Raw genomic sequence first — 54,683 nt, 5'->3', positions numbered from 1 at the left:
CAGCGTCGTGGCCGGAACGTCTTCGCCCAGCCCCGCCGCGAACCCGGCCTGACGCGCCGGCGCTTGGCCCTGCCCGGCGGGCAGGACGCAGCCCATCAGAACCTCGTCCGCGGTCTGCGTGTTGGCATTGTCCAACGCAGCACGGATGGCAACACCACCCAACTCGGCCGCGGGCACCCCGTCAAACATTCCCTGGAAACCCCCCATCGGGGTCCGGGCGGCCCCGGCAATCACGACCTCTTTCATGCGACTCCTCCTGTGTTCGGGCCTTGGATACAGAATCGTAAGAATTGCCGTCTAGCGTATTTCTACGATCGACTTTCATTTGTGGAGGGTGGCCTTTTGGCATTGAGCAGCAATACGACCGGCGAAACTCAGGTGATCCGGGTCGATGCAGACCGAATCGATGCTGCCATGGCGATTCAGTTCAAGGAGAACATGCGCCTTGAAACCGACTCCGGCGCGCGGCGTGTGATCCTGGACCTGTCGGCGGTGGAGTTCATCGACTCGAGCGGGCTGGGCGCGATCGTCGCATCCATGAAGCAACTGGGCGGCGACCGAAGGCTGGATCTGGCCGGGCTTCAGCCGGTGGTCGAGAAGGTCTTTCGGCTGACCCGAATGGATACCGTCTTTCGGCTGTTTCCCAACCTGGACGACGCGCTGGCCGCGCAATCGGAGTGAAACGGCACATTGGGTGAGATCGCGTGACTGTTAACTGCAAGAACGGCGGAATGGATCTGAGCTTTGCCGCCAACGAGGCCGATGCAAGCACCGCAATCGCCTGTCTGCATGGCATCCTCGTTGCGCTTGGTGTGCCGCATCAGCGCAACTGCGACGTGAAGATCGCGCTGGCCGAGGCCATCAACAACGTCGTCGAGCACGCCTATGCAGGCAATTCCCAGGGCCGCGTACAGGTGCAGGCCACGATGGATCGGAACGGCCTGAGCATCCTGATCACCGATCGTGGCCGGCCTCTGCCCGGACTGAGCGTCCCTGACGGCATCCCGGCCAGCGTCGAGACAGCACGCGAGGATCTGCCCGAAGGCGGATTCGGCTGGTTCTTGATCCGCCAGCTTTGCGACAATGTTCGGTACGATCGGACCGACGGAGAAAACCGCCTGAGGCTGTCCTTCGCCTTCTCCTCCACTGAAAAGCGGCCACAATAAAGCCCAGATCGAACCATTGTTGCGCCCAAAAGCGGGATCATACAGAAAGGGTAGCTCAGATAGCTTCCCTCGGCGCCACTGTCACAGCCCCCACCCAGTGTATGGCGCCGAGGACTTCCTCCGCTTCCCCCCTATGGACAAAGACGCACAGCCATCTAGTGTCGTCGTGACAACCGCAGGGGGTATCATGCGCGACTTTCATTTTCCCGGCCGGTCCGAGGTTCTGTCAACCGACGGAATGTGCGCGACCTCGCATCCCTTGGCCGCCAAGGTCGCCCTGGACATACTGGACCAGGGCGGAAACGCCATGGATGCGGCCATTGCCGCCGCCGTGCTTCTGGGCATCTGCGAGCCTCAGATGACGGGTTTGGGCGGCGACTGCTTTGTTCTGTACAACCGTGCCGGCGAGAGCGAAGTCCGCGCATTGAACGGGTCGGGCCGCGCGCCGGCGGCCGCTTCGGCCGAGCACCTGCGGCAACAGGGGTTTGACGCCGTTCCGCTGACCAGCCCGCATGCGGTCACGATACCCGGGGCCGTGGATGCATTCTGTCATCTCTCCCGCACAGAGGGCCGATTGGGTCTCGGTGCGGTTCTGGAGCCCGCCATACACTATGCCGAGGCCGGCGTACCGGTTGCGCCGCGCGTCGCCCACGATTGGGCACGCGACGCCGGGACCCTTCAAGGAGCCGCCCGGAGCCATTTTCTGATCGACGGCAAGGCCCCGCAGGTGGGGCAAATGTTCCGTGCCCCCGGCCAGGCCGAAGTTCTGCGCCGGATCGCCCGCGACGGAAGAGATGCCTTCTATACCGGCGAAATCGCCGACGACATGCTGGCCACGCTGCAAGACCTCGGCGGCGTCCACACGGGTGAAGACTTCGAACGGACGGCCTGCGTTCCGACCCTGCCCATTGGCGGAACCTACAAGGACGTCGAACTTTTGGAGCATCCGCCCAACGGGCAGGGCGCGACGGCCATTCTGCTGCTGAACATTCTTCGGCATTTCGATATCGCCAAAATGGACCCGTGGGGGGCCGCGCGCGTTCACATCGAGGCCGAGGCAGCCAAACTGGCCTACGAGGCGCGCAACCGCTTCATCGCGGACCCCGAGCGATCCCAGCAACTGGACTGGATGCTGAACCCGAAGACCGCCGAAGACCTGGCCGCCCGGATCGACCCGACGCGGGCCATGCCGTCAGCCGCCCCGATCGTCGAGGCCGTTCACAAGGACACGGTCTATGTCACGGTCGTGGATCGCGACCGGATGGCCGTTTCGCTGATCTATTCCATCTTCCACGGTTTCGGCTCGGGGATCGCCTCGGAAAAGTTCGGCATCCTGCTGCAAAACCGAGGAGCCGGCTTCACCCTGCAGTCCGGTCACCCCAACGAACTGGGCGGCGGGAAACGCCCCATGCACACGATCATCCCCGGCATGCTGCGCATCGACGGTGAGCCCGCCATGCCCTTCGGCGTGATGGGCGGCGCCTATCAACCGACCGGGCACGCCAGGCTTGTGTCCAACCTGACCGATTTCGGGCTGGATCTTCAAGCCGCCATCGACGCACCCAGAGCCTTTGCAGACGGCGGCGTTCTGAAAGTGGAGCCGGGATATAAAGACAGCGCAAGGAAACAATTGGCAGAGCTTGGGCACAATGTAGTGCTGACAGAAACGCCATTGGGAGGCGCCCAAGCCATCAGGATCCGAAGCGACGGCATTCTGGAAGGCGCAAGCGACCCGCGAAAAGATGGGTGCGCCCTGGGATTCTGACGTTTGAAGCCCCTTGGCGCAACCGCCGACGCAACCTAGTTCAGCTGGAAATGCAGCGGGTAGGCGCCATCCTGGAATGGCCCGAACATATTGGGGATATCGGGGTGGTCCACCGGTTCTCCCGACTGGTCCTCCACCAGATTTTGCTCAGAAACGTAAGCAACATAAAAGGATTGGTCGTTCTCGGCCAGCAGGTGATAGAATGGCTGATCCTTGACCGGGCGGCTTTCCTCGGGAATGGCCTGATACCACTCCTCGGTGTTCGAAAACTCGGGGTCCACGTCGAAAATCACCCCTCGAAAGGGATGTTTCCGGTGGCGCACCACCTGGCCCAGACTGTACTTGGCTCGCGTCTTCAACATTTCTTTTGCCCCCACAAACCTTTTTACCCGGTTCGGGGCCGAAATGCCAATAATTGATCCAAATTTGCAAGAAACAGTTTGTGGCGGCAATAGTGACAGTCCCTCCCCACAAAGTGGCTGAACACCCACCTCGCGCGTCGACCAGCGCCCATTTCCAGCGGAGATTCCGCAACGATTGTCATTTCCTCGGCCTTCAATCTGCGCTAGAATACGCAAAAAAGGCACGAGGCACATGAGCAGAAAACTTCTCGTACTCTTCGGGGTGCTGCTTTTGGCATCCTGTGGCGGCGGGCAGCGTCCGCCGACAAATCTGAACGACGCCTGCGCCATCGCGCGCGAGCGGCCCGACATGATCAAGGCGTTCAAAAGCACCGAGCGCAAATGGGGCGTGCCCGTTCATGTCCAGATGGCCACCATCTATCAGGAAAGCCGCTATCGCCATGACGCGCGGACCCCGCACAAATACGTGCTGGGCGTGATCCCGATGGGTCGTCAAAGCAGCGCATACGGCTATAGCCAGGCGCTGGATGGCACGTGGGAGCAATATCAACGTGAAACCGGCAAGCGCCGCGCCAAGCGGGACCGCATCCGCGACGCGTCGGATTTCGTGGGCTGGTACATGAACAAAAGCCGCGAACGGAACGGGATCTCGCCCGCAGACGCGCGCAACCAGTACCTCGCCTATCACGAAGGGCACACCGGATACTCCCGCGGCAGCCATTATGGCAAGACTTGGCTGTTGAACGTCGCCAATGACGTGGATGCACGCGCGCAGATGTACCAGGCTCAGTTGTCGAGCTGCCGGTATTGAACCTCGCCGCGGGTCAGCGGTTGTCTGACCCGCGCCGCGCCTTGTTCGAAAACAGATCACTGTCGACTCGCACATTGTCGTCCAAAGGCCCCAGCAGTACGGTGGTCTGGCTGCCTGCGTTGTCGTGAATGACCCATTTCCGCAGTTCGATCGGATCGCTGGTGAACATCAGTTCGATCCGCCCGGCCTCGGGGTTCTTGGGATCCTGAGCGGTTACGACCGTGGCAGTGCCGTCGAACGTATGCCCCACCACCATATCGGCCTGCGACAGATTCACGTTGCGCGCCAGGACCAGCGACAGCGGCGTGCGCTTCAGCGGATACTGCTCGGGCGGCTGGTTCGACTTGGGGTCGAACACCATCACGGTGCCGGCATTCGCCAGCACCACCGCGCTGTTGGGCGGGTCGTATTCGAACCGCATCTTGCCGGGGCGCTGCAACCACAGCTTGCCGGTACTCAGCGATCCGTCATCGTTGACTTGGGTAAACGTCGTCTGAACGGTTTTCAGACCGTTCAGGTAGTTCGAGATCTGTGACAAAGGCAGCTTGTCGGCGGCCCAGGCTGCCGGGGCGGTCAAAGCGAGGGCAAGGGCAAAGGCAATCTGTTTCATGACACTCAGATATGCGCTTTGCCCTTGTTATTAAATATCCTACTGCTCCGGGATGAGGATTTCGCGTTTGCCCACGTGATTTGCCGCCGAAACAACACCTTCCTCCTCCATCTGCTCGACTAGCCGCGCGGCCTTGTTGTAGCCGATGGCAAGTTTCCGCTGGATGTACGAGGTCGAACACTTGCGATCCTTTATCACGATGGCGACCGCCTGATCGTACAGCGCATCCTCGCCATTGGTGTTGCCGCCGGTATTCAGACCCAGAACCGCGTCGATATTGTCGGCCTTGTCCTCGGATGGACCATCCAGCACGCTGCCGACATAATCGGGCGGGCCGAACTGCTTGAGGTGGTTCACGACCTCCTCGACCTCTTCATCCGACACGAACGGCCCGTGGCAGCGGGTGATCTTGGCGCCACCGGCCATGTACAGCATGTCGCCCTGCCCCAGCAGCTGCTCGGCCCCCATCTCGCCCAGGATGGTGCGGCTGTCGACCTTGGACGTAACCTGGAACGAGATCCGGGTGGGGAAGTTGGCCTTGATCGTGCCGGTGATGACGTCCACCGAGGGCCGCTGCGTGGCCATGATCAGGTGGATGCCCGAGGCCCGCGCCATCTGCGCCAGACGCTGGATACAGGCCTCGATCTCTTTGCCCGCCACCATCATCAGGTCGGCCATCTCGTCGACGATGACGACGATATACGGCATGGCCTTGGGTTCGAATTCCTCAGTCTCGAAGATCGGCTCTCCGGTTTCGTCGTCGAACCCGGTCTGGACCGTGCGGCTGAACATCTCGCCCTTGGCCAGCGCGTCCTTCACTCGACCGTTGTAGCCGGCGATGTTGCGCACGCCCATCTTGGACATCTTGCGATAGCGGTCCTCCATCTCGCCGACGACCCATTTCAGGGCGACCACCGCCTTTTTCGGGTCGGTCACGACCGGCGACAGCAGATGCGGGATGCCATCATAGACGCTGAGTTCCAACATCTTTGGGTCGATCATGATCAGGCGGCATTCGTCCGGCGTCAGCTTGTAGAGCAGCGACAGGATCATCGTGTTGATCGCCACCGACTTGCCCGAGCCGGTCGTCCCCGCGATCAGCAAGTGGGGCATCTTGGCCAGGTTCGCGACCACGGATTCACCGCCGATATCCTTGCCCAGCGCCAGCGGCAGCGCGTGGTTGCCATCGCCGAAATCGCGGCTGGCGAGGATTTCGCGCAGAACCACCATCTCGCGGTTCTCGTTGGGCAATTCGATGCCGATGACCGAGCGTCCGGGGACCGTCGACACCCGCGCCGACAGCGCCGACATCGACCGGGCGATGTCATCGGCCAGGCCGATGACGCGGCTGGCCTTCAGGCCCGGCGCGGGTTCCAGTTCGTACATGGTGACGACGGGGCCGGGGCGGACGCTGACGATCTCGCCCTTGACGCCATAGTCATCCAGCACGTTTTCCAGCATCCGCGCGTTTTCCTCCAACGCCTCGTCGCTCAGGTGATGACGCGGGATGCCGGCCGGGTTGGTCAGCAGGCTGAGCGGCGGCAGTTCGAAATCCGAATGACGCTCTTCGAAGGACAGGCTGGGCTGGGCCTCGGCCTGGGCGCGGCGCGACGGCAGGACGTTGCGCCGGACGGGTTGCGCCACAACCGGCTTGCGCGGTTCGGCAACCGGGATCTTCATTGCCGGGCGCGGCGGGGCGATCGGTTCCGGGACATCCTCGAACACCTGATCTTCGTCGAAATCTTCAGGCGCATACGCCGAGAGCGGGTCTTCCGTTAACGTCTCCATTTCCGCAGACGACTGCGCCGGGTGACCTGTCAACGGCGGCTCGGGCGGAAGCCCGCCTGCAGTCAGCGGAGGCTCGGGCGGGAGGGTTCCCGCACGCGGCGCGTTCAGGATCAGCGGGTCGGGGCCACGGCCGCGCCCTTTGGTCAGCGGGCGGTTCGGATCGGGCTCGGGCGCGATTTCACCGGTGGCGACCTTGCGGTTCCGGATCACCGCGGAAATCTTCGAGCGGATCCGGTCTTCGCCCGGCATCTCGTCATATCCGGTGACGGGTTCGGGGTCGACCAGCTCGGGTTCGGGCATCGGCTCGGGGCGGCGGATCAAGCCGGGCATACGTGCAAGCAGGCCCGTCTTGACCGGTTCGGGGGCTGCGATCTCGGGCTCTTCAAAGACCGGATCGGCATAGGCCAGCTCATCCTCAAATTCGGCACCGGCGGCCCGGGTTGTCTTGCGGTCCTGCCACTTTTCCCGGCGCGCCTGCGCGGCACGGGCGGTGGCCGAGGCCCCCTGCCCCAGCGCGGTCATCAGCATGTCATAGGCCATCACGAGACCCAGCAGGAAAGCCCGGACCCCGCGCCGGACGTCCGACTTGGTGAAGCCCAGCACGAAGACGCCCAGCGCCAGCATGCCGGCCGCCATGGCCAGCGACATCAACTTGACCATGAAATGCGACGAAATCGGCAACAGCGTCAGCAGAGCGCCCATCACCGTATCGCCAAACAGACCGCCCAAGCCAAAGCTGTGCGTCGCGCGCCATTCGGCACCGGGCACCAGCGTTGCGGCATAGACCGAAAGGACGGCGATCCAGATCGGCGCGAAAATCAGGCGGGCCACGGCGCGATCCTCGCCGAAATGGCCGGCAAACCGCACGCCCCAGCCGACCAGCACCAGCGCGATGCCAAGGCTGCCCCAGCCTACGATCATGAACAATGGCGCGGCGATCGAGGCGCCGAACCGGCCCAGCCAGTTCTGCACCGGCGCGTCGGTCGAGACCATCCAGTTCGGATCATCCGGCGTGTAGGACCAGATCATCGCAGCAGCCGCCAGGCCGGCCAAGATCAGGGCGATCCCGATCAGTTCCTTGCTGCGCCGCTCGATCGCGGCCTGGGTGGTGCTGTCCAACAATGGGTCGCGGTTGCGCGCGTTGTAAGATGCCATGTGCCCTCGTACCTCACGAATAGATGCAGTCGCGGAGCGTGACCAGCCCGCGCTGCATCTCTGTTTTTGGGGCCACCAAAGCGACCCTGATAAAGCCCTTGCCCGGGTTCTGCCCCGGCTCCCCTTGCGAAAGATAGGCGCCCGGCAGGACCCGAACCCCGGTTTCCTGCCACAGCTTCAATGCGGCCTGCTCGCCATCTTCGACGGGCAGCCAAAGAAAGAACCCCGCCTCGGGCGGCATATAGCCCTGAACGCCCGCAAACACCTCATCCGCGATGGCGTATTTTTCCTGATACAGCGCGCGGTTTTCCTGAACATGCGCCTCATCGGCCCAGACCCTGGCCGCGGCGGCCTGCAACGGCGACGGCAAGGGCGCCCCGGCATAGGCGCGCAACTGCTTGACCCGCTTGATGCTTTCCGGCCCGCCCGCGATCAGCCCCGACCGCAGCCCCGCCAGGTTCGAGCGTTTCGACAGCGAGTTGAACAGCGTGATCCGCTCGGGGTCGGCGCCCAGCTCCTGCGCGACGGTCAGGATGCCGGTGGGCGGCGCGTCTCGGTAGATCTCGGAATAGCACTCGTCGGCGAAGATGCGGAAGTCATACTTCTCGGCCAGCCGGATCAACTCGGCCCAGTAGCCGCGCGAGGCGACGGCACCCTGCGGGTTGGCGGGCGAACAGATATAGGCCACAGCGGTGCGGTTCAGCACATCCTCTGGCAGGCCGGCATAGTCCGGCAGATGCCCCGTGGCCGCGGTGGCCGGCACGAAATACGGCTGCGCCCCGACCGAGATCGAGGCCACCATGTAGACTTGGTAGAACGGGTTGGGGCACAAAACGATCGGCTGCTGACCGTTCTTCTGCTCGGGGCACAGGGCCATGGCGGCGTTGTACAACCCCTCGCGCGTGCCGTTCAGCGCCATGATGTTGGTTTCGGGGTCCATCCGCACGCCATAGCGGCGGTCGATCCAGTCGGCGATGGCCCCGCGCAGCGCGTCGGACCCCTCGTTCGGCGGGTATTTTTGAAACCCTGCTGCGTTTTCCACGATGACATCGGTCACCCAGGCCGGAAAGTCATGCTTGGGCTCGCCAATCGTCATATGCACGACATCGCCGCCCGGCGCGTGGTGGTCGAGCAGGGCGCGTAGACGCGGAAAAGCATAGGCCGGTAGGTTCGAAAACCGCTCGGGGAAATTCATGACTGCTGCCTCGATACCGGGATCATTGGCGCCCCGGTTTTCCAGCAGATTACAGGCCGAACCCCCGCGCGTCCAGACAAAGAGGTTCCGAATCAGGGGATTGTGGCATTCAAGTCAGAACCGCCTCGGCCGCCGCACCCAGCCGCAAAAGCGCCTCTTCCGAGCCCGGATAACCCAACATCATCAGCCCGCAGGACGGTATCGAAGTGGGCAGCGACAGCGCCGCCAGCCCCATCAGGTTGCCGATCCGGGTGTTGCGCAGGGCCAGAAGGTTCTCGGTGACGTAGTAGTCATGGTCGTTCATCAGTCGGTCCAGATCCGGCGGCAGGATCGGGGCCGTCGGCGCCAGAACCGCGTCGAACCCGGCAGTGGCCGAGTCCCAGGCCGATCGGCAGGCCTTCAACCGCGACCACGCCGCCACGTAATCCGGTCCGGAATGCGCCTTGCCCGCGCGGAACCGCTCAAGGATCTCGGGATACATCGCCTCGGGGTTGGCCTCGATCACGTCGCGCCACAGGCCATAGGCTTCCGTGGTATAAAGGACACCGGACAGGCCCATCGCCTCGGCCAGTTCCGGCACCTCCAACGGCACGATCTCGGCCCCTGCATCACGCAAGCGGTCCAGCGCGTCGGCATAGGCCTGGCGTGGCACGTCGCGCAGATCGTCCTGCGCGATGGTCTGCAGATCCGCAAACCGCCGCCCCTTCAGGCTGGCGCCCCGCAGATCGGCCGGCGTTCCGCCCTCCAACAGCGCCAGCATCTGCGCCGCATCCTCGACCGACCGAGTCAGCGGGCCGACCGTATCGAACCGCAGGCACAGGGGCACCACGCCTTCAAGGCTCAGCCGCCCCGGGGTGGTTTTCAGCCCTACCAGATCGTTCCATGCGGCCGGAATGCGCACCGATCCGCCCGTGTCCGAGCCGATTCCGCAGGCCGCCAGACCAAAGGCCACCGACGCCGCCGCGCCCGAGGACGACCCGCCCGGAACCGCCTTTTCGTCATTCACGCAGGGCGGCGTCGCGGTCACGGGGTTCAAACCAAGGCCCGAAAAGGCCAATTCGCTCATATGCGTCTTGCCCAGACAGACCGCGCCCATGGCCGTCGCGTTGCGCAGAACGGTTGCGTCATGCTCGGGCACCCGGCCGCGCAGTAGGGCCGATCCGGCCTCGGTTCCGATCCCGGCGGTGTCGAACAGATCCTTCCAGCTGATCGGCACCCCATCCAGCAGTGACCGGCGCAGACCTTGGGCCGCCCGCTCCTTGGCCGCGCGGGCTTCGGCGCGGGCGCGATCATGCGTGACGCGGGCATAGATGCCGTCCCGATGCGGATGGGCATCGATGGCCGCCAGATAGAGCTCGGTCAGCTCTTCGGGATCGATCTGACCCATGCCGATCCCGCGGCCCAGGTCACATGCCGTCATGGTCAGCCAGTCCTGCATCTTTGCCCCCTTGTTGAAAAAATTCGTATTTCGGCGACGGTAGCGACAGGACTGCACATGGACAATCCCGAAAGGGCGCGCATATTGCACCGCATGACACAGGTTTCCGATATCTTGATCGTGGGCGGCGGGCTGAACGGCCCCGCCCTGGCGCTGGCGCTGGCGCAGACCGGACACAGCGTCACCGTGATCGACGCGCTGGCCGAGAAGCTGCGCAAGAACGCGGCGTTCGACGGGCGTGCCTATGCACTGGCGCTGGCCTCGCAACGGTTGCTGGCCGCGATCGGCGTCTGGGAACGGGTTGCGGACCACGCCCAGCCGATGTTGGAGATCAAGGTCACCGATGGCCACGCAGGCACAGGTCCGTCGCCGTTTTTCATGCATTTCGACCATGCCGAGATCGAGGAAGGCCCGATGGGCTATATGGTCGAGGACCGTCACCTGCGGCGCGCATTTCTTGCGGCGATGCAGGCGGAACCGGCGATCACCCGGGTGGATGGCAAAACCGTGGTTGCGCAGGAAACCGGGCCAGGCGGCGTGACCGTGACGCTGGATGATGGATCGGCGCTGTCCGGTCGGCTTCTGGTGGGGTGCGACGGCCGCCGCAGCGGCACCGCCTCCCGCGCCGGGATCAAGCGGACCGGATGGGACTACGGCCAGACTGCGCTGGTCTGCGCGATCGAGCACGACCTGCCCCATCACGGCATTGCACATCAGTTCTTCATGCCCCCCGGCCCGCTGGCGATCCTGCCGTTGACCGGTAACCGCAGCTCTATCGTCTGGAGCGAACGCACCGAGACCGCACAGCGCATCAACGCGCTGGACGAGGCCGATTACCTTCAGGTCCTGCGGCCCCGGTTCGGCGATTTTCTGGGTGACATCCGCCTACAGGGCGACCGGTTCACCTATCCGCTGAACCTGACCATCGCCAATTCCTTCATCGCGGACCGGCTGGCTCTGGTGGGTGATGCGGCCCATGGCATGCACCCGATCGCCGGTCAGGGGCTGAACGCCGGGCTGCGCGACGTAGGCGCTCTGGCCGAGGTCCTGACGCTGGCCGGTCGACGCGGCGAGGACATCGGCTCGACTCTGGTTCTGGAGCGCTATCAGGAATGGCGCCGCTTTGACACGGCGGCCTTGGCAATGGCGACGGATGTGTTCAACAAGCTGTTTTCGAACGACAATCCTATCCTGCGCCTCGGGCGCGACATCGGCATGGGCATTGTCGGGTCCCTGCCCGGTCTGCGCCGCGGCTTCGTGCGCGAGGCCGCCGGTTTGACAGGCGACCTGCCCAGGCTGTTGCAGGGCCGCCCGATCTAGTCGAGTTTGCGCGCCTCATCCACCAGCATCACCGGAATCCCGTCGCGGATCGGAAAGGCCAGACCAGCGGCTTTCGAGACCAGTTCCTGCCGCTCGGCGTCATATTCCAGCGTGGTATGAGTCTGGGGACAGATCAGCGCCTCGAGCATATGGCGGTCGAAACCCGGTTCCGTCTCAGTCATTGCAGTTGTTCCTCGTTTGAACCCCCGCGCAGCGAGAATTCGATCAGTGTTACCAGAGTTTCGCGCCGGGTGCGCAGGCAGGGCGCTTCAAGCAGGGCCTGCTTATCCTCGGGATCGAAATCCAGAAGCATCGACAGGGAATTGACCAGCAATTCGTCATCCGCCTCGTTCAGCGTCTCCCAATCCGTCGAGAGCGCACGGGCCGAGAAATACCTTTCGAGCAACCGCAGGAAAGCGGCCCGGTCGAACCCGGCATCCCGTTCGCCTTGACCCAGGTCGCGGTCGAACCCCTCCCAGGTGACGGCACAGCGGCGATAGGGCGTGAAGCCCTCGACCTCGGACTGAATGCGGAACCGCGACACGCCGGTCAAGGTGATCAGATAGCGCCCGTCTTCAGTCTCGGAAAACTGGGTGACGCGCCCGGCGCAGCCGATGCGGTGCAATCGAGCCCCATGGCCTGGGCCCGGATTCGGCTGGACCATGCCGATCAGCCGTTCCTTGGTTTTCAGGGCATCGTCCAGCATCTGCAGATAGCGCGGCTCGAATATATGCAGCGGCAGCCGGGACCGGGGCAGCAAAAGGGCCCCGGGCAACGGGAACACGGACACCGTGTCCGGCAGATCGGCGGGATGCATCATGTAATGTGTTCTAGCTCTGATATGCGATCAGGCAAATATCATCGAAGTCAGCCTGCGCCGTCCGTTCAGCACGATCGGATCATTCGGCTTAAGCGCGTCGAAGATCGTCAGCAGCTGGGTCTTGGCTGCACCATCGTTCCATTCGCGGTCGCGACGGAACAGCTCCAGCAGCTGATCGACCGCCTCGGCGGCCTTGCCGTTGGCATAGAGCGCCTGCGCCAAGTCAAACCGGGCCTGATGGTTGTCGGGATCGGTCTCGACAGCAGCGGTCAGCTCGGCCACCGGGCCGGCATTTGCGGCCTGCTTGGCAAGCTCCAACTGCGCATGGGCAGCCTCCAACTCGGCCGTCGTTGAGATTTCGGCCGGAGCGCCGTTCAGGATGGCCTCGGCCTGCTCCAGATCACCCATCGCGATATGCGCCCGCACCAGTCCGCCATAGGCCGCGGCATGGTTCGGGTCTTCGCCCAGAATGGCGGCAAAGGTCTGGGCCGCATCTACTGCCGCGCCCTCGGCCAGCATCTCTTCGGCGGCCTCCACTGCCTCGTCCAGCTGTCCGCCGGGGCTCTGGCCGCCAGCAGCCTCGATCACGCGGTCGATGAACGCCTTGATCTCGGAGCCGGGCAGCGCGCCCTGGAACCCGTCGATCGGCTGACCCTTGAAAAAGGCATAGACGGTCGGGATCGACTGGATGCGCATCTGCGAAGCGATCATCTGCGCCTCGTCCACGTTGATCTTGACCATTTTCACCGCGCCTTTGGCGGCGGTCACGGCCTCTTCAAGGGCCGGACCCAGCGTTTTGCACGGGCCGCACCACGGCGCCCAGAAATCCACGATCACCGGGGTTTCCTGCGACGCTTCGACGACATCGGCCATGAACGTGGCCTCGGTTCCGTCCTTGATCAGATCGGTGGCGGCGGGGTTGCCTGCGCCGTTCAGAAGTTCCATGGCATTCACTCTCCGGAATTCAGTCTTGGCCCTTATATGCAACCGGGCGCGGCGGAAACCAAGAGCCGTCGCAACGGTTCAGGGCGGATCAGAGATCAAAGGTCGCAAAAACCGGCGCGTGGTCGCTGGGCTTCTCCCAGCCGCGCGCTTCGCGCAGGATGCGGCTGGAATGACCCGCGTTAGAGATGTCGGGCGTCGCCCAGACGTGATCGAGGCGCCGCCCCTTGTCAGCCGCATCCCAATCGCGGGCGCGATAGGACCACCAGCTGTACAGCTGCCCCTCGGGGATGTCCTGCCGGGTGATGTCGACCCAGCCGCCCGCGTCCTGCGTTTCTGCCAGCTGCTCGACCTCGATCGGCGTGTGCGACACGACCTTGAGCAGTTGCTTGTGCGACCATACGTCATCCTCGCGCGGGGCGATGTTCAGGTCACCAACCAGAATGGATTTCTGTGGCTTTTCGGCGTGGAACCAGTCGCGCATGTCGGTCAGGTAGTCCAGTTTCTGGCCGAATTTTTCGTTCACCTCCCGGTCGGGAACGTCGCCGCCTGCAGGGACGTAGAAATTGTGAATGATCACACCGTTTTCCAGTTGCCCTGCGACATGGCGGGCATGGCCGAGCCCGGCAAAATCCCGGTCACCCAGGTCGGTGATCGGCAGGCGCGACAGGATGGCCACACCGTTGTAGCCCTTTTGCCCGCGGGCAATCATGTGGGTGTAACCCAGTTCCGCGAAACCTTCGGTCGGGATCTTGTCGACCGGCGATTTGCATTCCTGCAAGCACAGCACGTCCGGTGCCTCCTCCTGCAGCAGTTTCTGCACGATCGGCTCGCGCAGGCGAACGGAATTGATGTTCCAGGTGGCCAGAGTGAAAGGCATGATCGGGGTTCCCTTGTCGCGACCGGGGCAACCTAACGCGGCAATTGCCGGGGTGCCATCCGAAAAAAAGCCGGGCCAAAGGCCCGGCAGTCCAACAGGGAGGTACATGTCATGACCCGGACATGCGCGGGTTGCGAGTAACCTAAAGATGTCGATAGAGTATCACTTTGATCCACATCAATCCACCAATCGTTAGGAAACCAGGCGATATCCGCCGGATTCTGTGACCAAAAGGCGCGCATTCGAGGGATCGGGCTCGATCTTCTGGCGCAGACGGTAGATGTGGGTTTCCAGCGTGTGCGTGGTGACACCTGCGTTATAGCCCCAGACCTCGTGCAGCAGAACATCGCGCGGCACGACACCGTCGGTGGACCGGTACAGGAACTTGAGAATGTTGGTTTCCTTCTCGGTCAAGCGGATCTTGCGGTCATCCTCGGTGATCAACATCTTCATCGCCGGCTTGAAGGTGTAGGGCCCAAGAACAAAAACCGCATCCTCGGATTGTTCATGCTGGCGCAGCTGCGCGCGGATGCGGGCCAGAAGCACTGGAAACTTGAAGGGTTTCGACACGTAGTCATTGGCCCCGGCATCCAACCCGAGGATCGTGTCGGCGTCGCTGTCATGGCCGGTCAGCATCAGGATCGGGCTCTTGACCCCCTGCTTGCGCATCAGCCGGCACAGCTCGCGCCCATCGGTGTCGGGCAGGCCCACATCCAGAATCACCAGGTCATAGATCGCCTCGCGCGCGCGCTCCAAAGCAGACTGACCGTCCGAGGCCTCGAACACGTCGAAATCCTCGGTCATCACCAGCTGTTCGCTCAGCGCTTCGCGCAGGTCCTCGTCGTCATCGACCAGCAGGATTTTCTTGAGTTGCGCCATGTCCCGGTCCTCCTTTTGCTTTTGCATCACTTGAGCTTGGAATATGCAATCCACAAGTTTTGCTGCAACGCTCTCACGCCCTCGTGTCTGATGGACGGGAAATGTTTCACATTCGGCGGCGAACGGGCTAGGACGAGACAAACGTTACAGGATAACATCGATGAGTCTGATTCCCGACATCACCGAATTGCTGGCGCGCGCGCGGGCGGATCTGCGCATGGGCGTTCCCGTGGTGCTGGTCGATGACGGCGGCCGTGGCGTAGTGGCCGCGGCGGCCGAGACCTTGGGGCCGCAACGTCTGTCCGATCTCCGCGGTCTGGGCGATCAGCCCGTGGTTGCCATCACCAACCGCCGGGCCGAGACCCTGAAGGCGCGCGCCTATGACGGCGATCTGGCTCGTGTCGTAATCCCCGCCGATGCCGACCTTGCCTGGGTGCAGGCCGTGGCAGACCCGTCCGATGACCTCGATTCCCCGATGAAGGGTCCGCTGATGACCCAGCGCAGCGGCAATACCAACCTGCACCGCATCGCCATCGCCTTGGCCAAGACCGCGCGCCTGCTGCCGGCGGCAGTGGTCGTACCCGTCGAGGACGGGCGCGCCTTTGCCGCCTCCCATGGGCTGACCTGCATTGACCATACCCGCACCGCCCCACATCTGGCCGATCGCAGCCCCCTGCACGAGGTGGTCGCCGCCCGCCTGCCGATGGAGGTCTCCGAGGCCGGGCGGCTGCATGTATTTCGCCCCGAGGACGGCGGTGAAGAACACTATGCCATCGAAATCGGCCGGCCCGACCGTTCGAAACCGGTTTTGGCGCGGCTGCATTCGGCCTGCTTCACCGGCGACCTGATGGGCAGCCTGAAATGCGATTGCGGCCCGCAGCTGCGCGGTGCCCTGGCTCAGATGGGAGCCGAGGGCCACGGTGTTCTGCTGTACCTTAACCAGGAGGGTCGCGGGATTGGGCTTGCCAACAAGATGCGCGCCTATTTCCTGCAGGATCAGGGGTTCGACACGGTCGAAGCCAACCACCGGCTTGGGTTCGAGGATGACGAGCGCGACTTCCGCCTCGGGTCCGACATCCTGAAGGCACTGGGCTTCAGTTCGGTGCGGTTGCTGACCAACAACCCCGCCAAAATCGCGATGATGGAGCGCACCGGGATCGCCGTCACCGAACGTGTGCCGCTCAAGGTCGGGGAAACGGCGCACAATCGCGGCTATCTGGCGACCAAGGCGGCCAAGTCGGGCCATCTGTTGTGAGCCCGCACGATCTGGTCCTGTCTTGGCGCGGCGTGCGGTTTCACGGCAGGACGTTCCCCTGCACGATCGGCAAAGGCGGCCTGACCAACGCCAAACGCGAAGGCGACGGCGCCACCCCGACCGGCGTTCTGCGGATCGTAGGCATGCTGTACCGGCCCGACCGGATCGCGCCACCCGCCCCCTGGGCGCTGCCGATCGGGCCGCGCGACCTGTGGTCGGATGATGGTGCTGACCCGGACTACAACCGGCATGTGCGGGCGCCGCACGGGTTCAGCCATGAACGCCTTCGGCGGGCCGATCCGCTGTACGATCTGGTTTTGATCACCGACTGGAACTGGCCCGATGCAGTGCCTGGACGCGGATCAGCCATCTTCATCCACCAATGGCGCCGGACGGGCTATCCGACCGAGGGCTGCCTGGCTTTCCGCCGTGACCACCTGCACTGGATCGCGCAAAGGGTCACCCTGGGCACCCGAGTGATCATTCCCCCGCTTTGACCCGTTCGCCAAAGATCGCCGACCCCACCCGGACATGGGTGGCCCCCAACGCGATCGCGGTTTCGAAATCGCCGCTCATGCCCATCGAGAGACCTTGCAGCCCGTTGCGCGCGGCGATCTTGGCCAGAAGGGCGAAATGCAGCGCCGGTTCCTCGTGCACCGGCGGGATGCACATCAGCCCGCGCACCGGCAGGTCGAGGCCCCGGCATTCGGCGATGAAGGCATCCGCATCGGCAGGCACAACACCGGCCTTCTGCGGCTCCTCTCCGGTGTTGACCTGGATGAACAGGTCCGGGCAGGTGCCTATCTCTTGCGCCAGCCGCGCCAGGGTTTTGGCCAGCTTGGGCCGGTCCACTGAATGGATGGCGTTGCACAGCTCCATCGCCTGCCGCGCCTTGTTGGTCTGCAACGGGCCGATCAGATGCAGGTCGATGCCGGGAAATCGCTCGCGGAAGGCGGGCCATTTCGCGGCGGCCTCCTGCACCCGGTTTTCTCCGAAACAGCGGTGGCCTTGTTCAAGAACCGCTTCGACTCGGTCATTGGGTTGAACCTTGGAAACGGCGATCAGGGTCACGGACCCAGGCGACCGCCCGGCGGCGGCTTCGGCCTTTGCGATGCGATCTTTGATTTCCTGCAACGACATGGATTTCCCCTGTTCCGGTTTCGCGCCAGAAAAACACCATGTCGGCGCAAAAGAAAAGGGCGGGTCCGAAGACCCGCCCCAAACCTTGCGGTTCAGATCAACTTAGAAGTTGAACTGAGCACCGAAGTCGGCACGCATGGTCGAGTCTGCGCAGAGGTCGCAGTCCGACACACCGATACCACCGCGCAGCGATGCGCCGCCGCCCAGGTCGTAGATGGCGCCGATGCCGTACTGCTGGGTGTCGAGGTCAGCCGAACCGTCACCGTAAGCGGCGGTCAGGGTCAGAGCAGAGCCAACGTTGTAGGCCAGCGACAGACCGTAGGCGGTGCCGTTCAGGTTGTCATTGATCACATCGTCGTCAGCAACGAACAGGGTGCCCGAGAAGTCACCGAATTCACCACCCAGGGTGAAGACGGTCAGCGACTGCTTGTCGACAGTTCCGGCCCCATCGGTTTCACCGTAGGCCAGAGCGGCAGTGATGTTGCCGAAGGTGTAGGTTGCGCTGACGTCCCAGCGATCTGCATCAATGACACCGATGCCGGTGTTCAGAGTCTGCTGGTCGTAGGACGCACCAAAGGCGAAGTCGCCGACTGCGTACTGGAAGAACACACCGTTCGCACCCGAACCGCTCGACGAATAGCCGGTGAAGGCATAGTCAACGCCCGAGTACTGGCCGATAAAGTTTTCCAGGCCCGGTTCGTTACCGTAGTAGTTGGCCAGGTTGTCAAACGCGCCGGCAATGTTGCCCGCGTCAACACGCAGACCACCGTAGATGACCGAGAAACGTGCGCCGTTCAGGCCAGCCCGGTCGGCTTCACCGTTGCCGTTGTCCTCGTCGGCCTGCAGGCGGACGCGTGCTTCAAAGCGGACGCCACCGTCGGTTTCCGCGATGCCGTCGATGTTCAGACGGAAGCGCGAAACCAGGATGGTTTCGTCGGTTGCCACACCGGTGGCCGCTGCTCCGGTCGTAAGCGTTTGCCCACCACTCGCCGTGGTCGTAACGGTCACACCTGCGACGGTGCCGGTACGGTCTTCTTGGTAGCCGATACCAAAGCGGCCATAGCCGCTGAATCTAACTTCGGCCGCGGCAACCGATGCGGTTGCGATCAGTGCGGTCGATGCGAAGAGAACTTTTTTCATCTTGTTTCCCTCGGTTTCAGTAATTTCTACTCGACACATGCCTGCTGCACATGTCTCAGCACGCAGACCGTTTCGCTCTTTTTGCCCCCTCAGCGCAAGCTTGCCTTAATTCTTTTGCAGTCATTGCCCCGGAATTGGTGCAAGGATGCCACAGTTGGTTTAAAGGCGTGTTTTCGGCACCGCCATGGCGCCTTTGGAAAGAATGGGCTTGTTGCAACACAACAGCTTGTCTAGGAGTATCACCCAACAGTCTAACCAGCAGAACAGGACATGCCGACGATGCGCCTGCAGACGATTTCGGGTTTGTTGATTTTGACCGTCTCGGTTGCGGCCTGCGGGCAGAACCGCTCGGCACAGCCCAATCCGAACTATCTAACCACCGACGGCAGTTCGTCAGAGGCTCGTGAACTCAATGATCCGAATCGTTCGACCATCTGGGATGTGTTCGGCCCCAACAACTCGGAACAAGTGACACAGGTCAATCGGTACCTGTGGGCGGCCTCGCTGGATGTGCTGAATTTCCTGCCGATCGAAGAGGTGGATCCGTTTACCGGCGTGATCGTAACGGGTTACGGCAGACCGCCGGGCGGCGGGCGGTCCTATCGGGCAACGGTGCACATCAAGGATCCGGCCTTGGCGGCGCGGTCCCTTTCGGTGGCGTTGCAGACCAGCGGAGGCGCGCCGGTCAGCGCCGCCACCACGCGTGCGGTCGAAGATGCGATCCTGTCGCGGGCGCGCCAGCTGCGGATCGCGGACAACAAGCTCTAGCAACCCGCAGAAAATCACAATATTACCACGCCGGGCCCCTGCCCGGCGTTTTCATTCACGAAGGACCGCATGATGTCGCGTTACTCGGCCAACGAAATCGAAGCAAAATGGCAAGAGGCCTGGGACAAGGCCGGGATCTTCACCGCCAAACGCACGGCGGACAAGCCGAAATACTATGTGCTGGAAATGTTCCCCTATCCGTCGGGGCGCATCCACATGGGGCATGTGCGCAACTATACCATGGGTGACGTGATCGCCCGCTACAAGCTTAGCACCGGGCACAACGTGCTGCACCCGATGGGCTGGGATGCCTTTGGAATGCCTGCGGAGAATGCGGCCATGGCCATCGGTGGCCACCCCAAGGACTGGACCTATGGCAACATCGCCGACATGCGCGCGCAGATGAAGCCGCTGGGCCTGTCGATCGACTGGTCGCGCGAGTTCGCAACCTGCGACCCGGAATATTACGGCCAGCAGCAGGCGCTGTTCCTGGATATGCTGGATGCGGGGCTGGTCTATCGCAAGAACGCCGTGGTCAACTGGGACCCGGTGGACATGACCGTGTTGGCCAACGAGCAGGTGGAAAACGGCCGCGGCTGGCGCTCGGGCGCGTTGGTGGAGCGACGCGAGCTGACGCAGTGGTTCTTCAAGATCTCGGCATTCGCCGAAGAGCTGCTCGAGGCGCTGGATACGCTCGAGAACTGGCCCGCCAAGGTGCGCCTGATGCAGGAGAACTGGATCGGCAAGTCGCGCGGGCTGGAATTTGCATTCGAGCGCACCGACGGCGGCGCGCCCATCACCGTCTATACCACGCGGCCCGACACGCTGCTGGGGGCCTCGTTCGTGGGCATCTCGCCCGATCACCCGATCGCCAAGCAGCTTGAGGCCGAGAACTCCGAAGTCGCTGAATTCGTTGCGGAATGCCGCAAGGGCGGCACCACGGAAGAGGCCATCGAAACCGGCGAGAAGCTGGGTTTCGACACCGGCATCCGCGTCAAGCACCCGCTGGACCCGAACTGGGAACTGCCGGTCTGGATCGCGAATTTCATCCTGATGGATTACGGCACCGGCGCGATCTTCGCCTGCCCCGCGCACGACCAGCGCGACCTGGATTTCTGCCGCAAATATGACCTGCCGGTGATCGACACCTTCTTTGCTCTGGATGACGACACGCCGGTGGACAAGATCGCTTTCGTCCCGCCGAAAGAACAGAAAGTGCGCTGGGTCAACCATTTCGCCGGTCTGACCGAGGCCACCGGACAGGAAGCCATCGACGCGACCATCGCTTTTGCCGAGAAAGCCGGCTGGGGCAAGGGCGTGACCAAGTACCGCCTGCGCGATTGGGGCCTGTCGCGCCAGCGCTACTGGGGCTGTCCGATCCCGGTGGTGCATTGCGACGACTGCGGCGTGGTGCCCGAAAAGAAGGAAAACCTGCCGATTCGCCTGCCCGACGATGTCACTTTCGACAAACCGGGCAACCCGCTGGACCGTCACCCGACCTGGCGCGACTGTGCCTGCCCGTCTTGCGGCAAGCCGGCCAAGCGCGAAACCGACACGATGGACACGTTCGTCGATTCGTCGTGGTATTTCGCCCGTTTCACCGCCCCACGCGCGGAAACGCCCACCGATCTGGCCGAAGCCGAATACTGGATGAACGTGGACCAGTATATCGGCGGCATCGAACACGCGATCCTGCACCTGCTGTATTCGCGGTTCTTCGCCCGGGCCATGCATCTGACGGGGCATCTGCCGAAAAAGGCGATCGAGCCGTTCGACGCGCTGTTCACCCAGGGCATGGTCACCCATGAAATCTATCAGACCCGCGACGACAAGGGCCGCCCGGTCTATCACCTTCCCGAAGAAGTCGAGGACGGCAAGCTGAAGGCGACGGGCGAGCCGGTCGAGATCATCCCCTCGGCCAAGATGTCGAAATCGAAGAAGAACGTGGTGGACCCGGTCAGCATCATCTCGGCCTTTGGGGCGGATACCGCGCGCTGGTTCGTGCTGTCCGATTCGCCGCCCGAGCGTGACGTGGAATGGACCGCCGCCGGCGCCGAGGCCGCGCACAAGCACCTCAGCCGCGTGCATCGCATCGTGTCCGAGATCGCCGCATCCGACGCCCCGGCCAATGCCGAGGACGAAGCGCTGCTGCGCGAGATGCACAAGACCATTCATGACGTGACCGGCGGGGTCGAATCCTTCGGCTTCAACGCCTCGATCGCCAAGCTCTATGCGTTTACCAACACGCTGGCCAAATCCAAGGCGGGCGCGCAGGCCAAGCGGCAGGCGGCCAAGACGCTGGCGCAGCTGATGTCGCCGATGACCCCGCACCTGTCCGAAGAGCTGTGGCAGATGCTGGGCGGCGAAGGGCTGGTGGCGCTGGCGCCCTGGCCGGTGGCGGACGAGTCGATGCTGGTCGATGACACCGTCACCCTGCCCATCCAGATCAACGGCAAACGCCGCGCCGAAATCAGCGTGGCCAAAGATCTGGACAAGACGCAGGTTGAAAAAATCGCGCTCAGCACCGAAGCTGTGCAGAAGGCGCTGAATGGCGCTGCTCCGAAGAAGGTGATCGTTGTTCCGGGCCGGATCGTGAATGTCGTTGTTTGACCGCAGAAAACTGATGCTGCCGCTGGCCGCCTGTGCGTTGGCGGCAGCCTGCGGGTTTCAACCCGTCTACGCGCCGGGGGCGGCGGGGTCCGCTCTCTATGGCAGAGTCGCGGTTTCAGCCCCGGACACGGTCGAAAGCTATCTGCTGGTGCAGAATCTGGAACAGCGGCTGGGGCGCGGCGCCGGTTCGGCCAAGGATTATAGGTTGAACGTGAAGGTCACCACCGCAACCCGCGGGGCAGCGATCACCACGACCAACGAGACCAACCGCTACACAATAGATGGGCGCGCGAATTTCACCCTGACCTCGGCTGAAACCGGGCAGGTCGTCGCGTCGGGCACCGTGACCGATTTCGTGGGTTACTCGGCATCGGGTTCGACGGTCTCGACCCTGGCCGACGAGCGCGACGCAAAGGATCGCCTGATGGTCATCCTGGCCGATCAGATCGTGACCCGCTTGTATTCCACACCGGAACTGGCTTCATGAAGCTTTCGCCACGCGAGGCTGACGGGTATTTTTCCAAACCGGACCCCGACAAGACGGGCTTGCTGATCTACGGCGCCGACGCGATGCGCGTGGCGCTGAAACGCCAGCAGGTTCTGGCCGCGCTGCTTGGCCCTACCGCCGAGGAAGAGATGCGCCTGACCCGGATGCCCGGCGCCGATCTGCGCGGCGACCCGGCCATGCTGCTGGACGCGGTCAAGGCGGTCGGGTTCTTTCCCGGCCCGCGTGCCGTCTTTGTCGAGGAGGCAACCGACTCCGCCGCCCCTGCGATTCTGACCGCGCTCGAGGACTGGGCCCCGGGCGACGCGCAGATCATCGTGACCGCGGGCCAGCTCAAGGCCAGTTCCAAGCTGCGCAAGGCCTTCGAGGCCCATCGCAACGCCTATGCGGTGGGCATCTATGACGACCCGCCCAGCCGCGCCGAGATCGAGCGGTCATTGGCACAGGCTGGCCTGACCGATATCCCGCACGATTCGATGGCGATGCTGGGGGATCTGGCAGCCGAGCTCAGCCCCGGCGATTTCGCGCAGACGCTGGAAAAGCTGGCCCTGTACAAACGCGGGGACGGCACCGCGCTGACAGTCGAGGACATCGAGGCCTGCGCCCCGCAATCCAACGAGGCCGCGCTGGACGATGTTCTGAACGTGGTGGCCGAGGGCCGCGCGCCCGAGATCGGCCCGCTGATCCGACGCCTGCAGGCGCAGGGCACCAACCCGGTGACGCTGTGCATCGGCGCCACGCGGCATTTCCGTACTCTCTATGCCTGCGCTTCGGACCCGGGCGGCGCGGCCCAGGGCATCGGCAAGCTGCGTCCGCCGATCTATGGCAAGCGGCGCGACCGCATCCTGCGGCAGGCGCAGGCTTGGGGGGCGCAGAAACTGCAGACCGCACTGACCGTGCTGACCGATACCGACCTGTCCCTGCGGTCGGCCGGGCAGACCGCGCCGGCCATGGCGCTGGTCGAACGGGCGATGATCCGCATCGCCATGCTGGCTCGGTCACGCTGACGTGACGGGGCGTCGGGCTTGACGCACCGCCCTGCGCCACCAACCTGTAGGTCAGCCAAGACAGGAGCACGGCATGTACAAACTTTATGGACGCGTCCACAGCCGCGCTTCGCGGGTGATCTGGCTGCTCGAGGAATTGGGCCAGCCCTATGATTTGATCCCGGCAGGGCCGCATGATCCGCAGGTTCTGGCCCTGCATGAATCCGGCAAGGTGCCGATTCTTCAAGTCGGCGATGCCGTGCTATCGGACAGCGTGGCGATCATGACCTATCTGGCCGACAAGCACGGGGCCTTCACCTATCCAGCCGGAACCCTGGAACGGGCCGAGCAGGATTCGCTGGTCAACGCCATGCTCGAGGAATTCGATGCGCCGCTGTGGCTGGCTACCCGGCACGCATTCATCCTGCCGCAGGACAAACGTGTTCCGCAGGTGGTCGAGGTCGCGAAATGGGAATTTGACCGCAGCTTCCAGCGCATGGGCCGCCGCTTCAAGGGACCGTACCTGCAAGGTGACAAGATGACGATTGCCGACATCCTGTGCGTCCATTGCATGAGCTGGGCCAAAACCGCCGATTTTCCGATGAATTCGGATGTGCTGAAAGCCTATGGCAAGGACCTCCGCGCGCGGCCGGCCTATCAGAAACTGGGCGAGCTGGCCAAAACCGCCTGAGCGCTCAGCCAGTTGGCGGCCGATCGCCCGGCCCATCGCCCGGTGGCGAAACAACCGGTCAGAAGGTAGCCGCCGGTCGGTGCTTCCCAATCCAGCATCTCGCCGGCACAGAACACGCCCGGCAGCGCCTTCAGCATCAGGCCATCGGTCAGCCCGCTGCGCATGACGCCGCCCGCGGTCGAGATCGCCTCGTCCATCGGGCGCAGTCCCGCGTGGCGCACAGGAAGCGCTTTCAGCAGCCCGACCCAGTCGGCCCGGGTCACGACCTCGCCTTTGGTCATTTCGTGAAACAGCGCCACTTTCTGCGCTGGCAGGCGCAAGCCGTTTTTCAGCCACCGGCTGAGCGTGGTTTTCGCGCTGGTCGCAGCGAGGCGGCGGCGCAGTTCTTCCTGCGGCAGGTCCGGCACCAGATCCACACGTAACGGCAGACCCGCGCGCAGGGCCGGGGTCAGCGGGTACAGCCCACCCCCTTCAAGCCCTTTCTCCGAGATCACCGCCTCGCCCCGGCTGATGCGATCGCCCGCCATCCACCGCACCGATTTGAGTGCCCGGCCGAAATGCGGCGTCATGTGCGGGCTCCAACCCATCGCCAGCGCGGCATTCGACGGCGCGAAAGGCGCCAACGGCACCCCCTTTTCCGCCAGAACCGGCGCCCAAGCCCCGTCCGAGCCCAGCCGCGCCCAACTAGCGCCGCCAAGCGCCAGCACCGTCGCCCCGGCCGCGACCCGTTGCCCGCCGTCGGGCGTGTCGAACACCGCCGCCGCGCCGTCCCAGCCAAGCCAGCGCCAGCGGGTGCGGATCACACCCCCCATCCCGTCCAGCCGCTCCAGCCAGGCCCGCAACAGCGGCGAGGCCTTCTTGGCGCGGGGGAACACCCGCCCGGTCGAGCCAGTAAACAACTCTTGCCCCAGACCGCGCGCCCAGTCCTGCACCATTCCGGCATCGAAATCGGCAAGCATCGGACGCAGCCAGTCCGCCGCCTGTCCATAGGCCGGCAGCAGAGTCTCGAACGGTTCATCCTTCGTCAGGTTCAGGCCCGATTTGCCCGCCATCAGGAACTTGCGCGCGACCGATGGCTTGGCCTCGGCCACCAGAACAGCATGCCCGGCCCGCGCCAGTTCCTCGGCTGCCATCAATCCGGCCGGACCCGCCCCGATCACCAATGCCTGCGCCATATCTTTCCTCTTGTCCCGGGCCGGGCCCGGGATAAATCTAGCCTCGCCATGACCGAGGACTGCCCCATCTGCCCGCTCTGCGACCGCCCGATCCCCGACGGGACCGGCAGCCTGCACCATCTGATCCCAAAACTCAAAGGGGGCAAGGGCGGTCCCACGGTTCTGCTGCACGGAATCTGCCACAAGGAAATTCACGCCACCCTGACCGAAGCCGAGCTGGCCCGCCGCTACAACTCGGTCGCGGCGTTGCGCGGCCACCCCCGGCTGTCGCGGTTTCTGGACTGGGTGCGCAAACGCCCGCCCGGGTTCCAGTCGAAAGTGCCCGGAAAGCGCCGAAGCCGCTGATCAGGCGGGCACGAACACCGTGCCATGCGCGGCACGGACGGGTTCGGTCAGCCCTTCGATGCCGATCCCGCGCAGGTCGGGCGTGGGTACGATGACGGCACCGGGAATGTGCTGAAACTCCAGCGTGGTATAGGGCCGTCGCCACAGCCATTCGCGATTGCCGACGGCCCAGAGGTCAGGGCTGGGCGGTCGCTCCTGTGTGAAGGCATAGAAGTGCAGGTCGAACCCGTGCGGGGTTACATCCTGTATCGACAGAAGCCGCATCCCAAGGCTGCGACAGATCGCATCCTCGGCCTGGATGTCGCCGGAGCGTAGGGTGATCTGGCCCACGCAGGCCCGGTCGAACGGCGCCTGCACGGGGTCGGCCTTCGGGCGGTTGCATTCGAAATCATGTTGCAGCAGTTCGATCGCAAACCCCTCGGGATCGGTGAGATGGCTCAAATAGCCGATGTCCAGAAACTGCGCCGGTAGGCTGACCTTGACCCCCCTTCGCCGCAGCCAGTCCGCCGCCCGGTCCACGTCAGGCAAGGTGATGCCGATCTTCCAGTACCGCTGCCCACGATCCGCGACATACCCGCCCCCGCCGGGCTGCAACACGATTTCCGCACCCCGGCCAGGGTAGCCGACCCGCCAATCCGCCCCGTCACGGCGCGACACCATGCCCAGCGCTTGGCGGTAGAACTCCGCCAGCCCGGCCGGGTCCGCCACGCGCAGATGCAGGGCAGCCAGCCTCATGCGCACATCCCGGCGATTCCGCAGGCGACATCAGGATCTGCCGCCAGGCTGTCGGAAACCAGCTCACGCGCGGTCTGCAACAGCATGTCGCGGGCCACCACCCGGTCGACCAGACCAAAGGCCAAGGCCTCGTCGGCCGTGATCTTCTGCCCGGCCATCAGGATCAGCTTGGTCCGTGCCGGCCCGATCAGCGCCTTCATGCGCAGCACGTCCGACGGCTGCGGCAGAAACCCCAGCCGCATCACCGGATAGAAGATCTTGGCCTCCGGCACCGCGATGCGCAGGTCGCAGGCCAACGCCATGCCGTTGGCCCCGCCCGCCATCGTGCCGTTCAGCGCGGCAACGGTCAGGCAGGGCAGCGCGGCGATGGCGCCCGACAGACGTTCCCATAGGTCCGAGGTGGCCAGACCCGCCCGCGCCTCGTCCAGATCGGCACCGGCGCTGAAGACCTTGCCGGCACCCGTCAGGATCAAGGCCCGCGCCTCGGTCGCCGCCTGTGCGATATCGACCAGTTCGGCCAGCATCGCCCCGGTCAGCGCATTGGCCTTGCCGGGATTGTTCAGCACCACGGTCCACAGGCCGTTTTCCTTGGTCAGTTCGATCACGTCAGGCCGACCCTCTTGCGGATGTCGTCGCGGCGCAGAGAAATCTCGGTGCCCAGAAATTCGTCGGCGTCGGCCGAGCACATCCACAACAGCGCGCGGGCCGGCCAATCGGCGGGGATATGATCTTCCCATTCAAGCTGGCTGACCGGATTGATGCCGCTGGCCTTGATCGTCCGCTGCATGTCGGTGGCCACCGTGCCCGGCGACAGGCCCATCGCGCGGATGCCGTGATGGGACTCTTCCAGGTGCAGACACTCGGTCAGCATCTTCGCACCCGCCTTCGAGGCGCAATAATGGCTCCAAGCCTCCACCGGGTTGGACGCAGCGCCCGACGAGACCGTCAGCACAGTTCCGCCGCCTGCGGCCCGCATCACCGGCAGCACCGCGCGCATGCCGTAGAACACGCCCTTGAGATTGATGTCGATGGCCCGACCCCAATCCGCCGGATCAGCCTTGGCCAGATGCGATATCGGGTCGATCACCCCGGCATTGCCGATCAGCACGTCCACCCCGCCAAAGCGATCGACGCAGGCGGCCACCGCCTGATCGACCTGCGCGAAGTCGCTGACATCGCAGGCAATCGCGAGTGCCTGCCCCCCCAACTCGGCGGCCAGCGCGTCGATCTGCGCGCGGCTGCGGGCCACCAGCGCGACATTGGCCCCGGCTGCGGCAAAAACGCGCCCCGCCTCGGCCCCGATGCCGCGGCTGGCCCCGGTGATCAGCACTGTTTTTCCTTGCATGGACATCCCGTAATCCTTTCGGCTTGCAATCCGTTCAAGTCCTATCGCGCAAACGGGGAAAGCGTCCACCCCTTGCCCCCTTGACGGCGTGCGCCACAGGCCCGACGATGCGCGCGAATTTCAACACGAAGGGTTCCCTTATGTCCGTTTTCCTTCGCCGCACGGGCGGCGCCGTCCTGGCCTATGTTATCGCGACGCAAGGCGCGCTGGCAGACCTGACCGCCAACGATGTCTGGTCCGACTGGCAGTCCTACATGGGCAGCATGGGCTATGCCGTCACCGGCGATCAGAGTACCTCGGGCAACGTCACCAGCATCAGGAACATGACGCTGAAGATGGAGCTGCCGGACGAGGATGGCGCGTTCGACATGGTCATCCCGGAAATGACCCTGACCGAGAATGGCGACGGCACTGTCACCATCGGCTTGCCGGAGAGCTTTCCCATGACCATCTCGGGTCAGGCCGAGGGCGAGGCATTTTCTGCCGCACTTCTGTACACTCATGACGGTCTGAACATGGTCGTGTCCGGCGCCCCCGAGGACATGACCTATGACTACGCGGCCCAGAGCCTGGGCCTGGCGCTGGGCGACGTCACCGTCGACGGCGAGACCATGCCCGAAGACAGCCTTGATCTGAGCCTGCGCCTGGCGGATCTGGCCGGCACGTCGCGCATGGTGATCGGCGAGGGGCGAACGGTCGATCAGACCTTCACCGCCGCCGATCTGACCTATGAGGTGGATTTCAACGAACCGGAAACCGGCGAACAAGGCCGGATCAACGGCAAGCTCGAGCAACTGGCCTTCGAGGGCCGGAACGTGATCCCGGCCGGGTTCAGCCTGGCGGATGTCCAGGCCGCCTATGAGGCCGGATTCGCCTTTGACGGCGCCTTCACCTATGTGGCGGGCCAGACCAGCATCGAGGGCACCAGCGAAGGCGAAGCGTTTTCGATGGCCAGCAGCTCGGACGGCGGCCGTTTCGCGGCCAGCATCGATGCGCAGCGTCTGGCCTATGACGTCGAACAGAAGAACGCCAAGCTGTCGGTCACCTCTGCCGATGTACCGTTTCCCATCGAACTTGCGATGGCCAAGGCGGGCCTGAAACTTGAGGCTCCAATTCAGGACAGCGGCGAGGTCGAACCGTTTGCCCTGGCCCTGAACCTGACCGATTTCACCATGTCGGACATTCTGTGGAGCATGTTCGACCCGGCCGGCGCCCTGCCACGAGATCCGGCGACCATCGCGCTGGACACCACCGGTACGGCCAAGGTCCTGCTGAACATCTTCGATCCGGCCGCCGCCGAAGCGATGGAGAAGGCCGACGCCGTTCCGGCCGAGTTGCACTCGTTGAAGATCAACGAGCTGCTGGTTTCGCTGGTGGGCGCCAAGCTGACCGGCAACGGCGATTTCACCTTTGACAATTCCAACGCCGAACAGACCGGCGGCATGCCGATCCCGACCGGGGTGGTCAACCTGCAACTGGTGGGCGCAAACGCCCTGATCGACAAGTTGATCGAAATGGGGCTGGTGTCGGACAACGATGCCATGGGCGCCCGCATGATGATGGGCATGATGGCGGTTCCGGGCGAGGCGCCGGACACGCTGAATTCGACCATCGAATTCAAGGAAGACGGGCAGATCCTGGCCAATGGCCAGCGGATCAAGTGAATCCGGCCTGAAAGAGCAAAGGACAGTGGCGCGGGAATCCGCGCCCTTTTTTTTGGCACCGCTCCACGCGATCAGTCGAACAGGCCCGGTTCGTGCAGCGCGGTCTGCACCGTCAGACGCGTTTTCCTAGCACCCGCCGCGCCCGGACCCGGCCCGCCTTGGGGCTTGCGGGGCCGCCTGTCCAAGGCTAGGTCCAATGCAAGCAGTCGGAGGCCACATGACCAACACACTCGAAGCAATCAGCGCCCGGATGATCGAACTGGCCGCCAAAGCCGGGGCCGAGACGGCAGACACGATCGTGATCGACGGGGCCTCGGTTTCGGTCGAGGTGCGCGGCGGCAAGCTGGAGCATGCCGAGCGCGCCGAAAGCATCGATGTCGGGTTGCGGGTCTTTCTGGGCCAGCGTCAGGCCATCGTGTCCGGGTCGGACAGCCGCCCCGAAGCACTGCAAGCCATGGCCGAGCGCGCCGTGGCCATGGCCCGCGAGGCCCCCGCAGACCCTTTTTCTGGGCTGGCCGATCCCGACCAACTGGCGCGGAACTGGGACGGCGACGCGCTGGAACTGTTTGATCCGTCGCCCGCACCTTCCGCCGACGCGCTGATGCAGGACGCGCTGGCCGCTGAGGCCGCCGCCCTGGCCGTACCGGGCGTGACGCAGGTGTCGGATGCAGCTGCCGCCTATGGGACGCATCGGGTGCATCTGTCGGCCACCAACGGATTCTCGGGCGGCTATGCCCGTAGCACCCGGTCGGTGTCCTGCGTGGCGATCTCGGGCGAAGGCACCGGGATGGAGCGCGACTATGACGGGGACAGCCGCACCTTTCAGACCGACCTGCGCAGCCCGGACGAGATCGGCCGGACCGCCGGTGAACGCGCGGTGCAGCGGGTCGGTGCGCGCAAGCCGCAGACCGGCCAGTTCCCGGTACTGTTCGATGAACGGATTTCATCCTCGCTGATCGGGCATCTTCTGGCGGCCAGCAATGGCGCGGCGGTTGCGCGCGGCGCATCGTGGCTGAAGGACAGCCTGGGCCAGCAGGTTCTGCCCGCACACCTGTCTCTGGTCGAGGATCCGCACCGCCCGCGCATTTCGGGATCGCGACCCTTTGACGCCGAGGGGCTGCCGACCGCCCATCGTGCGATCGTCGAAGACGGCGTTCTGACCGGCTGGACGCTGGACCTGTCCAGCGCGCGCAAGCTGGGCATGGCGCCCACCGGCAACGCCGCCCGTGGCGTGTCCGGCCCGCCCTCGCCCAGCAACTGGAACCTGAGTCTGACCCAAGGCACAGCGACGCGCGAGGATCTGTTGCGCGACATGGGCACCGGGCTGCTGGTGACCTCGATGATCGGATCGACGATCAACCCCAACACCGGTGACTATTCGCGCGGGGCGGCGGGGTTCTGGGTGGAGAACGGCGAAATCGCCTATCCGGTGAACGAATGCACCATCGCCGGAAACCTGCGCGAGATGCTGATGCGGATCATTCCGGCCAACGACGCGCGCCCCTATCTTTCGCGGGTGGTGCCCTCGCTGCTGATCGAAGGGATGACGCTTGCCGGAAACTGACCTGCTCCTGCTGATCGACGCGGCGCGCGAGGCCGGCAAGATCGCCACGCGGTATTCGGGTCGCGACACCCGGCGCTGGGACAAACCGCAGGGCGCGGGCCCCGTCACCGAGGCCGATCTGGCCGTGAACGCGATGCTGGAACAGCGCCTGCCCGCCGCCCGGCCCGGCTATGGCTGGCTAAGCGAAGAAACCGAAGACAACCCCGACCGGCTGACCCGCGACCGTGTCTTCATCATCGACCCGATCGACGGCACCCGCAGCTTTGCCGAAGGTTCGAGCACCTGGGCGCATTCGCTGGCGGTGGCCGAGCACGGGCAGGTGATCGCGGCTGTCATCTATCTGCCCCTGCGCGACCTGCTGTTCGCGGCGGAGCGTGGCGGGGGCGCCACGTTGAACGGCCAGCCTATTCAGGCGACCCGGGTCCGGTCGGAATCCGAGGCCGAAGTGCTGGCCGCCAAACCCAGCCTCGACCCGCGACATTGGAAAGACGCCAGACCGCCCTCGTTTCGTCGGGCCTACCGGCCTTCGCTGGCCTACCGCATGGCCCTGGTCGCGCAGGGGCGGTTTGATGGGATGCTGACCCTGCGCCCAAGCTGGGAATGGGACATCGCCGCCGGCGAACTGATTCTGCACGAAGCCGGCGGGCAGTGCTCGGACCGTGCCGGCGACCGGTTGCGGTTCAACAATCCGAACCCGCGACTGAACGGCGTCGTGGCCGCCGGCCCCCGGCTGCACGAGCTGCTGATCCGACGGCTGGCACCGCCTGCAGACCAAGGCCTGCCGGCATGAGCAGACAGCGCTCTCTCAGCCTCGCGGCCTACCGGGTGCTGTCCTGGGGTGTACCCAGACCGCAGGATCACGGCACCCCCCCGCGCCCCGCGGGCGAACTGTTGTGGTTTCATATCGCCGACCGGCGCCGCCTGCGCGCGGCGAACGACTTTTGCCGACGGTTGCAGCAGACCCGGCCCGGACTATCGATCCTCAGAACCGCTCCGCCCGAGACAGACCTGACCGGCTGGACCTCGGACGAAGCCCCTGTCGTCTGCCTTCCGGCCGAGAGGACCGGCGCGGCACGCAGCTTTCTGGACCACTGGCAACCCGATCTCGGGTTGTGGGTTGGCGGTGGGCTCATGCCCAACCTCGTCATCCGCGCACATGACGCCGGAATACCTCTGATCCTGCTCGAGGCCGAACCGGATATCCGCGCAGCGCCGGCGGCGAAATGGGTACCCGACATCGCCCGCCACACCTTCGACTGTTTTCAGGCCATCCACGTAACGTCCGAGGAAACCGCACGACAGATCCGCAGACTCGGCGTGGCGACGAACAAAGTGTCGGTTTCCCCGCCTCTGCGCATCAATCCGACGCTGCAATCTTGGCCCGAGGACGAATTGATCGAAACAACACATGCGGTGTCGGGGCGCCCGGTCTGGCTGGCGGCCTGGGTGGAACCGCGCGAGGTCATCTCGGTGCTGAGCGCGCACCGGCAGGCCATGCGGATGCTTCCGCGGCTGGCGATGGTCCTGCATGTCTCCGACCGGGGCGAGGTCGCCCCGCTTCGGCGCCGGCTCGAAGACATGGATCTCAGATGCGCCAACTGGGAAAACGGCGACCCGATCGAGGACGTGACCCAGGTGATCCTGTGCGACGACCCCGAAACGCTGGGCTTGTGGTACCGGTTGTGCCCGGTCACCTTCCTAGGGCGATCGCTCGAGCAGGGCAGCGTCGGTTGCGACCCGATCATCGCGACCGCGCTGGGGTCGGCCGTCATTCACGGCCCTTTCGTGGGCCATCATCAGGACATCTACGACCAACTGGACAACGCCTCGGCAGCCTGCGTGATCAGAAGCGCAACCGAGCTGGGCGATACGTTGGTCGATCTGCTGGCCCCCGACCGGGCGGCCGACATGGCCTTGGCCGGTTGGGATCTGGTGACCGAGGGGGCCCCGCAGGTGGACACGCTGATCGACATGGTTCAGGACCAGTTGGACAAAGGCCGGATGGACGATGCGAGCACCTGAATTCTGGGATACCCCTCCGGACCGGCCCGGTCTGCGCGCGCGCCTTCTGGCGCCGCTGGGGCGGATATACGCGCGGGCCACGGCCCGGCGGGTGGCGGCTGGGCCCGGGATCGATCCGGGTGTGCCGGTGATTTGCGTCGGCAACCTGAATGCCGGCGGCACCGGCAAGACACCGACGGCAATCTGGGTTCTGGAGCAATTGCGCGATGCGTATCACACCCCGCATGTAGTCACCCGCGGCCATGGCGGATCGCTCGAAGGTCCGGTTCGGGTGGACCCATTGCGGCACACGGCCGCCCAGGTCGGGGACGAGCCCCTGCTGCTGGCGGCCTTCGCCGAGGTCTGGGTCGCCAAGGACCGTGCCGCCGGCGCCCGCGCCGCAGCCGAGACCGGCGCCACCGCGATCGTGCTGGACGACGGGTTCCAGAACCCATCGGTGGCCAAGACATTCTCGATCGTGGTGGTGGACGCCGCTCGTGGCTTTGGCAACGGCCTGTGCCTGCCCGCCGGACCGCTGCGCGAGCCGGTCGATGTCGGGCTGCAACGGGCCGATTTGGTGCTGTCGCTGGGCGATCCGGCCGCGCAGGAGCGGTTCGCGCAGCTATGGGGCAACAAGCTGGGCGTTCCGCACGCAACCGGTCAGGTCACGGCGCTGCAAACCGGGATGGACTGGAGCGAGACTCCGGTTCTGGCCTTTGCCGGTATCGGCCACCCCGAGAAGTTCTTTCAGACATTGCGCCAACAGGGCGCGCGGCTGCTGCGGGCCGAGGCGCTGGACGATCACCAGCCGCTGACGCCGGCCCTGATGACCCGGCTGGAAAACGAGGCGCGGTTGCTGGGTGCGCAGATGGTCACCACCGAAAAAGACGCCGTTCGCCTGCCGCCCGCCTTCCGCAGCAAGGTCATCACCCTGCCGGTGCGCCTGCAGGTGGATCAGGCCGACGACGTGCGTCAGCGGTTGCTGACGGCCGCGCCGCCGCCCTAGTCGTCTTCGCCCAGTTTCGGGGCGGGGCGCGACAGGTTCAGATCGGCATCCGAAAAGACGAACGGCGCGCGGATTCCAGGCACCCCGTCCAGTTCGATCTGCATGCCGCGCGCGATCACCTGCGGATCCGCCATGACTTCGTCCAGCGTGTTGATCGGCCCGGCGGGGATGCCTTGCGCCTCGCAGGCGGCCAGCAGGTCGGCCTTGGCCCAGGTCGCCGTGGCGCCGTTCAGCCGTGCGATCAGGGTGCGGCGATTGGCCAGCCGGTCCTTGTTGTGCAGATATTCGGGCGCCTCGGCCATGTCGGGCAGGTTCAACACCTGACACAGGCGCCGGTACTGCCGGTCATTGCCGGTGGCGATAATGATGTGTCCGTCTGCACAGTCGAACACCTGATAGGGCGCCAGGTTCACATGTGCATTGCCCATGCGCTGCGGCACCTGGCACGTGGTCAGATAGTTCAGCGCCTGGTTTGCCGTGACTGCCACGGCCACGTCCAGCAAGGCCATGTCCACATGCTGCCCGCGCCCGGTGCGCTGGCGTTGGTGCAGCGCCGCCAGAACCCCGGCCACCGCATAGATGCCGGTGAACACATCGGTGATCGCCACGCCTGCCTTCTGCGGCTGGCCATCGGGTTCTCCGGTCACGGACATCAGCCCCGACATGCCCTGGATGATGAAATCATAGCCAGCCCGATGCGCATAAGGTCCGGTCTGCCCGAACCCGGTGATCGAGCAATAGACGAGGCGCGGGTTCAACTGGCTGAGGCTGTCATAGTCGAGCCCGTATTTCTTCAGCCCGCCGACCTTGAAATTCTCGATCACCACATCGGCGTCAGCGACCAGCGCGCGCACCTTCTCCTGCCCTTCGGGCGTCGAGAAATCGGCGATCACCGACGCCTTGCCGCGATTGGTCGAGTGGTAATAAGCCGCCGAGACATCCTGATCGCGGGTCACGAAAGGCGGACCCCAGGCGCGGGTGTCGTCACCGGCCGGGGATTCCACCTTGATGACCTCGGCGCCCAGATCGGCAAAAGTCTGGCCGGCCCAGGGGCCAGCCAGAATGCGCGCCAGCTCGACAACCTTGAGACCGGCCAGTGGCCCGGTCATCAGTTGCCCAGTTCCTTTTCGATCAGAGCCTTGAACTCGTCATAGGACTGGTTGTCGACCTTCTTTCCGTTGACGACGAAGGACGGGGTGGCCTGGATACCGTCTTTCTCAGCGTTTTTCTGGTACCAGGCGACGAGGGTTTGCGCCTTGGTGCCGTCCTGCAGGCAGGCTTCAAGCTGATCGTTGCTCAGCCCGGCCAGACGGCCGATCTTGCGCAGTTCTTCCACGATCTCGGCCGGGCCGCCGGCGCGAGTCCAATCGGACTGGCCCTGATAGATCAGGTCGGTGATGCCAAAGAACTTCTCGGGGCCACCGCAGCGCGCCACCATCGACGCCCAGATGCCGTAGCGGTCGAAATAGACCTCGCGGTAGATGAACTTGACCTTTCCGGTGTCGATGTACTCCCTCTTGAGCTGCTTGTACGGCCCTTGATGGAAATTCGCGCAGTGCGGACAGGTATAGGACGCATATTCGATGATCTCGACCGGTGCATCCTCGGCCCCCTGAACCATCTCGACGATGCTCGAGGTGTCCAGATCGGCGCTTTGCGCTTCAGCGCTGCCGACCAGTTGTGGCACAGGCACGGTGCTTGGCGATTGGGTCAGCCAATAGCCGCCAGCGGCCACGGCGATGACCGCACAGATTGCGGTTGCGATACGGCTCATTCTCAGCCCTTTCTCAGAGATTTTTGTTTGGATAGAACGTTCCGGCCCAGTCGTTCAAGGGCAGCACGCAAGTCTTGGTCGTGAACTTCGCGCGTGACTTTGTCTGCCTCGGCAACGACTTCCGGTGCGATGGTGGGTTTCGCCTGTTTCGGACGGTGTTCGAAACTGGCCTGCCCCTCGGCAAATCCTGTGGGAGCCGTCTGGGTGATGCGGATGCGGCTGATGGCGTTGTAGCCATAGACGGCATTCACCTTGTCGCGCAGACGGTCCTTCTGCATCTCCAGCATCGGAGCCTGCGGTCCGGTAGTCAGCACGGTCAGCGTGGCGCCGAGCCCACCCTTGCCATAGCCCACCTTGACCGGCCGTGCGATGGCGGCGATGTCGGGGCCCACGATATCGGCCCAATGGGTCAACAGCCGCGACACGGCAAAGCCGCGGCTTTCACCGGCTTTCCGGATCCGATCGCTCAGCAAGGACGCGGTGCGTTTGAACCCGCGGGTGGTGGACCGTCTTGGTTGCATCTGGTTTCCAACTCCTGCGCCGCTATTGTAATGGGCGTGCATCCGGGCGCCAGCGAAACCCGACAGAGAAATGGATAAAACTTGCGTGACACCGCCACCTTCGACCTGAGCCGCAGCCTGCTTGCCTGGTACGACCGACATGCCCGCGACCTGCCGTGGCGGGTCAGCCCCGCCGACAGGGCCTCGGGCGTGCAGCCCGACCCCTATCGCGTGTGGCTGTCCGAGGTGATGTTGCAGCAGACCACCGTGGCCGCCGTGCGGGATTATTTCCTGCGCTTCACCTCGCGCTGGCCGGATGTCCGGGCGCTGGCCGCCGCACCCGACGACGAGGTGATGGCGGAATGGGCCGGGCTGGGCTATTACGCCCGCGCCCGCAACCTGCTGAAATGCGCCCGCACGGTGGTGGACCAGCATGACGGGCGCTTTCCCGACAGCCATGATGCGCTGCTGATGCTGCCCGGCATCGGCCCCTACACCGCTGCTGCCATCGCGGCCATCGCCTTTGACCGCCCCGAAACCGTGCTCGATGGAAATGTCGAGCGGGTCATGGCCCGGCTGCATGACATCCACGACCCGTTGCCGAAATCGAAGCCTCTGCTGAAGGCGAAGGCCGCCGAGCTGACCCCGGACGAACGCCCCGGCGACTATGCCCAGGCGGTGATGGATCTGGGTGCCACGATCTGTACGCCGAAGGCTCCGGCCTGTGGCATCTGCCCCCTGCGAGACCCGTGCCAGGCCCGCGCTGCCGGAACCCAGGCCGACCTGCCGCGCAAGGCGCCCAAGGCGCCGAAACCCACCCGGATCGGTCATGTCTACATCGCGCAGCGCGCCGATGGCGCAATCCTGCTGGAACGCCGCCCCGAGACCGGGCTTTTGGGCGGGATGCTGGGCTTTCCAGGCTCGGACTGGGCCGAGGACACAGCCGAGGCGCCGCCCTTTCCGGCCGATTGGACCCTGCTGCCCGCCGAGGTGCGCCATACCTTTACCCATTTCCACCTTATCCTGCGCGTCTGGACCGCCGCCGTGCCCGCGGAGGTGAACCCCGAGGGGTTGCTGGTGACGCCCAAACATTCCTTTCGCCCCAGCGACCTTCCGACCGTGATGCGCAAGGCGCATGATCTATGGCGCGGCAGTTCGACCTCTGGGAAAACGCAGCGGGCGGGATTACCCTGACGGCAGAGTTTCGGAGCCTGAACCATGATCCCGACTGACACCCTGTCGCGCTGGCAATCGGCCCTGCCCTTCTGGGTTTCCTTCCTTTTGATCCCGATCCTGTGGTTCACCGCTTTTGCCGGCGGCTGGTGGGTGCTGCTGGTGCCGCTGTCTACCTGGTGGCTGTTTGCGGCGCTGGACGGCCTGACCGGGCTGAACCTTGAAAACGCCGACCCCGAAACGCCCGAGGACGCGCTGCGCTGGTACGTCCTGCTGACCAAGGCCTGGGTGCCGGTCCAGTTTTTCACGCTCTATGGCTTGATCTGGTACGCCAGCCGCGCCGAACACCTGTCATCGCTGGAAAAGATCGGACTTTTCTTCGGGATGGGCGTGATCTCGGGTACGATCGGCATCAACTACAGCCACGAGCTGATGCACCAGAAGGGCCGGCTGGAACGGTGGCTGGGCGACATCCTACTGGCGATGGTGCTGTATTCGCATTTTCGGTCCGAACACCTGCTGGTGCATCACCGCTATGTGGGCACGCCGCGCGACCCGGTGACCGCGCGCTACAACGAAGGGTTCCACCGCTTTTATCCGCGCGTCCTGCGCCAGTGCCTGGTGTCCGCGTTTCAGGCCGAGAAGGCCAAGCTGGCGCGCAAGGGTCTGAGCTGGACGAACCGGTCGAACCCGTTCTGGCGGTACTGGGGGCTGCAGGGGCTGATGCTGGCGCTGGCGCTGCTGCTCGGCGGATGGGCGGGGTTGGGGCTGTTCCTGGTTCAGGCGGGCACCGCGATCTGGCAGCTGGAGCTGGTCAACTATGTCGAGCATTATGGACTGACGCGCAAATACCTGGGCGACGGCAAATACGAACATGTCCGGCCGCGCCATTCGTGGAACGCCGCGCACAAGGCCTCGAACTGGCTGCTGATCAATCTGCAACGCCACTCGGACCATCATTACAAGCCCAACCGGCGGTTTCCGCTGCTGCAGAACCACCCAGCCGAGGCGGCCCCGCAACTGCCCTATGGCTATCCGGTGATGACGGTCGCGGCAATGATCCCGCCGCTGTGGCGGCGCATGATGAACCCGCGGGTGCGGGCCTGGCGGCAGCAGTACTATCCCGAGATCACCAACTGGCGGCCCTACAACAGAGCAGAGCTGCCGATGCCGCGCGCCTAGAGCGTCCAGATGGTCATCGGCTGGTCGACCCCGCGGATCACCTGCCGGTCATGCCGGACGAACCCAGCCATCAGGTCGACGGCAGAATCAGCCTGCCGTAACGCCTGTTCGCGCAGCTCGTCCGAGACCACGACACGGGCCCCCATCTCGCGGGTCATCGCCTCAAGCTTGGCGGCCACGTTCACCGCGTCTCCAATCACCGCGAATTCCAGCCGATTGGCGCCGATATCGCCCAGAACCACCGGGCCGAAATGCACTCCGATGCCCACCTGGATCTCTTCTTCCCCGGCCCGGCGCCGTTCCAGGTTCCACCGGTCGATGATGTCCACCATCGACCGCGCGCAGGACAGGGCGTTGACCGCGTCCAACGGGGTCGGAACCGGAGTGCCGAACGTGGCCATCAGACCGTCGCCCAGATATTTGTCCAGCGTGCCGTGATGGTGAAACACCTCGGCCTCCATTCGCGCGTGAAAGCCCCGCAGCACCTCGATCACTTCATAGGGGTCACGCCCGGCCGAAAATTTGGTGAAGCCGATGATGTCGATGAACAGAACCGCGATGTTTTCCTTGCGCACCTGCTTGAGCGGCTCGTCGTTCTGGCTCAGTTGCTCAACCACGTTGGGCGAGAAGTATCGCGACAGGTTGGCGCGTTCTCGTTCCAGCCCGGCGTTTGAGATCAACAGGCGATTGAGCCGCCGCATCGACACGCCCAGCGTGACCGCGACCATCATGAACACGATCACCTCTTGCACGCGCATCGGAACCATGAAGCTGTTTGGGTCCAACAATTCAGCCACGGCAGGATAGCCCTGCAACGCGGCGGCGACCGCCTCGCTGAGCCCGGGGATGGGCGTGGCCACCCACCAGGCGACGATCCAGCCCACCGTCCACATCAGGGCCGTCCAGCTGCCCATGGCGATCACCGTCCGCCAGGAATAGGCCAGCGTACCCGCGGCCAAGATGACGAAGAAATACTGAAAATTGTCGAACCGGTACTGCATCGCCAGTGGGCGCACATCGTCGCTGAACGGGTTGGGGACGATCATGCCCAGCGTCATGATCAGCAGATCGACGAAAATCAACAACAGCTCGATCCGGGATTGGCCCACCCGGCCGGCGCGACGGATCAACCAGCCGTTGCCGCAGAGCAGCAGCAGGATGAAATGGTACCACATCACATCCCAGTTCGGGTTCAGAAACACCAGCAGGACACCGGTCAGCGCCATGGCGATCCAGCGGGCGCGGACGGCCAGTTCCAGCCCTTCGCGCTTGTGCCGTTCCAGCGCGGCCTCGGTGTATTTGTTGTCCAGATCGAACCTGTCCGGCGTGGTCACGAAAAACCGCCCGAACCGGGACGGGGTGGCGGCGGTGTCGGTCATTGGCTGATGCTCCCTCGCATTGTAGCGGGATATGAGGTCCGACCATCCAAACATCACCGGGCCAAAAACAAAAGACCCCGCCGGGTTCGGCGGGGCAAGGCGTGGTACCATGTGTCAGGCCACAGGCACCGGCGGTATGGGTGTGATCAGTTGTGCAGTTCGGCCCGGATCTGCTGGCGCAGCACGTCGATCGGAACCGTTTTTCCGTCGCGTTTGAAGCACCAGTACGTCCAACCATTGCAGGACGGCGCGTTTTCCAGATGCGCGCCCACCTGATGGATCGAACCCTTGATGTTGTCGCCCACCAGCGTGCCGTCGGCCCGCACCTTGGCCTTGTGACGCCGGTTCATCGAATACAGCTCCTCGCCCGGGCGCAGCATGCCGCGTTCGACCAACTGACCGAAGGGCACGCGCGGCTCGGCGCGCTTGCTGGCGCTGACCTCGAGCGCGTCACGGTCGAACTTTCGCACCTTGGCGATGCGCTTTTCGGCCACTTTGCGATAGCTTTCCTCGCGCTCGATCCCGATGAACTCGCGTCCCAGCATCTTGGCCACTGCGCCGGTGGTTCCGGTGCCGAAAAACGGGTCAAGCACCACGTCGCCCGGGTTGGTCGAACCGATCAGAACCCGGTGCAGCAGCGACTCGGGCTTTTGCGTCGGGTGCGCCTTGTCGCCGTTTTCATCCTTCAGACGTTCGTGGCCCGTGCAGATCGGCAGCACCCAGTCGCTGCGCATCTGTACGCCTTCGTTCAACGCCTTCAGCGCCTCGTAGTTGAAGGTGTATTTGGCCCCTTCCCGCTTGCTGGCCCAGATCATCGTTTCATGCGCGTTGGTGAACCGCTTGCCGCGGAAATTCGGCATCGGGTTCGACTTGCGCCAGATCACGTCGTTCAGGATCCAATAGCCCGCATCCTGCAGGGCCGAGCCCACACGGAAGATGTTGTGATACGAGCCGATTACCCAGATCGCCCCGTTGGGCTTGAGCAGCCGATGCGCGGCCTTCAGCCAGGCCCGGGTGAACTTGTCATAGGCGGCAAAGCTGGAAAACTGGTCCCAGTGGTCATCCACCGCATCGACCTGGCTGTTGTCGGGGCGGTGCAACTGACCCTTCAGCTGCAGGTTATACGGCGGATCGGCAAAAATCAGATCCACCGACGCCTCGGGCAGACTGTTCATCACCTCGATGCAGTCGCCGGAAAGAATCGTGTTTAATGGGAGCGCGGCCGCGCCCTGTGTCTGGGTTTTCGTCATTTCTCTGCCTCAATATCCACGGCGCTTTTGCGCTCATTTGGTTGAGACAAGGATGAGTCAAACCGGATTCGCCGTCAATTTCTTTTTTGAATCATGGGGTTACGATTTACTCTTGATACAAGATATTGTGGACGGGCTTGAACGAACGTCTATGATGTGGGGTTACCCCAAGATTTTGCAGCGCCTCGCGATGCTGTTTGGACGGATAGCCCGCATTGGTTTCCCAGCCATAGCCAGGATGCTGTTGCGCCAAATCCACCATCACCTGATCGCGCCAATTCTTTGCAAGGATCGACGCCGCCGCAATCGAGACTGACTTCGCATCGCCTTTGACCACAGCCTGCGCCGGCACGGTCAGACCCTTGGGGATCAGATTGCCGTCGATCAACACATAGTCCGGCGCCGGCTTCAGCGCCGCCACGGCGCGCTCCATCGCCAGGTGCGAAGCATACAAGATGTTGAGGTCGTCAATCTCGGCCACGCTGGCCTCGGCAATGGCATATTCGGACCGGGCGCGCAGATCCGCATCCAGCGCAAGCCGCCGGCGGGCGGTCAATTTCTTGGAATCGTTCAGACCCTCGGGGACGTCCTGCGGGTTCAGAATGACCGCCGCGGCCACAACAGGCCCGGCCAGCGGGCCGCGCCCCACCTCGTCCACGCCGGCGATCCTGGGGTAGCCTTGCGCGATCAGCGCCTGTTCCAGTTCGAAATTCGGAGTCGTCATGCCATTGGCAAACCGTGTTTCGCCCCGGTCTGCAAGACAAAAGAAGGGGGCGATCGGCGCCGCCCCCTTCCCGCACGGCGCGTCTGACGGCGCCGCTCCTGCTCGAAACGTATTACTAGTAAACCACGCGGTATCCCTTCTGGCGCAGACAGGCCGGCTCGTACGCACGCTCGACCTTCTTGCCGTTCCAGAATCCGACCTTGCACTGTTGCGGCAGGCTGGCCGAATAGTCGTAGTGCTTGTCCAGGCATTTCGTCGCCAAGAGCGGCCGCTCTGTGGAATAGTGCTTGAAGACCCGCAGGCACTGCTGCGGCAAGTCATAGCGCGCAACCCGGGGCGGGAGAGGGCGCACATGGTGTGGACGCCGGACAGGTGGTTGCACTTTTGGCGGGGTGTAGATGTGATTGTAGGTACGGGTGACCGTCTTGGGCCGTGTCTGTTTGTCGAAATGATTGATGGCCGCGCCAAGCAGGGCAATGGCGGCAAGACCGCCCAGGATGTCATGGGCATCGGCAGCCCGCGCCTTCGAGGCCGAAATCCCGGTGATGGCAATGGCGGTCGACACGACCAGGGCGATGAATTTCTTGTGCATCGGACACGTCCTTTCGGATGAACTGCGTGGCCGCGTCTGCGACCGTCGGAAGTGATGCACCATCCTTGCTGCCGGCCCTGCAAGACAGGCAATATCGGCACAGTGATATCCGATATCATTGGTGTAACCCCCCTGAGATATTGAATATCGCGCCAAGCCATGCGCAGGATACGGCCCATGAGACAGATCCTCTCTTTCCTGGCGGTTTCCACGCTGCTATCGCTTCTCGCCACCACTGCGGCGGCAGAGTGCTATGCCGACTACAAGGCCAAACAGGACAACCCGCTGCGCCTGCACTATGGCGTGATGGAGGTCCCGGTCTGCCAGCCGGGGCCAGCCAGGCAAGAGATTGCAAAGCGGCTGAAAAAGTCGGGCTGGACGCTGCTGAACGTCATCTCGGTCTTTGGCCCCGAGGGTCTGGATCAAAGGAAGGAAAATGCCGGAAAATTCTTTCTCCGTTTCTGAGGCGCGGCGTTCTGGGGCCCGGCTCGTCGGCTTCGGCATCGCGGCGATCGTCCTCATCCTGATCACGGCGGCAGCCTTCCTGTTCTGGACGCTTCCGGACGCCAACGCCTTCAACGCGCGGGTCGAGCGGCTGTTCGTCGAAAGCGATCTGACCACCCAAGCCGAGATCCGCCTGCTGGAAATCCTCGCCCAATCGGGGACCGCCTTTGCCGACACGCTGGCCAGCTACCGGATGGTGATCTTCGTGCTGCTGGTATTCGCAACCGCCATGCTTGTGGCCGCGCTGGTCTTTCTTGTGATGCTGACCGCACTGAACCGCCGCATGGCCCAGATCGAGCGCACCGGCATCCAGGTGACCTCGCTGCTCATCAGCCGCGAGGAAAACACGGTGTACCTGAACAACATGGATTTCAAACTCACGCCCGCCGCCATGGAGACCCTGTCGGTGCTGGCCGAATCGCGGCTGGACGACGAAGTTCTGTCAGGTGCCCAGATCGAAGCGATGATCTCGGGCCGAGACGCCAGCGATTGTGACGAAGCCGCTGGTGCGACCCGCATCAAGCGGCTGCGCGACGCGCTGGGCAACCAGATGGTCAGCGAGTTGCTGGTGAAGAACATCGCCAAAAAAGGCTATATGCTGTCGATCGACAAGGACGTCATCAAGATGGTCTGACGGGCTCGGGTCCTGACCGGTAAAATCTGCGTTGCCCCCCTTGGAAAACCGCCGTGTAGGGCCCATCCTTTAGAAACCCGGCACGGGAGGTTGCTGATGAACGTCCACGCCCCGCCCGAAACCAAAGGCTATGAAATCGCGATCGAGCGGCTGACAGGGCGCGTCGCGATCTACCGCGACGATCTTGTTCTGGCCGAAAGCACCAATGCAAAGGTCATGTATGAAACGCGGCTGGCGCCGGTCATCTATGTGCCGCGCGAAGACGTTTGCGTCGACCTCGGCCCCGAGACCGATCTGCAGACCTTCTGCCCGTTCAAAGGCACCGCCACCTATCATGACGTGATCCTGGGCGACGAACGGCTGTCCAATTCGGTCTGGGCCTACGAGGATTCGCTGCCCGAAAGCGAGGCCATCCAAGGCCATACCGGTTTCATGCCCGAGACCTATACCCACATCGACCTTGGCGAAAACCAGCTGCGCAGCGTACAGGACGGCAACATCAGCGGCCCCTTGATCGATTGGCTGATGCGGGGCGCCGGCACGATTCGAACACCCGAAGCCTTCACCAAGGCGCTGGCCGAGAACATGCAGCAGCATGGAATCGCAATCCAAAGACTCAGCGTACTGGTCTGGTCGCTGCACCCGCTGATCGCCGGCAAACACTATATCTGGGAGAAGGGCGCCGAAGAGATTTCGACCAATGTTCCCACCTATGAAATCCATGACCACCCGGCCTTCATCAACAGCCCGCTGCGGCATGTGTCGAACGGTCTGGGTGGCGTCCGGCAGCGGTTGACCGATGCCAACCCGCGCCACAGCTTCCCGATCATGGAAGACCTGCGCGCCAAGGGCGGCACGGATTATGTCGCCATGCCCCTGCCGTTCTCGGATGGTCGCATAAATGTCCTGACCCTGACCTGCGACCACCCGGATGGGTTCACGACCGAGAACCTCGGACTGGTCTTTGAATGCGCCTCCGTCATCGCCCGTTTCTACGAGGTCTTCACCCAGCGCGAAAACGCGCAGGCCCTGCTCGAGACCTATGTGGGCAAGCGCACGGGCGCCCGTGTTCTGGGCGGCGACATCCGGCGCGGTGACGGCGATGACATCGATGCCGCGATCATGTTCTGCGACCTGCGCAATTCAACCAGTCTCGAGGAAAAACTGGGACGGTCGGCCTACATCACCTTGCTTAACGCGTTCTTCGAAACCGTCTCGGGGATCGTGCATGCAAATGGCGGCGAGGTTCTGAAATTCATCGGCGACGCCGTACTTGCGGTCTTTCCCGCCGGAGACGAACCCGCACGGGCGCGGTCAAACGCACAACGCAGCGCCATCAAGATCGTCGAGCAATTGGCCGAACTGAAGGCATCCGATGCTGACCATCATTGCGACTGCTCGATCGGCATCGCCTATGGTCGGGTCACCTACGGCAATGTCGGCTCGCGCGAGCGGCTGGATTTCACCGTGATCGGCCGGGCCGCGAACATCGCCGCTCGGCTGGGAGAATTGGGCAAAACCAATGGCCACCGCATCCTCGTGTCAGAGGACATCGCACCCGAATGCGCCGACGTCGTGCCGCTGGGGCCGCTCAAGCTCCACAATGTCTCGCGCCCCGTCACCTGCTTTGCCCTGCATACTCCGGCCGAAGGTCTCCTTGGCGGTTGAGCCGGCTTGTACAGCGCGGCGTCAGAAGCATCCGCAAGGGACGCAACTGACCCGCCTCCGGCTGGCCAACAGCGACCCCGAAACCGGGTCACGCCGATCCGCCCAGCAAGATCAAAGCCGTTTGCGCCGGCGAAATCGTGCTTTGCAGATCGGCGATCTGACGGCGCGCCAGATAGGTGTCGGTCAGGGTTTCCACCGCCGCGTCCGAGGAGAACTGCGACAGGTCACCGGACCCGGTCAAACCCGACAGTTTGTCCCGGAAAATCTCCAGTTGCTTGTCGATATCCAGCTGCCCGAAACTTGATGGCAACCCCAGCGCGGTTTCCATCATGCTGCGCAACGGCGGCAAACTCATCAAGTCGTACCATTTCTTTGTTTCGCTTCCCGACTGCGACGCGAGGTCCTGCAAGGCATGCTGTGCGAAAAGCGCGATCCGCATGGAATCGTCCGTTTCACCCACCGAGGTTTCGAACCGGGACACGATGCTTCTCTGGGCGATCTGCTCCATATCCGTGATCAGGACCGTTTTTTTCACCTCACCTGGCCCCAGTCCGAACGCCTCTGAAAACTCGCGGTACCGGTTGTCGGCAAGGCGGTTGGCAAGAGCGTCATCGGCGCTGGTTCCGTCGGACAGAACCTTCTGGATGAAATACCGGTTGTCCAGGTCGTCCTCCAACCCGAAGGCACCCAGAGCAACGCTCAAAAGCCGACGATCCGAAACCAGGTCTTCGGCGGACTGCACGTTGCGGATATTCTCTAAAAAATACTGCGTGTCCCGCTCGTTCACGGCCGAAGACGAAAATGCCTGCAACTGGGCATCATAGGTGCGTTGCAAAAAGCGCCAGCCGACCAGCCCGCCAGTTGGTATGACCGGCTGAAAGGTCATTGGCGGTAGGCCAACAAGCGTTCTTCACGCGGCAAAAGCGACCGCAACGCCTTCAGGCACTTGTAATATTGCTCGGCCACCAGGGCTTCGGTTGCCTGCCCCAGTACGCGGCGGCTGTCAGGGTCGGTGAAGACCTGGCTCAATTCCTCGATGCGTCGCAAGAGCTGTTGGCGTGCCTGAGCGGCATCCAGATCTCCCGATAGGACCAGTTGCGCCGCATAGCACACCCGGCGGACGGGCGTCGTGGCCTCATTGGGATGGATGGCGTCCCTCAGTCGCAGAACGTTTGCATCCGGCGTCAGGATGGAAAACCGACTGCGCCGGTCTCCGTTTTCGATCACCACGCCGTTCACCAGAACGCGCTCTTTTGGCGCCAGCTTCAGAACAAGGCCCGCCATTACGAAGCACCCATCTGACGCAGGCCGCGCAGCACCGCAAGATTGATCTCCAGCAGCGGCTCAATCCCGGCCTTCCTCGCAAGAACCTGACCGGTGTGCTGTTCGGTGAATTCGGCCAGATAGAATATACGCGCCCGCAGGTCATTCGGCAGGGCATTGTCTGAGTCCGCGACACCGTTTGCCAGAACCGACCAAAGCCTGCGATTGTCGTGCAGGGCCTGAACAAAACCCGAAAAATCCGATGCCTTTCGCGCCGCGGCCGCTTTCAGACGATGGGTGATTTTCGAAATTGCCTCGTACTCGGTATCACGCGGGGTGCGGGTCGGAGCGGCAGACTGCGCGTAGGCGCGTTGAGCAAGCGTTTGCAGTGTCACTTGAAATCCTTCCAATTGGCCGACTGGGTCTGGCGGTCAGAACCGGGGCGCGTGGATCGCGCCCCGGGATTGCTTTGGGATCAGCGGAACAATGACAGGATCGACTGCGGCGCCTGGTTCGCAATCGACAGCGACTGCGTCGCCAGCTGCTGCTGCACCTGCAGGGCCTGCAGACGGGCCGAAGTTTCTTCCATGTCGGCGTCCACCAGCGAGCCGATGCCCGATTTGAACGAGTCCGTCAGGTTCGAGATGAACTCCTTCTGGGTTTCGATCCGACCCTGCGCCGAGCCGAATGCCGCCGACGCGTCGATCGCGGTGTCGATCAGGGTCTCGATGGTGCCCAAGGCCGCAGCGGCGCCCGCGCTCGTCGAGACATCGATCGAGGACAGCGCGCCAAGCCCGCCGGACCCGGCATTGGTGAACTGGGCCGAAACGGTGACGTCGCGATCTGCGTCAGCCCCTGCCGCGGCGGTGCCGGTCACGAAGGTCAGGGTGCCGGGCGCGCTAGAGTCATAGTCGATGGCCACGCCGGTGATGCCCAGCGCGTCAATCTGGTTCTTCAAGCCGACTGCGACAATCGCGTCAGTATAGGCCGAGTCGTAAGTACCCGACGGATCGAGATCGCCGGCCTGGACGGTGTAGGACGCGACCTTGTCACCGATGGTGATCGTCACCTTGTCGCCGGCGGCGAAGTTGTCGGTCGAGCTGTCGATCACGATATCACCGGTGCCGCCAGCCTTGTCCATGGTAAAGCCCGCAGCATCGTTGTCGGTCGTGGCGTTGTCCGACCCGGCCAGAACGCCTTTGCTCGAATAGCCTCCGGTCGACAGGTTCTGACCGTTCACGGTAATCGACGACGCAGTCACCGCCCCGGTGCTGTCGCGGTCCAGCGACGCTAGAATCGATGCCGTGCCGGCCGATCCATCCACCAGGTTCAGCCCGTTGAACTGGGCCGCGCCGACAACCGATGCGATCTGATCGCGCAGGGCGCTTACGTCATCGTTGATCTTGCTGCGATCGACGTTGTCCTCCTGAGCCGCCACGATCTTGTTTTTCATCTGGGTCAGCAGATCGGTTACGGTTTCCGACGCGTTCCGGGCCACGGCCACGGTCGATTCGCCCAGCGCCAGACTGTCCTTGATGGCATTGAAACCGTTGACGTCGGACTCCATCACCTTGGAGATTGCCCAAACCGCCGAATTGTCCTTGGCCGTTGCCACGTCCTTGCCGGTCGAGATCGCGTTCTGGGTGGCGGCCAGGTTCTTGTTGACCGATTTCAGGGTTTGCAGCGCAACCATCGCGCCGTTGTTTGTCAGAATGCTGGACATGCTTTTCATCCTTTGTTCGTTCGGGCCTTCTTCGCCCATTGACACCCCGCCGGGATCGGCGGGCCAAATGTCGTTCTGACCTGTGCGAGGAACCTTGCGGCCTTCGCGCCACCCGTCTTGCAGGTGCCGGACCACTATCGGGTTTGATCTCCTAACGGAGTGCTAAAGCGCGCCCGTGGAAAAAAACGCATTTGAATCAAATGTCATCACGCCCGTTTTTCAAGCTTGGCCGCATGCCGCACCGCGTGACCGGTCCGCTGACCGTTGGCGTCATATGTGGTGAACTCCTGACGCACCTTCCGCAGTTCCGCCATGCGGTCGGCTACGGTCCGGATCCCTTCGGCCGCGCTGCTCAACAGGCTCTGGTTTCTATTGACCTTCGCCTGAAGCCTGATCAGATCGTCACTGTCCGACACCTCCAGCGCGTTCAGGTCCTCGATCAACTGCTCCTTTCGCGGCAGCATCTGGCTCAGCCGCTCCAGGTCACCCTCGAGCAAGGCCGACCGTTCCTGATCCAGAATCTCCTCAAGCGCCTGGGCTTGAACGCGCCGGTTATCACTTTGCATCGGTTTTCTCCATCATTGCAGTGCACAGGATTTCCGAAAGCCCGATCCCGCCGGCCCGGGCCATCTGCAGTGCTTGCTGCTGAACCAGAAAGGACGAGAACTGGTCTTCGCCCGCGCCGCCACCAAAGGATTGTCGCGCCTGCCCCATGCCGGCGGCCTTCAACATCTCTGCAAGAAATGTCGCCTCCAGCTCGACCGCGGCGGCCTTGAGCTTGGTCCCCACGTCCGGGCAGGCTGTTTGGGTGAGTGCTGAAATCATCATGAGCAACTCCGAAAATTGTCAGAAACTTTCCCGATGAAAGCGAAGAGCGGTTAAAATAAACGTAACTTCCTGCGGGCAGGTTCGGATCATGCAGACGGAGCCGGAGCAAAATGCCCAACCCACTGACAGTGTGTCCCGACCAAACGGCGAAAAGCGCTGCTTTGTCGGCGTGCAACACAAGAAAGGTCGAGCCTGAGAAGGCTTTTGCGGACTTCGTGGCCGCATTGCAGCCATCGGACCGGGAAAAACCGGAGGCGGAGGCGGACCCGATCGTCGTCCCTGACGATTTGGCGGCGCAGGACGGGGATCTGGAAATCGCCCAGGGCGAGTCGGTCAATTCGGAAGTTCTTCCGGCGATTCCGGACGACGCGGCGGCGATGCCGCCGCCCTTACCTCAGGGCCAACAGGGGTCGAAGCCGGTTCCGCACGATACGGCCACCGCACCGGGCGCTCCGGCCATCGGCGCGGCGTCCAAGACTATCAAGTCCACCATAACAGACAACCAAGGGGTGTCGGCGGTGGCGCCTCGGACGGGGTCTTTGCAAGAAGACTCGTCCGCCACAACCGCCGAGCCGTCATCACAAACCGCCGGTTCGCTTTCCTCGACCACGCGGGGCGAGACGGCCGTCCAAGCCTTGCTGCTTCGCCCCGAATCGCCTGATCGGCAACATGGCATGCGCGCCGCTTCGGAAACGCCTTGGACCGATTCGACCCAACCCAAGCCGGTTTCCGGTCAGCGCCCCATCGTAGCGCCCACCAACATGGAGGCGGCAGCCGCGTCTCTGTCGCCCAATCAATCCCATCAGCCGCTCCCGCCGGTTCAGCCTGACACGCAGGAGCCGCCTGAGGATCTGGGTGAGACGCCTCAGCTGGTGCAGCCGTCTGCCGCCCGCACCGCACATGAAAGCATGCCGCCGCCGGCCGTGCTGCATCGCGCCTCGGGCGCTGAATTGGCCAGGTCGATCGCCAGCCAGATTTCGGCATCGGTTTACGCGAGAGCAGGAGGCGGCATCGAGCTGCAGCTCAACCCCGAAGAGCTGGGACGAATCTCGATCAGAATGATGGGTCGGGAAGACGGTATCCACCTGGTGATTGCCGCCGAACGGCCGGAAACCCTGGATCTGATGCGCCGCCACATCTCGCTGCTGTCGACCGAGTTCCAGCAACTGGGCTATGGGGGCCTTGAATTCGATTCGAATGGTGCCGCCGGCTCCGAAACGCAGGGAGAAGCGAAGCATCAAGGCGCGATTCAAACCGAGGCGGATCCCGTTTCGCCCGACCCCGATTCTCCGGTTCCACGCCGGCCCGACCCTTCGCGCCCACTCGACTTGAGGTTATGACCCATGATCAACGCCACCAACCCTGCGACGCAGACCACAGCTCAGGGACAAGCCACAACCCAATCGCAGAGTTCGGGTTTGGCATCCGATTTCGAAACCTTCTTGCTGATGCTGACCACACAGGCGCGGAATCAGGATCCGCTCGAGCCGCTGGATTCCTCCGAATATGCCGCCCAGCTGGCGCAGTTTTCGATGGTCGAACAGCAGGTCCAGACCAACAAGTTGCTGACCGGGCTGGCCGCGGCACTGAACGGCGCGAATCTCGATGAACTGTCTGGATGGGTCGGGGTTGAGGTGCGGGCGCCCGCCGCATTTCAATTTGACGGACAACCGCGAACGGTCTTTGCTGACCCCGACCCCAACGCCGACAAGGCCGTGCTTGTCATACGCGACATCAATGGTGACGTGGTCACCCGGCTGGACGTTCCCGCAACAGACCGGCAATTCGTCTGGCCCAGTCTGGACATCACGGGCGCGCCGGTTGCCGAAGGGGCGTATACCGCCAGTCTGGAAAGCTACAAGGGGGACAATCTGCTGTCCCAGAAGCCGGCTGCGGCCTTCAGCCGCGTCGTTGAGGCGCAGTTGGATAAAGGGGGAATCGTGCTGATGCTGGACAGCGGCGCGTCACTTTCGGCGACCGAGGTCGCGGCGGTGCGCGCGAGCGCTTGAACTTGACCAATGCGCAGGCCAATGCTGGGCGCATCCGGATTCTCAGTCGAAGGGTGCCACCCTGTCCCAGCTTCTCTTGCCACCATCAGGCCTTGTCGAGCACCTTTTCCAAGGTGGCCTGATTGTCCATGGGGCCAGCTTTCAAAAGCTGTATGGCGGGCGAACCAACCGGGTGTGGAAAATCATGGACCGTGGTCGGGACAAGGTCCTCAAGCTGTATGACACGACCCAGACCAATCCGTTGTTCCGCAATGATGCACGGCTTGAAGCGGCCTGCCTGCGGGCGCTGTCAGAAACGGGTATGGCGCCTCGGCTGCGTGCTTCGGGACATTTCGGAAAGGACGGTTGGGTATTGTATGACCATGCGCCGGGCGCCCCTTGGCAGAGGGGTGTCGAATCTGTCGCCCGGTTACTACGACGCCTGCATGACATGAATCCGCGTGTTGCCGCGCCTGCCGGTCGAAACGGCAGTGCCGATCTTGCTCGCCATGGCTCGGAGATTCTGAGCCGCTGCCACGATAAGCGCCGAAAGACACTGCAGGGGCTGATGCCAGAAACAAGCGTTCCGCCAACAATTCGGATTTGCCTGATCCATGGCGACCCGGTAGCCGGCAACATCTTGACCTCGCCCTCGGGGGCGATGCTGATCGATTGGCAATGCCCTGCGGTCGGGGATCGGTGCGAGGATCTGGCCCTGTTTCTGTCACCTGCGATGCAGCAGATTTACCGCGGCCGCCCGCTGACCCACGATCAGGAAATCCGGTTCCTGCAGGTCTATGGCTGCCCGGAAACCGCGGAACGATACCGTGAACTCAAACCCTGGTACGCTTGGCGAATGGCGGCCTATTGCCTGTGGCGTGTCGAAAACGGCGCCCCGGCCTATGAGAACGGATTATCGCTGGAACTTGCGGGGCTGGCGGACGCCCGTTAGACCGGATCAAAGATCCGCCAATGCCATGACGGCATAAGCCGGCGGCATCAACAAGCGCCGCCATCGACCCAGCGGAAACCGCCCCGGCGGGCGCGCGATGGGGTCGGGGATGTTCGCATCCTGCCCCAGAACCAACTGCGCCAAGGCTCGGCCGCAAAACGTGCCCATCGCAACACCGTTGCCGTGATAGGCCAGCCCCGCGAACATGCCAGGCCGATCGGCGACCGGCCCGACAAACGGCACCAGATCGCGGGCAAGACATACCATTCCCGACCACAGATGCGTTGCCTCAACCCCGGCCCAGGACGGAAACATGCGGGCGAAATCCCGCACCACCTTGCGCCGGATCGCGCGCTCGGCCCGGGGCGAGGACATCAGACCACCGCGCATTCCGAACAGGAACCGATTGTCCGGCATCAGTCGGAAATAATGCAGCAGGTTGCGTGTATCATAGGCCATCTGGCGCGACGTCCAGCCCTGCGCCTGCAACTCGGCCTCGGACAGCGGGCGCGTGACCATGACCGTCGACTGTGCCGGCATGTAGCGGCCCGACAACCAGTCGGGCATGTCTTCGCTGGAATAGCCGTTGGTACAGATCAGAACGGTTTCGGACCGCACGGAGCCTCGCGGCAGCGCAAGTGCGAACCCGGATCCTGCGCGCCGGACATCCTGCACCGGGCTGCGCTGAAACAGGCGCGCACCCTGCGCCTGGGCGGCCATGGCAAGACCAAACAGGTATTTGCGCGGGTTCAGTGCAAACCCGACCGGGTCAGTGTATCCGCCGAAAAAGCGCCCACCCAGCCCAAGACTCGGCAGGTCACGGGTCTCGTGCAAAATACCGTCTGGCCCGGCATCGCGCCGCAGCGCCTCCATCGCCCGCGGCGTGTGGGCCAGCCGGGTCTCGCCCTGCGAATGCACATCCGCCTGAATCCCGTGCGCCGACAACAGTTGGGCAACCAGCGCTACCGCATTTGCCTCGGCTTGCGCATAGGCCTCGGCCGCTGCGGGGCCGTATCTGCGCATCATGGCGGCATGGCCCAGTTTCGACCCGCCCTTGCAGCAAAACCCGCCGTTGCGCCCCGAGGCGCCCCAGCCCGGCGTTTCCGCCTCGAACACGGCGACCGAAACGCCCTGCTGCGCCAGATGCAGCGCCGCCGACATGCCAGTGAACCCGCCGCCGACGATCGCAACGTCTACCGATAGATCACCTTCATGTACCGGCCAGTCGGGGGCCGGCACGGTTTCATCCCACCAGCACGCCGCGCGCGGGCCGGGGCCATAGGTGTAGGCAGAAAAGATCCGTTTCATTCGGTGCGCGCGGCGGCTTGTTCCTCTTGCCGCTGCCGGAGCATCGCGCGTTTCGACACCAGCGAAGCGGTGATCACGCCGACGGTGACAACGGCGATCATGATGGTCGACAGCGCGTTGATTTCGGGGCTGACCCCCAAACGCACGGCCGAGAAGATCTTGATCGGAAGGGTCGTGGCCGAGGGTCCAGACGTGAAGGACGCAATCACCAGGTCATCCAGCGACAGGGTGAAGGCCAGCAACCAGCCCGAGATCACCGCCGGCGCGATGATCGGCAGCGTCACCAACCTGAAGGCCTGCGCCGGCGAGCAGCCCAGATCCAGCGCCGCCTCTTCCAGCGACTGATCGAACGTCACCAGCCGCGAGGACACCACGACCGAAACGTAGCACATCGAAAAGGTCGTATGCGCCAGTACGATGGTCAGGATGCCCCGGTCCAGCCCGATGCCGATGAACAGCAACAGCAGCGACAGGCCGGTGATCACCTCGGGCATCACCAGCGGCGCGTAGATCATCCCGGAAAACAGCGTGCGGCCAAAGAACCGCCCGCCCCGCACCATGACATAGGCGGCCATGGTGCCCAGAATGGTCGCCAGCGTCGAAGAGAACACGGCAACGCGAACGGTGACCCAGGCCGCATCCAGAAACGCCTGGTTCTGCATAAGCTCGCCGTACCATTTGGTCGAGAACCCAGCCCAGACCGTGACCAGCTTGCTTTCATTGAAGCTGAAGATGATCAGGATCACCATCGGGATGTACAGAAACGCAAAGCCCAGCGTCAGCGAGACCGTGTTGAACCAGCTCAGCCTGTTCATTGCTCGGCCTCCGCCTGTTTCTGCTGGTTGCGCTGGAACAGTACGATCGGGATCACCAGGATCAGCAGCAGGATCACCGCCACAGCGCTGGCCACCGGCCAGTCGCGGTTCGAGAAGAACTCCTCCCACAAGACCTTGCCGATCATCAGCGTGCCCGACCCGCCCAGCAGCGACGGGATCACGAATTCACCGATCACCGGAATCATCACCAGGAAACATCCCGCGATGATGCCCGGGCGCGACAGTGGGATGGTCACCAGCCAGAAGGCCTGCGTACGCGAACAGCCCAGATCCTCGGCCGCCTCGATCAGCGAGCCGTCCAACCGATCGAGCGCGGCATAGATCGGCAGGATCATGAAAGGCAG

The 54,683-nt window shown here is 63.7% G+C and carries 59 protein-coding genes (2 of these 59 only partly in view); 26 read left to right on the top strand and 33 right to left on the bottom strand.

What is annotated here, in order from left to right:
* Positions 1-246: the start of a thiolase family protein gene (locus tag AC2FME_RS07360; RefSeq protein WP_496800056.1), read on the bottom strand. Its footprint begins 927 nt before the window's first position; only the first 246 of its 1,173 coding nucleotides appear in the window; it begins with the start codon at positions 244-246; its stop codon lies beyond the left edge, outside the window.
* Positions 247-342: 96 nt separating this feature from the next.
* On the opposite strand from AC2FME_RS07360, the gene AC2FME_RS07355 reads away from it, so the two are divergent.
* The 3 genes from AC2FME_RS07355 (at position 343) to AC2FME_RS07345 (ending at position 2,931) form a co-directional block, all read left to right on the top strand.
* Positions 343-681 (top strand): STAS domain-containing protein, encoded by a 339-nt coding sequence (locus AC2FME_RS07355; RefSeq protein ID WP_149775451.1) that lies wholly within the window; start codon positions 343-345, stop codon positions 679-681.
* A gap of 23 nt (positions 682-704) precedes the next feature.
* Positions 705-1,166, top strand: a complete 462-nt coding sequence (locus AC2FME_RS07350; RefSeq protein WP_496800055.1) for an ATP-binding protein — start codon at positions 705-707, stop codon at positions 1,164-1,166.
* Between the two features lie 187 nt (positions 1,167-1,353).
* Positions 1,354-2,931 carry a gamma-glutamyltransferase family protein gene (locus AC2FME_RS07345; protein ID WP_496800054.1) on the top strand — a complete coding sequence of 526 codons (1,578 nt, stop codon included), beginning with the start codon at positions 1,354-1,356 and terminating at the stop codon, positions 2,929-2,931.
* A 35-nt stretch (positions 2,932-2,966) separates the two neighbouring features.
* On the opposite strand, the gene hspQ is transcribed toward AC2FME_RS07345, so the two are convergent.
* A complete protein-coding gene (hspQ, locus tag AC2FME_RS07340; protein WP_496796141.1) occupies positions 2,967-3,293 on the bottom strand; it encodes a heat shock protein HspQ in 327 nt (108 codons plus the stop codon).
* Between the two features lie 232 nt (positions 3,294-3,525).
* Here hspQ and AC2FME_RS07335 point away from each other — a divergent pair, with 232 nt between their 5' ends.
* A complete protein-coding gene (locus AC2FME_RS07335; RefSeq protein ID WP_496680359.1) occupies positions 3,526-4,104 on the top strand; it encodes a transglycosylase SLT domain-containing protein in 579 nt (192 codons plus the stop codon).
* A 13-nt stretch (positions 4,105-4,117) separates the two neighbouring features.
* Here the strand turns inward: AC2FME_RS07335 and AC2FME_RS07330 are convergent, their stop codons facing one another.
* The 4 genes from AC2FME_RS07330 to AC2FME_RS07315 all read right to left on the bottom strand — a co-directional run bounded on the left by AC2FME_RS07330 (position 4,118) and on the right by AC2FME_RS07315 (position 10,290).
* Entirely contained in the window at positions 4,118-4,714 is a 597-nt protein-coding gene (locus AC2FME_RS07330; protein WP_496680358.1) for a LolA family protein, read from the bottom strand.
* Between the two features lie 39 nt (positions 4,715-4,753).
* Complete coding sequence (locus tag AC2FME_RS07325; protein ID WP_496800053.1) at positions 4,754-7,657, bottom strand: DNA translocase FtsK; 2,904 nt, start codon at positions 7,655-7,657, stop codon at positions 4,754-4,756.
* Positions 7,658-7,670: 13 nt separating this feature from the next.
* Entirely contained in the window at positions 7,671-8,852 is a 1,182-nt protein-coding gene (locus AC2FME_RS07320; RefSeq protein WP_496800052.1) for an aminotransferase class I/II-fold pyridoxal phosphate-dependent enzyme, read from the bottom strand.
* 109 nt (positions 8,853-8,961) lie between these two features.
* The gene (locus AC2FME_RS07315; protein WP_496800051.1) at positions 8,962-10,290 is read right to left on the bottom strand and encodes an amidase; all 1,329 of its coding nucleotides are present in this window, start codon (positions 10,288-10,290) and stop codon (positions 8,962-8,964) included.
* 93 nt (positions 10,291-10,383) lie between these two features.
* On the opposite strand from AC2FME_RS07315, the gene AC2FME_RS07310 reads away from it, so the two are divergent.
* Positions 10,384-11,610 (top strand): FAD-dependent monooxygenase, encoded by a 1,227-nt coding sequence (locus AC2FME_RS07310; RefSeq protein ID WP_496680354.1) that lies wholly within the window; start codon positions 10,384-10,386, stop codon positions 11,608-11,610.
* On the opposite strand, the gene AC2FME_RS07305 is transcribed toward AC2FME_RS07310, so the two are convergent.
* From AC2FME_RS07305 to AC2FME_RS07285, 5 genes are all read right to left on the bottom strand, one after another.
* Complete coding sequence (locus AC2FME_RS07305; protein WP_496680352.1) at positions 11,607-11,792, bottom strand: Trm112 family protein; 186 nt, start codon at positions 11,790-11,792, stop codon at positions 11,607-11,609. The two genes, AC2FME_RS07310 and AC2FME_RS07305, sit on opposite strands and share 4 nt — an antisense overlap.
* Entirely contained in the window at positions 11,789-12,430 is a 642-nt protein-coding gene (locus AC2FME_RS07300) for an LON peptidase substrate-binding domain-containing protein (RefSeq protein ID WP_496680351.1), read from the bottom strand. The genes AC2FME_RS07305 and AC2FME_RS07300 overlap by 4 nt, the downstream gene beginning before the upstream one ends.
* 27 nt (positions 12,431-12,457) lie before the next feature.
* Positions 12,458-13,375 carry a thioredoxin gene (gene trxA / locus AC2FME_RS07295; protein WP_496680350.1) on the bottom strand — a complete coding sequence of 306 codons (918 nt, stop codon included), beginning with the start codon at positions 13,373-13,375 and terminating at the stop codon, positions 12,458-12,460.
* A gap of 88 nt (positions 13,376-13,463) precedes the next feature.
* Positions 13,464-14,252 carry an exodeoxyribonuclease III gene (locus tag AC2FME_RS07290; RefSeq protein WP_496688667.1) on the bottom strand — a complete coding sequence of 263 codons (789 nt, stop codon included), beginning with the start codon at positions 14,250-14,252 and terminating at the stop codon, positions 13,464-13,466.
* Between the two features lie 192 nt (positions 14,253-14,444).
* Positions 14,445-15,131, bottom strand: coding sequence for a response regulator transcription factor (locus AC2FME_RS07285; RefSeq protein ID WP_149775464.1), 687 nt, complete (start codon positions 15,129-15,131; stop codon positions 14,445-14,447).
* Between the two features lie 160 nt (positions 15,132-15,291).
* Between AC2FME_RS07285 and ribA the strand changes: the two genes are divergently transcribed.
* The gene (gene ribA / locus AC2FME_RS07280) at positions 15,292-16,386 is read left to right on the top strand and encodes a GTP cyclohydrolase II (RefSeq protein ID WP_496800050.1); all 1,095 of its coding nucleotides are present in this window, start codon (positions 15,292-15,294) and stop codon (positions 16,384-16,386) included.
* A complete protein-coding gene (locus tag AC2FME_RS07275; RefSeq protein WP_496710753.1) occupies positions 16,383-16,883 on the top strand; it encodes a L,D-transpeptidase family protein in 501 nt (166 codons plus the stop codon). The genes ribA and AC2FME_RS07275 overlap by 4 nt, the downstream gene beginning before the upstream one ends.
* On the opposite strand, the gene AC2FME_RS07270 is transcribed toward AC2FME_RS07275, so the two are convergent.
* Together AC2FME_RS07270 and AC2FME_RS07265 are read right to left on the bottom strand one after the other, a co-directional pair.
* On the bottom strand, positions 16,867-17,526 hold the full coding sequence (locus tag AC2FME_RS07270) for a YggS family pyridoxal phosphate-dependent enzyme (RefSeq protein WP_496800049.1): 660 nt from the start codon (positions 17,524-17,526) through the stop codon (positions 16,867-16,869). The two genes, AC2FME_RS07275 and AC2FME_RS07270, sit on opposite strands and share 17 nt — an antisense overlap.
* A 102-nt stretch (positions 17,527-17,628) precedes the next feature.
* Positions 17,629-18,666, bottom strand: a complete 1,038-nt coding sequence (locus AC2FME_RS07265; protein WP_496800048.1) for a porin — start codon at positions 18,664-18,666, stop codon at positions 17,629-17,631.
* Positions 18,667-18,945: 279 nt separating this feature from the next.
* Between AC2FME_RS07265 and AC2FME_RS07260 the strand changes: the two genes are divergently transcribed.
* The 5 genes from AC2FME_RS07260 (at position 18,946) to AC2FME_RS07240 (ending at position 24,226) form a co-directional block, all read left to right on the top strand.
* Positions 18,946-19,434 (top strand): DUF3576 domain-containing protein, encoded by a 489-nt coding sequence (locus AC2FME_RS07260; RefSeq protein ID WP_496680340.1) that lies wholly within the window; start codon positions 18,946-18,948, stop codon positions 19,432-19,434.
* A gap of 72 nt (positions 19,435-19,506) precedes the next feature.
* Entirely contained in the window at positions 19,507-22,044 is a 2,538-nt protein-coding gene (leuS, locus tag AC2FME_RS07255) for a leucine--tRNA ligase (protein WP_496800047.1), read from the top strand.
* The gene (lptE, locus tag AC2FME_RS07250; protein WP_496796151.1) at positions 22,031-22,531 is read left to right on the top strand and encodes an LPS assembly lipoprotein LptE; all 501 of its coding nucleotides are present in this window, start codon (positions 22,031-22,033) and stop codon (positions 22,529-22,531) included. The genes leuS and lptE overlap by 14 nt, the downstream gene beginning before the upstream one ends.
* A complete protein-coding gene (holA, locus tag AC2FME_RS07245; protein ID WP_496800046.1) occupies positions 22,528-23,556 on the top strand; it encodes a DNA polymerase III subunit delta in 1,029 nt (342 codons plus the stop codon). The genes lptE and holA overlap by 4 nt, the downstream gene beginning before the upstream one ends.
* 73 nt (positions 23,557-23,629) lie before the next feature.
* Positions 23,630-24,226 (top strand): glutathione S-transferase family protein, encoded by a 597-nt coding sequence (locus AC2FME_RS07240; RefSeq protein ID WP_496800045.1) that lies wholly within the window; start codon positions 23,630-23,632, stop codon positions 24,224-24,226.
* Here AC2FME_RS07240 and AC2FME_RS07235 read toward each other — a convergent pair.
* Positions 24,193-25,401, bottom strand: a complete 1,209-nt coding sequence (locus AC2FME_RS07235; RefSeq protein WP_496800044.1) for a TIGR03862 family flavoprotein — start codon at positions 25,399-25,401, stop codon at positions 24,193-24,195. The two genes, AC2FME_RS07240 and AC2FME_RS07235, sit on opposite strands and share 34 nt — an antisense overlap.
* Before the next feature lie 48 nt (positions 25,402-25,449).
* Between AC2FME_RS07235 and AC2FME_RS07230 the strand changes: the two genes are divergently transcribed.
* Complete coding sequence (locus AC2FME_RS07230; RefSeq protein WP_496800043.1) at positions 25,450-25,746, top strand: HNH endonuclease; 297 nt, start codon at positions 25,450-25,452, stop codon at positions 25,744-25,746.
* Here the strand turns inward: AC2FME_RS07230 and AC2FME_RS07225 are convergent, their stop codons facing one another.
* From AC2FME_RS07225 to AC2FME_RS07215, 3 genes are read right to left on the bottom strand one after another with little or no spacing between them, the layout of a single operon-like run.
* Positions 25,747-26,481 carry a VOC family protein gene (locus AC2FME_RS07225; protein WP_496800042.1) on the bottom strand — a complete coding sequence of 245 codons (735 nt, stop codon included), beginning with the start codon at positions 26,479-26,481 and terminating at the stop codon, positions 25,747-25,749.
* Complete coding sequence (locus tag AC2FME_RS07220) at positions 26,478-27,086, bottom strand: enoyl-CoA hydratase/isomerase family protein (protein ID WP_496680327.1); 609 nt, start codon at positions 27,084-27,086, stop codon at positions 26,478-26,480. Before AC2FME_RS07220 ends, AC2FME_RS07225 begins: the two co-directional genes overlap by 4 nt.
* Positions 27,083-27,832: an SDR family oxidoreductase gene (locus tag AC2FME_RS07215; RefSeq protein WP_496800041.1), complete on the bottom strand. Its 750-nt coding sequence runs from the start codon at positions 27,830-27,832 to the stop codon at positions 27,083-27,085. The genes AC2FME_RS07220 and AC2FME_RS07215 overlap by 4 nt, the downstream gene beginning before the upstream one ends.
* Before the next feature lie 134 nt (positions 27,833-27,966).
* Here AC2FME_RS07215 and AC2FME_RS07210 point away from each other — a divergent pair, with 134 nt between their 5' ends.
* The 5 genes from AC2FME_RS07210 (at position 27,967) to lpxK (ending at position 34,061) form a co-directional block, all read left to right on the top strand.
* Positions 27,967-29,490, top strand: coding sequence for a DUF2125 domain-containing protein (locus tag AC2FME_RS07210; RefSeq protein ID WP_496800040.1), 1,524 nt, complete (start codon positions 27,967-27,969; stop codon positions 29,488-29,490).
* A 217-nt stretch (positions 29,491-29,707) separates the two neighbouring features.
* Entirely contained in the window at positions 29,708-31,054 is a 1,347-nt protein-coding gene (locus tag AC2FME_RS07205; RefSeq protein WP_496800039.1) for a TldD/PmbA family protein, read from the top strand.
* Positions 31,041-31,844 carry an inositol monophosphatase family protein gene (locus AC2FME_RS07200; RefSeq protein WP_496710762.1) on the top strand — a complete coding sequence of 268 codons (804 nt, stop codon included), beginning with the start codon at positions 31,041-31,043 and terminating at the stop codon, positions 31,842-31,844. Before AC2FME_RS07205 ends, AC2FME_RS07200 begins: the two co-directional genes overlap by 14 nt.
* Positions 31,841-33,076 carry a 3-deoxy-D-manno-octulosonic acid transferase gene (locus AC2FME_RS07195; protein WP_496800038.1) on the top strand — a complete coding sequence of 412 codons (1,236 nt, stop codon included), beginning with the start codon at positions 31,841-31,843 and terminating at the stop codon, positions 33,074-33,076. Before AC2FME_RS07200 ends, AC2FME_RS07195 begins: the two co-directional genes overlap by 4 nt.
* Positions 33,063-34,061, top strand: a complete 999-nt coding sequence (lpxK, locus tag AC2FME_RS07190) for a tetraacyldisaccharide 4'-kinase (protein ID WP_496742437.1) — start codon at positions 33,063-33,065, stop codon at positions 34,059-34,061. Before AC2FME_RS07195 ends, lpxK begins: the two co-directional genes overlap by 14 nt.
* Here the strand turns inward: lpxK and AC2FME_RS07185 are convergent.
* The 3 genes from AC2FME_RS07185 to AC2FME_RS07175 are packed head-to-tail and all read right to left on the bottom strand — an operon-like array spanning position 34,058 to position 36,356.
* On the bottom strand, positions 34,058-35,170 hold the full coding sequence (locus tag AC2FME_RS07185) for a CaiB/BaiF CoA transferase family protein (RefSeq protein WP_496800037.1): 1,113 nt from the start codon (positions 35,168-35,170) through the stop codon (positions 34,058-34,060). The genes lpxK and AC2FME_RS07185 overlap by 4 nt on opposite strands.
* Complete coding sequence (locus AC2FME_RS07180; protein WP_496800036.1) at positions 35,170-35,835, bottom strand: DsbA family protein; 666 nt, start codon at positions 35,833-35,835, stop codon at positions 35,170-35,172. Before AC2FME_RS07180 ends, AC2FME_RS07185 begins: the two co-directional genes overlap by 1 nt.
* Before the next feature lie 2 nt (positions 35,836-35,837).
* Positions 35,838-36,356, bottom strand: coding sequence for a DUF721 domain-containing protein (locus AC2FME_RS07175; protein WP_496683957.1), 519 nt, complete (start codon positions 36,354-36,356; stop codon positions 35,838-35,840).
* A gap of 81 nt (positions 36,357-36,437) precedes the next feature.
* Between AC2FME_RS07175 and mutY the strand changes: the two genes are divergently transcribed.
* Together mutY and AC2FME_RS07165 are read left to right on the top strand one after the other, a co-directional pair.
* Positions 36,438-37,529: an A/G-specific adenine glycosylase gene (mutY, locus tag AC2FME_RS07170; RefSeq protein ID WP_496800035.1), complete on the top strand. Its 1,092-nt coding sequence runs from the start codon at positions 36,438-36,440 to the stop codon at positions 37,527-37,529.
* Between the two features lie 24 nt (positions 37,530-37,553).
* Entirely contained in the window at positions 37,554-38,690 is a 1,137-nt protein-coding gene (locus AC2FME_RS07165; RefSeq protein WP_496800034.1) for an alkane 1-monooxygenase, read from the top strand.
* Here AC2FME_RS07165 and AC2FME_RS07160 read toward each other — a convergent pair.
* The 4 genes from AC2FME_RS07160 to AC2FME_RS07145 form a co-directional block, all read right to left on the bottom strand.
* Positions 38,687-40,069, bottom strand: coding sequence for an adenylate/guanylate cyclase domain-containing protein (locus AC2FME_RS07160; protein WP_496800033.1), 1,383 nt, complete (start codon positions 40,067-40,069; stop codon positions 38,687-38,689). The genes AC2FME_RS07165 and AC2FME_RS07160 overlap by 4 nt on opposite strands.
* A 146-nt stretch (positions 40,070-40,215) precedes the next feature.
* A complete protein-coding gene (locus AC2FME_RS07155) occupies positions 40,216-41,319 on the bottom strand; it encodes a site-specific DNA-methyltransferase (RefSeq protein ID WP_490361517.1) in 1,104 nt (367 codons plus the stop codon).
* Positions 41,320-41,425: 106 nt separating this feature from the next.
* Positions 41,426-42,043, bottom strand: a complete 618-nt coding sequence (gene rnhB, locus AC2FME_RS07150; RefSeq protein WP_496683966.1) for a ribonuclease HII — start codon at positions 42,041-42,043, stop codon at positions 41,426-41,428.
* A gap of 115 nt (positions 42,044-42,158) precedes the next feature.
* Positions 42,159-42,635, bottom strand: a complete 477-nt coding sequence (locus tag AC2FME_RS07145) for a hypothetical protein (protein ID WP_496710771.1) — start codon at positions 42,633-42,635, stop codon at positions 42,159-42,161.
* A gap of 177 nt (positions 42,636-42,812) precedes the next feature.
* On the opposite strand from AC2FME_RS07145, the gene AC2FME_RS07140 reads away from it, so the two are divergent.
* From AC2FME_RS07140 to AC2FME_RS07130, 3 genes are all read left to right on the top strand, one after another.
* The gene (locus AC2FME_RS07140; protein ID WP_496683969.1) at positions 42,813-43,100 is read left to right on the top strand and encodes a hypothetical protein; all 288 of its coding nucleotides are present in this window, start codon (positions 42,813-42,815) and stop codon (positions 43,098-43,100) included.
* A complete protein-coding gene (locus AC2FME_RS07135) occupies positions 43,072-43,773 on the top strand; it encodes a winged helix-turn-helix domain-containing protein (protein WP_496683970.1) in 702 nt (233 codons plus the stop codon). Before AC2FME_RS07140 ends, AC2FME_RS07135 begins: the two co-directional genes overlap by 29 nt.
* Before the next feature lie 96 nt (positions 43,774-43,869).
* Entirely contained in the window at positions 43,870-45,441 is a 1,572-nt protein-coding gene (locus tag AC2FME_RS07130; RefSeq protein ID WP_496800032.1) for a DUF427 domain-containing protein, read from the top strand.
* A gap of 88 nt (positions 45,442-45,529) precedes the next feature.
* Here the strand turns inward: AC2FME_RS07130 and AC2FME_RS07125 are convergent, their stop codons facing one another.
* The 6 genes from AC2FME_RS07125 to AC2FME_RS07100 all read right to left on the bottom strand — a co-directional run bounded on the left by AC2FME_RS07125 (position 45,530) and on the right by AC2FME_RS07100 (position 49,255).
* Positions 45,530-46,327, bottom strand: coding sequence for a DUF1217 domain-containing protein (locus AC2FME_RS07125; protein WP_496800031.1), 798 nt, complete (start codon positions 46,325-46,327; stop codon positions 45,530-45,532).
* The gene (flbT, locus tag AC2FME_RS07120) at positions 46,324-46,725 is read right to left on the bottom strand and encodes a flagellar biosynthesis repressor FlbT (RefSeq protein WP_496680771.1); all 402 of its coding nucleotides are present in this window, start codon (positions 46,723-46,725) and stop codon (positions 46,324-46,326) included. The genes AC2FME_RS07125 and flbT overlap by 4 nt, the downstream gene beginning before the upstream one ends.
* Entirely contained in the window at positions 46,725-47,099 is a 375-nt protein-coding gene (flaF, locus tag AC2FME_RS07115; RefSeq protein WP_496680768.1) for a flagellar biosynthesis regulator FlaF, read from the bottom strand. Before flaF ends, flbT begins: the two co-directional genes overlap by 1 nt.
* Before the next feature lie 80 nt (positions 47,100-47,179).
* Entirely contained in the window at positions 47,180-48,427 is a 1,248-nt protein-coding gene (locus tag AC2FME_RS07110) for a flagellin N-terminal helical domain-containing protein (protein ID WP_496680766.1), read from the bottom strand.
* 206 nt (positions 48,428-48,633) lie between these two features.
* Positions 48,634-48,993, bottom strand: coding sequence for a flagellar biosynthesis protein FlgN (locus AC2FME_RS07105; protein ID WP_496688624.1), 360 nt, complete (start codon positions 48,991-48,993; stop codon positions 48,634-48,636).
* Complete coding sequence (locus AC2FME_RS07100) at positions 48,983-49,255, bottom strand: rod-binding protein (protein ID WP_496800030.1); 273 nt, start codon at positions 49,253-49,255, stop codon at positions 48,983-48,985. The genes AC2FME_RS07105 and AC2FME_RS07100 overlap by 11 nt, the downstream gene beginning before the upstream one ends.
* 110 nt (positions 49,256-49,365) lie before the next feature.
* Between AC2FME_RS07100 and AC2FME_RS07095 the strand changes: the two genes are divergently transcribed.
* From AC2FME_RS07095 to AC2FME_RS07085, 3 genes are all read left to right on the top strand, one after another.
* Positions 49,366-50,595, top strand: coding sequence for a flagellar hook-length control protein FliK (locus tag AC2FME_RS07095; protein ID WP_496800029.1), 1,230 nt, complete (start codon positions 49,366-49,368; stop codon positions 50,593-50,595).
* A gap of 3 nt (positions 50,596-50,598) precedes the next feature.
* Entirely contained in the window at positions 50,599-51,264 is a 666-nt protein-coding gene (locus tag AC2FME_RS07090; protein ID WP_496800028.1) for a flagellar hook capping FlgD N-terminal domain-containing protein, read from the top strand.
* A 76-nt stretch (positions 51,265-51,340) separates the two neighbouring features.
* On the top strand, positions 51,341-52,195 hold the full coding sequence (locus AC2FME_RS07085; RefSeq protein ID WP_496800027.1) for a phosphotransferase family protein: 855 nt from the start codon (positions 51,341-51,343) through the stop codon (positions 52,193-52,195).
* A gap of 6 nt (positions 52,196-52,201) precedes the next feature.
* On the opposite strand, the gene AC2FME_RS07080 is transcribed toward AC2FME_RS07085, so the two are convergent.
* The 3 genes in view from AC2FME_RS07080 to AC2FME_RS07070 are tightly spaced (each overlapping or abutting the next) and all read right to left on the bottom strand, a layout consistent with a single transcriptional unit that may run on beyond the window.
* Positions 52,202-53,503 carry an NAD(P)/FAD-dependent oxidoreductase gene (locus AC2FME_RS07080; protein WP_496800026.1) on the bottom strand — a complete coding sequence of 434 codons (1,302 nt, stop codon included), beginning with the start codon at positions 53,501-53,503 and terminating at the stop codon, positions 52,202-52,204.
* Positions 53,500-54,318 carry an ABC transporter permease gene (locus AC2FME_RS07075; protein ID WP_496680750.1) on the bottom strand — a complete coding sequence of 273 codons (819 nt, stop codon included), beginning with the start codon at positions 54,316-54,318 and terminating at the stop codon, positions 53,500-53,502. Before AC2FME_RS07075 ends, AC2FME_RS07080 begins: the two co-directional genes overlap by 4 nt.
* Positions 54,315-54,683 carry the end of an ABC transporter permease subunit gene (locus AC2FME_RS07070; protein ID WP_005980379.1) on the bottom strand. It continues 522 nt past the right edge of the window, so 369 of the gene's 891 nt are visible here — the last part of the coding sequence; its start codon lies off the right edge, out of view; it ends in the stop codon at positions 54,315-54,317. Before AC2FME_RS07070 ends, AC2FME_RS07075 begins: the two co-directional genes overlap by 4 nt.

The sequence above is a fragment of the Ruegeria sp. BHSC026 genome, assembly GCF_059613065.1.
The sequence above is the reverse complement of the archived record's forward strand: the minus strand, read 5'-3'. Positions and strand labels throughout refer to the sequence as shown.

Bases quoted from the DNA above. Each gene is read 5' to 3' on its own strand.
- AC2FME_RS07210 (WP_496800040.1), top strand. From the start codon at position 27,967: ATGTCCGTTTTCCTTCGCCGCACGGGCGGCGCCGTCCTGGCCTATGTT.
- AC2FME_RS07180 (WP_496800036.1), bottom strand. From the start codon at position 35,835: ATGAGCCGTATCGCAACCGCAATCTGTGCGGTCATCGCCGTGGCCGCT.
- AC2FME_RS07320 (WP_496800052.1), bottom strand. From the start codon at position 8,852: ATGAATTTCCCCGAGCGGTTTTCGAACCTACCGGCCTATGCTTTTCCG.
- AC2FME_RS07290 (WP_496688667.1), bottom strand. From the start codon at position 14,252: ATGCCTTTCACTCTGGCCACCTGGAACATCAATTCCGTTCGCCTGCGC.
- AC2FME_RS07235 (WP_496800044.1), bottom strand. From the start codon at position 25,401: ATGGCGCAGGCATTGGTGATCGGGGCGGGTCCGGCCGGATTGATGGCA.
- leuS (WP_496800047.1), top strand. From the start codon at position 19,507: ATGTCGCGTTACTCGGCCAACGAAATCGAAGCAAAATGGCAAGAGGCC.
- AC2FME_RS07195 (WP_496800038.1), top strand. From the start codon at position 31,841: ATGAGCAGACAGCGCTCTCTCAGCCTCGCGGCCTACCGGGTGCTGTCC.
- AC2FME_RS07100 (WP_496800030.1), bottom strand. From the start codon at position 49,255: ATGATGATTTCAGCACTCACCCAAACAGCCTGCCCGGACGTGGGGACC.
- AC2FME_RS07160 (WP_496800033.1), bottom strand. From the start codon at position 40,069: ATGACCGACACCGCCGCCACCCCGTCCCGGTTCGGGCGGTTTTTCGTG.
- AC2FME_RS07155 (WP_490361517.1), bottom strand. From the start codon at position 41,319: ATGACGAAAACCCAGACACAGGGCGCGGCCGCGCTCCCATTAAACACG.
- AC2FME_RS07090 (WP_496800028.1), top strand. From the start codon at position 50,599: ATGATCAACGCCACCAACCCTGCGACGCAGACCACAGCTCAGGGACAA.
- hspQ (WP_496796141.1), bottom strand. From the start codon at position 3,293: ATGTTGAAGACGCGAGCCAAGTACAGTCTGGGCCAGGTGGTGCGCCAC.
- AC2FME_RS07315 (WP_496800051.1), bottom strand. From the start codon at position 10,290: ATGCAGGACTGGCTGACCATGACGGCATGTGACCTGGGCCGCGGGATC.
- AC2FME_RS07205 (WP_496800039.1), top strand. From the start codon at position 29,708: ATGACCAACACACTCGAAGCAATCAGCGCCCGGATGATCGAACTGGCC.
- AC2FME_RS07345 (WP_496800054.1), top strand. From the start codon at position 1,354: ATGCGCGACTTTCATTTTCCCGGCCGGTCCGAGGTTCTGTCAACCGAC.
- AC2FME_RS07270 (WP_496800049.1), bottom strand. From the start codon at position 17,526: ATGTCGTTGCAGGAAATCAAAGATCGCATCGCAAAGGCCGAAGCCGCC.
- lpxK (WP_496742437.1), top strand. From the start codon at position 33,063: ATGCGAGCACCTGAATTCTGGGATACCCCTCCGGACCGGCCCGGTCTG.
- AC2FME_RS07165 (WP_496800034.1), top strand. From the start codon at position 37,554: ATGATCCCGACTGACACCCTGTCGCGCTGGCAATCGGCCCTGCCCTTC.
- ribA (WP_496800050.1), top strand. From the start codon at position 15,292: ATGAGTCTGATTCCCGACATCACCGAATTGCTGGCGCGCGCGCGGGCG.
- AC2FME_RS07175 (WP_496683957.1), bottom strand. From the start codon at position 36,356: ATGCAACCAAGACGGTCCACCACCCGCGGGTTCAAACGCACCGCGTCC.
- AC2FME_RS07225 (WP_496800042.1), bottom strand. From the start codon at position 26,481: ATGAGGCTGGCTGCCCTGCATCTGCGCGTGGCGGACCCGGCCGGGCTG.
- flbT (WP_496680771.1), bottom strand. From the start codon at position 46,725: ATGGCGGGCCTTGTTCTGAAGCTGGCGCCAAAAGAGCGCGTTCTGGTG.
- rnhB (WP_496683966.1), bottom strand. From the start codon at position 42,043: ATGACGACTCCGAATTTCGAACTGGAACAGGCGCTGATCGCGCAAGGC.
- AC2FME_RS07140 (WP_496683969.1), top strand. From the start codon at position 42,813: ATGAGACAGATCCTCTCTTTCCTGGCGGTTTCCACGCTGCTATCGCTT.
- AC2FME_RS07240 (WP_496800045.1), top strand. From the start codon at position 23,630: ATGTACAAACTTTATGGACGCGTCCACAGCCGCGCTTCGCGGGTGATC.
- AC2FME_RS07110 (WP_496680766.1), bottom strand. From the start codon at position 48,427: ATGTCCAGCATTCTGACAAACAACGGCGCGATGGTTGCGCTGCAAACC.
- AC2FME_RS07075 (WP_496680750.1), bottom strand. From the start codon at position 54,318: ATGAACAGGCTGAGCTGGTTCAACACGGTCTCGCTGACGCTGGGCTTT.
- trxA (WP_496680350.1), bottom strand. From the start codon at position 13,375: ATGGAACTTCTGAACGGCGCAGGCAACCCCGCCGCCACCGATCTGATC.
- AC2FME_RS07265 (WP_496800048.1), bottom strand. From the start codon at position 18,666: ATGAAAAAAGTTCTCTTCGCATCGACCGCACTGATCGCAACCGCATCG.
- AC2FME_RS07285 (WP_149775464.1), bottom strand. From the start codon at position 15,131: ATGGCGCAACTCAAGAAAATCCTGCTGGTCGATGACGACGAGGACCTG.
- AC2FME_RS07135 (WP_496683970.1), top strand. From the start codon at position 43,072: ATGCCGGAAAATTCTTTCTCCGTTTCTGAGGCGCGGCGTTCTGGGGCC.
- holA (WP_496800046.1), top strand. From the start codon at position 22,528: ATGAAGCTTTCGCCACGCGAGGCTGACGGGTATTTTTCCAAACCGGAC.
- AC2FME_RS07305 (WP_496680352.1), bottom strand. From the start codon at position 11,792: ATGACTGAGACGGAACCGGGTTTCGACCGCCATATGCTCGAGGCGCTG.
- AC2FME_RS07325 (WP_496800053.1), bottom strand. From the start codon at position 7,657: ATGGCATCTTACAACGCGCGCAACCGCGACCCATTGTTGGACAGCACC.
- AC2FME_RS07130 (WP_496800032.1), top strand. From the start codon at position 43,870: ATGAACGTCCACGCCCCGCCCGAAACCAAAGGCTATGAAATCGCGATC.
- lptE (WP_496796151.1), top strand. From the start codon at position 22,031: ATGTCGTTGTTTGACCGCAGAAAACTGATGCTGCCGCTGGCCGCCTGT.
- AC2FME_RS07300 (WP_496680351.1), bottom strand. From the start codon at position 12,430: ATGATGCATCCCGCCGATCTGCCGGACACGGTGTCCGTGTTCCCGTTG.
- AC2FME_RS07330 (WP_496680358.1), bottom strand. From the start codon at position 4,714: ATGAAACAGATTGCCTTTGCCCTTGCCCTCGCTTTGACCGCCCCGGCA.
- AC2FME_RS07215 (WP_496800041.1), bottom strand. From the start codon at position 27,832: ATGTCCATGCAAGGAAAAACAGTGCTGATCACCGGGGCCAGCCGCGGC.
- AC2FME_RS07310 (WP_496680354.1), top strand. From the start codon at position 10,384: ATGACACAGGTTTCCGATATCTTGATCGTGGGCGGCGGGCTGAACGGC.
- AC2FME_RS07095 (WP_496800029.1), top strand. From the start codon at position 49,366: ATGCCCAACCCACTGACAGTGTGTCCCGACCAAACGGCGAAAAGCGCT.
- AC2FME_RS07260 (WP_496680340.1), top strand. From the start codon at position 18,946: ATGCGCCTGCAGACGATTTCGGGTTTGTTGATTTTGACCGTCTCGGTT.
- AC2FME_RS07145 (WP_496710771.1), bottom strand. From the start codon at position 42,635: ATGCACAAGAAATTCATCGCCCTGGTCGTGTCGACCGCCATTGCCATC.
- AC2FME_RS07125 (WP_496800031.1), bottom strand. From the start codon at position 46,327: ATGACCTTTCAGCCGGTCATACCAACTGGCGGGCTGGTCGGCTGGCGC.
- AC2FME_RS07335 (WP_496680359.1), top strand. From the start codon at position 3,526: ATGAGCAGAAAACTTCTCGTACTCTTCGGGGTGCTGCTTTTGGCATCC.
- AC2FME_RS07230 (WP_496800043.1), top strand. From the start codon at position 25,450: ATGACCGAGGACTGCCCCATCTGCCCGCTCTGCGACCGCCCGATCCCC.
- AC2FME_RS07185 (WP_496800037.1), bottom strand. From the start codon at position 35,170: ATGACCGGGCCACTGGCCGGTCTCAAGGTTGTCGAGCTGGCGCGCATT.
- AC2FME_RS07080 (WP_496800026.1), bottom strand. From the start codon at position 53,503: ATGAAACGGATCTTTTCTGCCTACACCTATGGCCCCGGCCCGCGCGCG.
- AC2FME_RS07105 (WP_496688624.1), bottom strand. From the start codon at position 48,993: ATGCAAAGTGATAACCGGCGCGTTCAAGCCCAGGCGCTTGAGGAGATT.